Below are 57,671 nucleotides of genomic sequence, written 5' to 3' on the forward strand. Positions count from 1 at the left end.
AGGCAGGTCCAGGACAAAGACATGTACAAGGCGGATATATACAATGTGTAAAGAAATATTCTTAGATGCGCCGAATATAGGCGAACTTGAAAAAAAATACGTTAACCAGGCCCTGGAGACAGGGTATGTTTCGACCGCGGGTCCTTTTGTCGGACAGTTCGAGGATAAGTTCTCTCAGTATCTGGGAATGGTCAGGGCCGTTTCCACCCAGAGTGGGACCGCCGCGATTCATATGGCATTGCATGAATTGTGCATCGGCAGCGGGGATGAGGTGATAGTTCCTGCGCTGACATTTGTGGCCACGGTAAATCCCGTTGAATATGTGGGAGCGAAGCCGGTTTTCGTCGATGTTGATTCCGACTCCTGGAACATGGATCCTGATCAGATAGAGAAGAATATCACCGAAAAGACAAAAGCCGTTATACCCGTTCACCTTTACGGGAACCCGTGCGACATGGGCAGGATAATGGAGATAGCGGATAAATATGGGATTTACGTGATCGAAGACGCAACTGAGAGCCTTGGGGGCAAGTATAAGGGGAAACTCACTGGTACCATTGGTCATTTTGGGTGTTTCAGCTTTAACGGCAATAAGACCATAACCACCGGAGGCGGCGGGATGGTGGTAAGCTGCGATCGTGAAAAAATGGAACATATTAAATTCCTCGTTAACCAGGCACGGGACGGCAACGAGGGTTACTTTCACTCGGAAATAGGGTTCAATTACAGGATGACCAATCTGGAGGCGGCTCTGGGGCTGGCTCAGATGGAACGGGCAGAGGAATTGATTTCACGTAAAAGACAGTTGAACGAGGTATACAGGGAAGAGCTGAATGGGGTTGAAGAGATTATGTTCCAGTCCGAATGCGAAGGGGCTGAAAGTTCATGGTGGCTTACATGTGTGTGCCTGAAGGAAGGAGCGGACCTGCCCGTTTTGCGGGACGGTCTGGCCGGGAAAGGTATTCATACGAGAAAACTGTTCACCCCATTGACGGAATTCCCTCCTTACGAGAAGTACGCTCGTGGTCGTCATGGAAACTCGCACAGGCTTTATGAAAGGGGTTTATGCCTGCCAAGTTCCACGTTGAACACGGCTGGGGACGTGAAACATGTTTGTGACGAGATAAAAAAGATATTATCCGGCAAAAGGGAAAAAATAAACACCAAAAGGTGATCGAATCTTTCGATAAATATAGAAGAGGCGTGTTATGAAGGAGAAAATGGTACTTTGCGGAGGGGGAGGCCATTGCAGGGTCGTGATCGAAGCTATCAGAAGCGCTAACGTATATGAAATAGCGGGAGTGGTCGACCCGGAGATTAAGCCGGGGCAGAAGGTTTGCGGTATTAGCGTTCTCGGTGGGGATGAAAAGCTTGAAGAGCTCTTCCGCCAGGGCGTAAGAAAGGCTTTTATAAGCGTTGGGTCGGTCGTGGATTGTGAGGCAAGGAAAAAACTGTACAGAAAGATAAAACGTATCGGTTTCGATCTTCCCTGCCTGATACATCCCAGTGCCTTCGTGGCGGACGGTGTCAAAACCGGAGAAGGGACTTTCGTGGCCGCTTCATCCGCCGTGGGTGCTGGTGTGGTCACGGGAAAGAACGTAATTCTGAACACCTTTTCCTCGGTCGATCATGACTGCCTCATAGACGATTTTGCCCATGTGGCACCCGGAGCAGTCCTGAGCGGAGGGGTCCGTATAGGCAAAGAGGCCCATCTGGGCACTGGTGCCAGGGTGGCCCAATATGTGACGGTAGGTGCCAGAGGTGTGGTCGGGGCGGGGCTTACCCTGAGGCGTGATCTTGGTGACGGCGAGAGATACCTCGGCCAGGAATATTCTCCGTCGCTGGGTCGCGGCAGGGTATTTATAATCGCGGAGGCCGGCGTTAACCACAACGGTGATTTGGATACCGCGATCAGGATGATCGACGCAGCAGCTTCCGCCGGGGCGGATGCCGTAAAATTCCAGACCTTTTGCGCGGAGAAGCTTACGACGGCATCGGCGCCCAAAGCGAAGTACCAGTCCGAAGATGTCGGCGATGAGAAGATGCAGCTTGAAATGCTGAGATCCCTTGAACTTGATCCAGAGCAGCATCGGAGCCTGGTCGATCACTGCCGCAAAAAAGGAATAAAGTTCATCTCCACCGCTTATGACACCGAAAGCGTTGATATGCTGAGCGAACTCGGACTTGATATATTCAAGATCCCTTCCGGGGAGATAACCAATCTCCCGTATCTCAGGAAGATAGGCGCTCTGGGGAAAAAGGTCATATTATCCACCGGGATGTCGAATCTTCAGGAAGTGAGCGAAGCTTTTGAAATACTTGTAGCTGAAGGTACCTCCCCGGATGAAGTGACAATTCTTCACTGCAATACGGAATATCCAACTCCTTACGAGGATGTTAATATGCGTGCCATGTTGGTCATCAGGGACAGGTTCGGTACCAAGGTGGGGTATTCCGACCACACATCGGGTATAGAGGTAGCGGTGGCGGCGGCGGCTCTCGGAGCGAACATTATAGAGAAACATTTTACCTTGGACAGGAACATGAAGGGCCCGGATCACAAAGCTTCTCTTGTCCCGGAGGAACTCGGTAATATGGTAAGGGCCATCAGGAACATAGAGAAAATCATGGGGGACGGTCTTAAAAAGGCTTCGGACAGCGAATTGAAGAACAGGCCTCTCGTGCGCAAAAGCCTGGTAGCCGCCAGGGATATCGCCAAAGGAGAGGTCTTTACCGGGCAAAATATAACGGCTAAAAGGCCCGGGACAGGTATCAGTCCCATGAAGTGGGACGATGTCTTGGGTAAAAGAGCCTTGCGTGATTATAAACGGGATGATTTGGTGGAGATATGAGCAGGAAAAAAGTCTGTATAATAACTGGTAGCAGAGCCGAGTGGGGCCTTTTTTATCCTCTTTGCAGAGAGATAGAAGTTAAAGGCAACCTTGATCTGCAGATAATCGTGACGGGAGGACATCTTTCCGACAGGTTCGGTATGACTTCCAGGGAGATCGAGAGCGATGGGTTCGGTATCGACAGTAAAATACCCCTGCCGTTCGCGGAGGATACGACCGAAAGTGTCATGAACAGCATCAGTGAAGGGCTGAAGGGCTTTGCGAAGGAACTTGGCCGGCTCAGGCCGGATATCGTTTTCGTGCTGGGTGACAGGTTCGAGATATTCGCGGCTGCCCAAGCCTGCCTTTTTGCGCGTATCCCCATCGCACACATACACGGAGGGGAACTTACCGAAGGCTCTCTTGACAACTCGATGCGTCATGCTATCACCAAATTCGCCCATCTTCACTTCGTGTCCGCCGAGGACTACGGCAAGAGGGTCATACAGATGGGGGAGCATCCAGATACCGTATTTCATGTGGGAGCGCTAGGGCTTGATAATGTGATGAACACGAAGCTTCTGGAAAGGGAACAGTTCGAAAATGAAACTGGTCTTTCTCTGGGAGAGAAGAACATACTGGTGACGTTCCATCCTCCCACGGCCGAATCAAAGGAAGATGCCCTTGAGCAGGCCAGGAACCTGATATGCGGTCTCGACCAGATCGGCGGGGCTAATATAATTTTTACGCTGCCTAATCCGGATATTTACTCAGGCGCGATCACCTCGCTGATAGAGGATTATGTCGCGGCCAATCCCGCGAAAAGCAGGGCCGTAAGGCATCTTGGCAGAGTAAGGTATCTGAGTGCGCTTCAGTTCATGGACATGGTTTGCGGTAACTCTTCAAGCGGGATAATCGAGGTTCCCTCCTTCGGCATACCGACCATTAACGTCGGTAGCAGGGAAAAAGGCAGGATAAAGGCCGGATCCGTAATTGATGCCGATGGAAGCACGGCATCGTTGAGCGAAGCCTTTAGAAAGGCGTTTTCGCCGGATTTCAGGCAGTTCTGCAGGAACGTGAATAATCCTTACGGTGATGGTAAAGCCGCAGAAAGGATCGTGCGTGTGATAGAAAAGACGGAAGTTAAAAACATCAGCAAGGGGTTTTTCGATATTGGTCATAAATACGGCTCCTTTTGATAAAAAAAAAGGAGGTAATTGCTATGAAGTATTGCAAAAAATGCGTAATGCCTGAGACAAGGCCGGGTATCAAGTTCGATGAAGAGGGCGTATGTTATGCCTGCCTGGCTGCCGAAAGGAAGAAAAAGACCGACTGGGACGGTAGAATGAAAGAGCTGCAACAGCTGTGTGACAGGCACAGGAACTCCAATGGGGATTACTATGATTGCATGATAGCGGTCAGCGGTGGAAAGGACAGTCATTTCCAGGTCTATATGCTGAAAGAGGTCATGAAGATGAACCCCCTTCTGGTGAGTGTGGATAATCTGAGCTGGACACAGACAGGCAGGGATAACTTCATGAACATCCGTGACGCGTTCGACTGTGACTGCATTTCGCTGAACCTTAGTCCCAATACTGCAAGGAAGATGATGAAGAAAGCTTTCGTGAAATTCGGCAGCCCCACGTGGTTCTGGGACAGGGCGGTCTACGCCTATCCCATACGCATGGCTATCAATATGGGCATTAAACTTATAGTTTACGGTGAGAACATCAACTATGAGTACGGCGGTGCACAGACGGAGGAAACCCCGAGCGCGCTAGCCCAGATCAATAACGACGTAGTGAAGTCGTATGACTGGAATACCTGGCTTGAAGAAGATGAGATTACCATGAAACAGCTCAATTCATGTGTTTATCCGAAAGAAGAGGAGATTAAGAAAGCCGGGCTGGAACCGGTCTACCTGAGCTATTTTGTTCCGTGGGATGGTTATCGCAATTACGAAAAGGCCAAGGAGTACGGCTTTAAATCCCTTGACGATACTGGTGAATGGAAGCGGGAAGGGTATATAGAGGGTTACGACCAGATAGACGCGATAGGTTATCTGGTCCACCCGTGGTTGAAATACCCTAAATTCGGACATGCCAGGGCCACTGACGTGGGGTCTTACTGGATAAGGAACGGCAGGCTGAGCCGTGAAAAAGCCATCCAGCTTGTCAGGGACCATGATCATAAGCTGGACCCTAGGGCGTTGAAGGATTTCATCGATTTCCTGGGGATTACGGAGGAAGAGTTCTGGAAGGTAGTCGAGAAATTCTGGAACAGGGAGCTTTTCCGGAAGGTGGACGGTAGATGGGAACTAAAAGAGCCGATTTGGGAACAGTCATAATGTTCCGATCTGTAAATAACGGAGGAAACGATGGGCTATGATGTCAACAGGTTCTGTATAGGCAAGGATCTTACGATAAAGGAAGTGATGAAAAGGATGGATACCGCTGCCAGGAAGATCCTTTTCGTGACTACGGAAGACAAAAGGCTTCTCGGGGCCTTGACCGATGGGGATATACGCAGATGGATACTCGAAGACGGGGACCTGAGCGAACCGGCAGAGAACATTTACAACAAGAAGCCTAAATATCTCTCAAGGGGTATATCCAAAATCGACGAAAGAAAGGCGATTTTCGAGGAAATGGTAGAAGCGCTTCCCGTGGTGGACGAGCAAATGCGGGTGGTTGACCTCGTATTCTTGAAAGACGCCGTCAGGGAGGATATTTCCGGGGAAAAAGCAGATCCCAAGCTTAAAGTTCCTGTTGTCATCATGGTCGGAGGTAAAGGCAAACGGCTGGATCCGGTAACCCGGATCCTTCCTAAAGCGCTGATACCCATTGGCGATAAGCCGGTCGTGGAAATGATAATAGATAAATTCAGGGAGTTTACATCAGCGGATATCTATTTTATTCTCGGGCATAAGGCCACAATGGTCAAATCATATTTCAACGACAGTGTGAACGGATATAATATTTCTTACCTCTATGAGGGGGAAAAAGCTCTCGGGACCGCGGGCGGTCTTAAAATGATCCCCGAAGATTTTCCCGGAACGTTCTTCTTGTCCAACTGTGACAATATAATCAAGGCGGATTATACGGATGTTTATCAATACCATAAGGATAAGGGGTATGATCTGACCATTGTAGGATCCATGCAGCATTTCGTTCTGCCTTATGGGGTTATGGAGATAAATTCTGGCGGAGAACTCAAACAGATAATGGAAAAACCTGAGTATGATTACTTGGTCAATACGGGGATGTACGTTGTCGAGAAGAACATTACTGAGTACATCCCCGGCAATACTATGTTCCATATTACCGATTTGATAAAGGCGCTCCAAAAGAATGGGAAGAAGATAGGCGTCTATCCTATCAGCGAGAAATCCTGGCTCGATGTCGGCCAGTGGGAATCTTACAAGGAAACGGCTAGTCATCTACTTGAGAAACTGGAGGGGTGAGGAAAAGTGAAAGGACTTAAAGAACACAGATCAGATAATCTTCACACTGTGGTTTACAAAAAGGCCTCACCGGATGAAATATTATCTGCAGAGCTGGGCCCACAATACACCGAATATCGTAAAAAGTGGGGCCGGGTTTCGGAATGCAGACTCGAGCAAGATTATCCATTGCATCTGAATTTTGAGATCTTTTACGGATGCAACCTAAGGTGTTCCATGTGTATACTGTCAAAACCCATAGGAGAAAGAGGGTATAAGACTGAACCGGAAAAACGGATCAGTTTTGATAAATATAAGGAAATAATCGATGAGGGCGTCAAAAGAGGACTTTGTGCTGTCCAGCTCAATGGGCATAATGAACCGCTTTTACAGGATGATCTCACTGAATATATCCAATACGCCAGAAATTCGGGGATTATCGATATTTACCTTATTACCAATGCCACACTCCTTACTCCGGAGAAGGCGGAGGAACTTTTATCTTCCGGGCTTACGCAGATCAAGTTCTCCATGGATTCCGTTTTAAAAGAAACATATGAGAAATTGAGAGTAGGCGGGAATTTCGAGAAAACCCTTGAGAATATAAACACTTTTCTCCAGATGAAGAAAAAAATGAAAAAGATTTTGCCTGTTACTAGGGTCTCATTTGTCAAGACCCCGGAGAACAAGTCAGAAGTCAATGATTTTATCGGGTACTGGTCCGACAGAGTTGATTATATAACAGTCCAGGATATGGTAGATCCTTTTGTTGTAGATGAAGCGGTTTCCGAGGGATCTTTGAATAACAAAAAAAACCTGTCTAAGTGCTCAATGCCTTATCAGAGAATGTTCATAAGGAATAATGGAGACGTTAGTCCGTGTTGTTCAACCTACGGATTTCAGTTACCCGTTGGTAATGTATATGAAAGCTCGATATATGAGATCTGGAATGGAAAAAGATTGAGCACGCTAAGAAAGCGGATCAATGGACCGTTTGAAAAACAACCGATCCCGTGCCGTAAGTGCAGACGGTCTCTAGAGCATATAACAAGTTAGTTGCAAGGAGGACATTGATAATTATGGATATAAAAAGGACAGTCCCCGTTATAATAAATGGAGCGAAAAGATCAGGTAATACTCTTTTGCAGTATCTTCTGGATTCTGTGCCCGGGGTTTTTACATTTCTGGATGAGTGCTATTTTCTTGAATATCTCTATGATATCGGGGAAGAGAACATACAGTCCTTCGTTGAGATACAAAAGACCGCGAATGTGAAGGACTTGTTCGAGTCTACGAGAAAACGCTCGTTGTTCCATTTCTATGAGCAAGGGTACTCGCCCAAAGGCACCGTGAACACTCAGCACATAAATGTCGAGTATGATCTAGATAAGCTGATATCAACTTTGGACGAGATGCAGAAAAAAATGGATGATAATGTACTGTCGGTATGGGAATACTGGGTAAGTGCTGTTATGCGCTCAATGGGGCAGAGAATCGATAACAAAGATTTCACCGTGTTCAAATGCCCCGATTACGGTAAATCTATGTTATCCGCCATAAAATATCTCAACGATCCTAAGGTAATAGTCATGGTGAGAGACCCATTATACGCGATAGACTCTCTGAAAAGATCCCGTGAAATACGGAACGAAAAGAGATTGTATCTGTTCGAACTGTTCAATGTTATCAATAATTATAAATTTTTGCTTGAAACATTGAATAACATTAATGAATCAAAATCAAAAGATCGTGTTATGGTCATTAGGTATGAGGATTTGACCAGAAACCCTTTAAGTGTAATGCAAAACTTGGCCGGCTTTACGGGTATTCCCTTTCATCCAAATATGCTGGAGGCGACCCTGAACGGCGAGAAGTGGTATGGCGAAAGCAGTTTTTCTAAGTTCAACGGAATATCTACTGAGTCGACCACGAGAGATATACGAGCGTTAAATGCTTGGGAAAGAGGATACATTACTGACCAACTGAAGGATTTTAACGGTTATTTTGGATATGAATAAACACCTGAGGGAAAAAGAATATGTCGCGAATTTGCCTCTAAGGATTGTATGGTTAGAGAGATTATCGATACATACCCTTTTGAGGGTGTTCGGATTGTTTCTGAAAGAAAGGAATATTGAAGTAAGGTTTCTCCGTTCCTCGTTATTTCCAATGCTTTTACAAGCAATATTGCCATTTAAAGTTTCAAAAGTCCAGGATTCTCTGGCGGATCTGTGGGAAGGGGGGCAGTCACTAGGAATGAGAGCTCAGGCGGAACTGCCTAAAATGGTTTTAAGGACGGTTCAGAAGCTCTCGGAACAGAAGAGATATAAGCGTCTTTGCACATTGCTTCCAAAGGAGAAAGTGGATGTTCTTTTCAGCAGTAAGGTTTATGAGGAACTTAGGATGCTCGTAAGACTCCGTCTTTTGGCGAAATGGGCCGAAAGGCATAAAGAAGGACTCTTACAACAGACTATTTTATATCCTGATAATGGGCTTTTATCTGCTGTGACAGAGATCTGGAGAGACAAAGACATAGCGCTTGTTCCTTACCAGGAAATAAGCATTAGGTATCTCAAAAAAATGATAAGGGCTTCAGATCTATATAGCAGAAAGGTTTTATTAGGGACCGCGAAGAACAGGTCTGAGATATCGGATCGCGATTCCAGTGCAAAAATAGGAGTCCACTACACCGAAGGTGTTGATCACAGAAAGCGCACGGACCTGTACTGGTACGCCGACAGTGGGATTGATCCCTCACGGGTTGTCATTTACATCGATGCTGTCAAAGCTTCTCGAGGACCCATCTCTGGTGCAGAACTGGAGGCTATAGATAAGATTGGTATGCTCTGGGTAGCTTTGCGTAAGAATCTTGTCGCGAATCCCGAAAGGTACAGATGGAAAAAGATAAAATATAAAGGAAAGCTAAGATCCGAGTATTCACGGTTCATAGATCTTAAGTGCGGATCCAAACTGGATAAATGGATATACATGACGGGGAAGAACTTGCTCAAGGACATAAAATACTGGGAAGCCTTTTATGGGCACTTCAATGTCAAGGTAGCAATTGATTTCGTCAGCTGGACGGGCGAGACCATAGCACAGAACATGGCGTTGGAAAAGCTGGGCGGCTTCAAGGCTGGCACTCAACGGTCAATTATGTCACTGAAAGAATCTCTTCCTTTCCTTGCCTATAATTCTAATCATATATTTTTCATTTGGAACAATTCTGCGATAAGACATAAAGGTACGAGCAGGGTCATAGAAAAGTTTATTATTGCGGGGTATCCTTTTGATATTGTGCATAAAAGACATCTGGAGGATAGCTTGCAGAGAAAGATCGAAAAATTAAAAGGTAAATTCATTATAGCATTATTTGATAGTTCGTTTGCCGAAGATTCATATGTATCAAAGCGCATGGTAGAGAGGTTTTATCAAGGGTTCCTTTCTTGGCTGCTTGAAGACGAAGGAATAGCCATTATCACGAAAGAGAAGAAGAAAGTTTTTTTCGACCAGCTTACCGGCATAAATGAACTTGTGGAACGAGCGGAACGGACTGATAGGTTCGTTCGCCTAAAGGATACACTTGGAAGATTGCCTATTGATGCGTCCGCATGTGCTGATATGGCTATCGGTCTAGCGGTTTCTTCCGCGGTTGTTGAAACAGTGCTTACGGGGCGCAGGGGAGTGCATTGTGATCTTTCTGGACATGTAAACCATCACTTTTACGATTGGGGAAAAGGGAGAATAATATTTGATAATTTAGAAATGTTGATAGAAGAGATCAGGGCTTATAGGACCGATATTTCAAAGAACAAAGAGCTTGGTGACTGGTCGCCATATTACAAAGAATTGGATCCTTTCCGGGATGCAGGAACTGGTAGTAGGGTTGGCAGTTATCTCAAACATTTACTTGAAGCTTTGGATAAAGGCAGAACAAGAGAAGAGGCAGGGGAACAGGCGGATAAACTTTACAGACAGAGATGGGGCAACGACAAAATTGTGAGCATGCAAAGAAAAACGGTGTCTATTGAAAGTCAAAGTGACTTGTAATAATGGCGGAGGCTGGATATGAGATTAAAAGATAAAGTTGTCGTAGTTACTGGAGGATCAAGAGGTATCGGCAAAGCTGCGTGTATCAGGTTCGCTGAAGAAGGAGCCAAAGTGGTGGTCAACTACGCCGAATCAGCCGACCACGGCAGTTACGCAGATGCCGCTGGGAAGGTCGTGGATGAGATAAGGTCCAAGGGTGGAGAAGCGGCGGCTTTCGAGGCGGATGTCGCGGACAAGAACAAGGTACGGGAGATGATGGAGTTCACGGTAAGTAAGTACGGGCGTATCGATATACTGGTGGCTAACGCGGGTATCTGCCCTTTCGAGGAGTTCGGCAAGATAGACGAAACCCTTCTGGACCGGGTGATAGGAGTAAACCTTAAAGGCGCATTTTTCAGCGCACAGGCCGCGGCGGAAAAGATGGTCGAGCTCGGTCTTAAGGGGAGGATAGTCTTTACCAGTTCCGTAAGTGCTGTTTTCGGGGGAGAACTCCAGGCGCATTACTGTGCGACAAAAGGCGGGATTAACCAGCTTATGAAATCCATTGCGATAGCTGTCGGAAAACACGGTATAACCGCTAATGCCGTACTTCCCGGCACCGTGATCACCGACATTAACAGGAAGCAACTTGAGGATGAGAACAAGGCTCTTAAAGATTATTTTATAAAGAGGACACCTTTGGGGCGCCTGGCGACGCCGGAGGATATCGCGGCGGCGATGTTGTTCTTTGCTTCGGATGATGCCTCGTGTGTTTCCGGATCGACGCTTGTCGTTGACGGGGGAATGTCAGTGAACTTACAGTGAGAGACCTTTAAAGTTAACGTAAAGGATATGATCCAAATATTTGCGATCAAAAAAGGGAGATATGATAGATGAACGATATCAAATTCGGATTTTGCGTACCGATATTCGCAAACCCGGGGATGCTTTCATTCAGGACCCCGGCATATGAAAAACTGGACTGGTACTCAATAAAGGATACTGTCCTTCTCTGCGAGGAGCTTGGGTTCGATTCGATGTTCGTGGCAGACCATCTCTTCCTCGGCAGGGACGGGGATATATGGGAATGCATTTCGCTCATGTCCGCTTTGGCGGCTATAACCAAAAGGATGCAGATAATCCCCATACACCTTTGCAATAGTTTCAGGCATCCCGGAATGGTGGCCAAGTCGCTTGCCACGATGAGCCATATATCGAACGGGAGGATCGCGCTTTTTTATGATTATGGCTGGAGAAAAGCGGAATTCGACGCTTACGGGTTGGATTTCGGCAAGGATGATGAAGAACGTATAGAGAAGATGTCAGAAGGACTCTCCATAATCAAGGGACTGCTCGAAGAGGAAAAATTCAGTTTTAAAGGGAAGCATTATCAGCTTAACGAGGCAATTTGCAACCCAAAACCCTCCAGCAAGGTCCCGGTATGGATGGGTGAGGCCAATAATCCCTTGATGGTGTCGAATATCGTAAAGCACGCCGATGTCTTCAATTCCATGCCCTGTTCGGACGGGTCCTTCCAGGACAAACTGGATATCATAAGCGAGGAATGCAAGAGGCAGGGGAGGGATTTTAGCGAAATGCGGCTTTCTCTGGAAACACAGGTTCTGGTAAGGCCGACCGAGAAGGACGCCGAAAGGGAGCTGGACAGGATGGCGGGAATGTTAGAGCGCAATAATTCCCACGATGATGATATTCTTGAACAGCTTAAGGCGACTAACCCGAGGATGACAGATTATAATTCACGTGAGACTCTTTACGAAGAATTCATGATAGGAAGCCCCGAAATGGTAAAGCAAAAGATCGACCTTTTCGTTGAAAAAGGCGTGGATCATTTCATGCTGTGGTTCATGGATTACCCGAATACCGAGGGGATCAGGTCTTTCGCGGAGGACATAATGCCGCATTACAGATAAAAGGATGGAAAATGTTCAAGGAAAATAAAAAACGATCGGTCGCTAAGATGCTGTCTTGGCGGGTTTGCGCCACGATTACCACGATGTTGCTGGTTTATATTTTCACGGGCCGGTTGGTCATAGCCGTGGGGATAGGCGTGGTGGAAGTGGCAGTCAAGATGGCGCTGTATTATTTTCATGAACGGGCGTGGGACAGGATAAGAGCGGGAAAACATCAGCAGGAGTCTTTCGTGATGTGGTTTACCGGTCTCCCGAGCTCCGGCAAGACGACACTGGCGAACGAAACATATGATTATCTGATAAGCAGGGGCTGTAGGGTCGAGAAACTTGATGGTGACGTAGTCAGGTCCGTGTTCCCCAACACGGGTTTCAGCCGGCAGGACAGGGAGACCCACATAAGGAGAGTGGGCTTTTTAGCGTCACTTTTGGAGAAGAACGGCGTTATAGTGATATCATCGTTCGTATCACCTTACGAGGAATCACGGCGGTTCGTCAGGGGAATTTGTAAGAATTATGTGGAGATCTATGTTTCGACATCACTGGAAGAATGTGAAAAAAGGGACGTAAAGGGTCTTTACGCCAAGGCCCGAAGGGGCGAGATAAAGAGCTTTACGGGTATAGACGATCCGTATGAACCGCCCGAGATGCCGGATATCGTCGTTAATACCGAAGGCAGAACAGTTGAAGAGTCCTTCGGACAGATAAGGGATCATATCAACAGGTACGCAAAGTAATAGGGGTTTATCGGGAGAGATCACATGAAACATCTGGAAAGACTTGAGAACATAAGTATACACATTCTGCGGGAAGCTTATGCGAACCTGCAAAATCTTGGCATGCTCTGGTCCATCGGCAAGGACAGCACCGTACTTCTGTGGCTTGCCCGGAAGGCTTTTTTCGGTCATGTCCCTTTCCCGCTTATACATATAGATACCGGATGCAAGATACCGGAAATGATCGAGTACCGCGATGAACTTGTCAGGGAATGGAAGCTTAACATGGTCTACGGCATGAATGAAGAGGCCATAGAACAGGGAAAGACTTATAATCACGGAAAAATTAGCCGAATAGAGTGCTGCAGGATGCTGAAGACAGAGGCTCTCAGGAAGACGCTGGAAGGTAGATGGAAAAGGTACCGCTTCAATCACGAGACCGACAGATACGAGGAAGACCCGAGTAAGGAGCCTTTCACCGGGGTTATTCTGGGGATAAGGGCCGATGAGGAGGGATCAAGGTCCAAGGAGAGATATTTTTCTCCTAGGGACGAAAAAAGCATCTGGGATATAGGCGAGCAGCCGCCGGAATTCTGGAATTATTATAATACCGATTTCAGGCCCTCTTCCCATGTACGGGTACATCCGCTTCTGGACTGGACGGAGCTGGATATCTGGGAATATATCAAAAAGGAGAACATTCCGACCGTTTCTCTTTATTATGACAGGGGAGAAGGCAAAAGATACCGTTCGCTCGGATGCCATCCATGCACTTTTCCTGTGGATTCCGACGCGAAAGATGTTGATGCGGTGATCAGGGAATTAAGATCGGGTAAATTCTCCAATATCGCGGAAAGATCAGGTCGGGCCCAGGACGAGGAGGATTCAGGCGGTTTGGAATCATTAAGACGTGAAGGCTATATGTAAGTTTCGTCAGGAGAAACATGACTAATACTCATACCAGGAAAATAAACATAGTATTGACCGGACATGTTGACCACGGCAAAAGCACTGTCCTCGGCAGGCTTCTGGCCGACACGGACGCATTGCCCGAAGGGAAGCTGGACAGGGTCAAAAATATGTGCCAGAGAAACTCAAAACCCTTTGAATACGCTTTCCTGATCGATGCTCTAAAGGACGAACAGACCCAGGGTATCACCATAGATTCGGCAAGGGTCTTTTACAAGCAGGGCGGGCAGGAGTATCTATTCATTGATGCTCCCGGTCATATAGAATTCCTGAAAAATATGGTCACGGGCGCTTCGCGCGCGGACGCGGCTTTTTTGGTGATAGATGCAAAAGAAGGTGTGAGGGAGAACTCCAAAAGGCATGGTTATCTGCTTTCGATGCTCGGGATAAGACAGGTCGCCGTCATCGTGAATAAGATGGACCTGGCTGGATATGATCAGGGCAGGTTCGATCAGATCGCGAAAGAATACAGTTCCTTTTTGGACAGGATAGGCATTGTGCCGGTATCTTTTATTCCCGTCAGCGGAAGAGAGGGTGATAACATAGCGATGCGGGGCGATAATATGTCCTGGTATGGGGGAAGGACTGTTATGGAGGCACTCGACATGTTCTCTTCCGAAGAGCAGCTACTTGAGAAGCCTTTCAGGATGCCCGTTCAGGATATCTATAAGTTCACCAAATTCGACGATGATAGAAGGATAGTCGTGGGTACCGTGGCATCAGGGAAAATGAAGGTGGGTGACGAGATAGTATTTTACCCCTCAGGTAAGAGGAGTACAGTGGAAGCGATAGAAGTGTTCAACGGCAAGAAGCCCACGGGGTCGTTCTCTGGGCAGGCCGTGGGGTTCACCTTAAGAGAACAGATCTATGTAAAAAGGGGTGAGATAGCCTCTATCTGCGGGGAGGAGAGGCCAAAGGTCACTTCCAGGGTAAAAGCCAGTCTTTTCTGGCTCGGCAGGAACGATATGGTCTCCGGCAAGGATTACATGTTCAAGCTGGGCACTTCCAAGGTAAGGGCAAGACTGGAAAAAATCGAGAGAGTTTTTGATACCACCGTTCTTGAGTCGGACCTGCCCGGCGAGATGATCAAAAGGAATACTTTTGCCGAATGCGTGCTTAAGACCGAAAGGCCGATAGCCTTCGATCTTGTCGGGGACCTCCAGCAGACCAGCAGGTTCGTGATTGTTGATGGCTATGATATCAGCGGAGGGGGTATAATACGCCAGGCTCTGAAAGACCGGCAGTCATGGGTGAGGGACAAGGTCTTTATACGTGAGAATAAGTGGGAGAAGAGTATGATTCCGTACGCGGAAAGGGTAAAAAAATACTCCCAGCAGTCGGCGCTCATCCTCATAACCGGCAAAAAGGACGCAGGCAAGAAAAATATAGCCAGAAAACTCGAGGCGAAGCTCTTCCGTCAGGGAAAACTTGTTTATTTTCTCGGGATAGGTAACGTGCTTTACGGTGTTGATGCCGACATCAAGGGTGTCAACGATACCAGACAGGAGCACCTGCGCAGACTCGCGGAAGTATCACATATTTTACTGGATGCGGGTATGATACTTATTGTTACGGCGATAAACCTAACCCAGGAAGACCTTGAACTGATCAAGACGGCTGCAGGATCGGCACATAACGGTGTTGTATGGGTCGGTAATGAAGTTACCACGGATATTGACTACGATATTAAGATAGATACTCCCCGGGACGTGGACGGGGCGGCGGATGCCATCGAAAGACACATTAACAGGTTGTTCGACCGGAACAGAATTGATAAAAGGAGAGGATCATGATTGAAGAGATTATGTACGGGCTTAAAGACAGTGTACATGTGGCCAGAGGAAAACACTATGTTGTTTCTAACCTGAGCAACCAGATCATAAACGGCGACATGCGAGGCTGGGTCTGCGGTCATTTTTATCCCAAGGGATCGGTTTTCCACCGCAATGACATTGAGATATGCTTCAAGACGCTTCATCTGGGCATGGAGGAAAAACTGCACCACCACCTGTGCAGTTTCGAGTTCCTCCTGGTGTTGAGCGGGAAGGTTGAATACGAAATCGACGGGGACAGACATGTTCTCGAGCCTGGCATGTTCTATATGCTGGAGCCGGGAAACACCGAAAGGATAGTACAGGTCCATAAAGAGACAACGGTTCTTGCAGTCAGGCTCCCCAGCATACCGCGTAACAAGATCTTTGAGGATGTTGAATAAACGCCAAACTGAGAGGTGATCATGAAAAAGGAGATAGTAGGACTTATACCGGTGCGTGAAGGATCGAAACGTGTGCCCGGTAAGAACTTCATTGAGTTCATGAACGGTAAATCGCTTCTTGAGCATAAGATAGAGCATCTGAAGCGTTCGGGATGTTTTGATCACATATATGTTTCCAGCGACAGTGAAAGGGCTCGTGATATAGCGGCGGAGAACGGTGTTGAGTTCCTTCTTAGAGAACCGCAGATGTGCAGTGACGATGTGCCCTGGGCGGAGGCGGTAAGGCACATAGTGGAGACCATACCGGGCGACCCCATCGTAGTCTGGGCTCTTACAACAAGCCCTCTTTTCTGTAATTTCAGGGGTACGGTCGATAAATTCCTCAAGGTCAGTGCAGAGAAGGACAGCCTCCTTACGGTTTTGCCAAAAAAAGCATTCTTCCTCAACGGCTACGGAAGAGGCATAAATTACCACCACGGTTACTGGCATCCTTATTCACAGCAGCTTGAGACCTATTACGAGGTGACGGGTGCCTGTTATATCGGCAAAAAGAGCGATATGTCCAAGTGGAGCTACTGGTTCGGGCCCAAGCCGTATCTTTTCGAGGTGTCCAAGATAGAATCGATCGATGTTGATACAAAAGAGGATTTCGAACTCGCAAAAAAACTGTACGGAGTTGAAAAATGAACAGAAAACACGCTAAATTCAGGGTCCTAATACCGGACCATATAGATTCGCCCGCTGAGATAGAAGAGCAGGTTTTCGGTCCGGCAGCGGAGGTCATCGCTCCAAAAGCCGAATTCATAGAGGAAATACCGGAGGATATCTGGTCCTCCTGCGACGCTATCCTCGCATATGACTGCATGAGATACGAAAAGCCCCTGCTGTCCAGGCTCAGCAAATGCCGTGTTATAGTTCGCGCGGGGATAGGAACGGATAACATCGATCTGGAAGAGGCCAGAAAGAGGGATATTTCGGTATGTAACGTGCCTGATTACTGCACCGAAGAGGTTGCTGACCATACGATGGCATTTCTGCTGGCGCTTGTCAGGGGCTTCCCGGAACACGCGGAAAAGGTATGTCTGGGCAGATGGGAAAGGAAGAGCGAGCTCACTTTCAGGTTAAGGGGCAAGGTCTTCGGTATCATAGGACTGGGCAGGATAGGAAGTGCCGTCGCTGTGCGGGCAAAGGCCCTGGGGCTTAAAGTGGTCTTTTATGACCCGTATATCAGGCCGGGGTACGATAAGGTCCTGGATGCCGAAAGATTGGACTCATTGGAGGAAGTAGCCTATAGGGGGGATATAATCTCGATCCATACCCCTTTAACAGAAAAGACCAGGGCAATGATAGGCCCTGACTTCTTCAGCAAGGTCAAAAAGGGAGCTTTCCTGATAAATACAGCACGTGGGCCCATAGTGGATATCACGGCTCTTGAACAGGCCATGAAGGAAGGTCTTATAAGAGCCTGCGGTCTGGATGTTTTGTCGAAGGAGCCGCCGGACGATAAATTACAGCTGATCAAGGATTTCAGGAATGGGGCCGAATGGCTGAGCGGAAGGGTCATCATCACCCCGCATTCCGCTTATCATTCGCACGAAGCGCTGGATGAGGTGAGGCTTAAATCCGCCGCGGAGGCCAAGCGGGTTCTTGAGGGGAAAAGACCGCTAAATTGCGTGAACTTAAAAGCACAGGAGAAATGAACATTTATAGAACAAGAGGATAAGTATGTCGATAAGGATCACTTTCTTGGGGACTAATGGCTGGTATACGGACAGGAACGGGAACACTACATGTATTTTCATCGAAACCGATTCATGTTATATCGTTCTGGACGCAGGTAACGGTCTTCACAAAATAGATGAGTACGTAAAGGAACAGGATAAGCCGATTTATCTGTTTTTGAGCCACTTCCACCTGGACCATATAAGCGGGTTGCATGTACTCGGTAAGTTCGATTTTGAACAGGGTATGACCATATGTTGTCCCGAAGGGGGTTCTGAGGTACTGGGTAATATAATCCGGCAGCCGTATACGATGCCTTTCGAACAGCTTCCCTTAAGGGTGGATATCAGGGAAATGGAAGAAGGTTCCCAGGAAGGATTTCCTTTTGGTCTTGTTTCGAGGGAGCTGATGCATTCCTCGAAATGTTTCGGGTACAGATTCGTGATCGATTCCAAGGTGGTGAGTTACTGCACCGATACCGGATACTGTGATCCGGCCGTGGATATCTCAAGAGGGGCGGATCTTCTGATAACCGAATGCTCCCTGAAACCGGGGCAGAGAACCGAAAGCTGGCCGCATCTTAACCCTGAGGACGCGGCGGGTCTGGCAAAAGAGGTTAACGCCGGGGAACTGATAATGATACATTTTGATGCTGCTATATACTGTACGATGAAGGACAGGAAGGACGCGGAGGCCGCGGCAAAGAAGATATTCGCCAAAACCACTGCGGCAAGGGACGGTTTGGTGGTTGAGATATGAGTGAAAAGAAAATAGAAACTTTGGTATTTTTGGAGTTCGTGGACGAGGCTGATGCTTTTCTAAGGTCGTATGCAGATGATCTGAAAGACGGTCAGCACAAGTTCACGATCATAACTTTCCATCCTCTGGTCAAAGCCCATCTGATGAGCCGGGGGATTGCTTCTATGGACAGTTTTCATTTTTCGCCCACGGCATCACACAGGAGGATGCTGGACCGGCTCGAGGAGTTCACCGCTGATCTCAGAAAAGACTGCCGGCTGGAGGACGAAAGAGGCGTGAGCTGTTATACCGAAGAGCTCCTTTTCAGCTTGCGTCCTATTTTATCAACCTGGATGTACCGGGTGGAGGTTATCGGTAATGCCGTGGAGAGGTATCGCCCGGGGAGGGTAATGGCGGCAGAGACCGGTAGCTTCAGAGCGGCCCAGAGCCTGTGGACAGAACCTGTGGAAAGGTATCTGGCTGATATCACTCGACAGGTTTGCGACAGTGGAACGACCCGGTGCGAGAATTTTAAATGTTCGATTCCCTTTTCAACCGTTTTCAGCGGGGTAAAGAAAAAACTGGACTGTTCCGTGAAGGGATTGATATCACAGATTTTGGGTTCTGTCGTAAAACCAGCCCCCAGGAACGTCTTGGCGCTTTCTGACACATACAACATCAAGCGGCTTTTCCGGGAGTTGTGGCAGGACCTTGGCGATGAATATGAGCTTTCCTTCCTGGGAGCCTCGTTAAAGGAAGTTAAAAGTGACCTGGCCGGTTTCTTAGGCGGTAAGGGCAACCAGAACTACAGATATCTTTTTGTTAATGCCGATAAAAGGGTTCGCCCAGGCAAACTGTTCCTGAAGGGAAAGATTGAATATCGTAATAAGCTGAACACCCTGATCGACAACTGGACCTACCGCGGGGTAGGGTGTTCTTCCTGGCTGAGGGCTAAATATGCTCTTGGACTGGAGGGACAGATCATTGATAAGACCTATTGTCGCTCTGTGAATCTGGATGCTTTTTTGAAAAAGCATCCTCCCGAGTTCGTTCTTTCACCGTATTCGCGGGGAATATCAGCCGTTGCCGGCGAGCTTTGCAAGAAGAGAAGCATCCCGTCGCTGATGATACCTCACGGTTCGTTTTCAGAGGTGCATGACGATTATTCGAAAAAGGATTGGGAGGAGAACGCGTTGGGGATAGTGAACACTTCATACGAATATCTGTCGCTACAGACGCCGTTGATCGAAAAGTTTCTCAAGGATGTGCCGTCCCAGAGCAAACCAGTAGTAACCGGCCCTCTTATATTCGCACACGGTATATCCCGCGGGGATGAGTCAGGAAGGCTACGGGAGCAATACGCCCCGGAGGGTGAGAAGATCATACTCCATGCGGGTACACCTAAAAGCAGGAAAGGGCAGCGTCTGTTCAATTATGAGACCGTCGATGAATACGTCGACGGTATCGCCTCGCTTATAAGGGCCGTAGATAAGGTGAAAGGACTTCATCTGATCGTAAGATACCGTGTCATGGACGGGCTGAAAGAAGAAGACCTTAGCCGTATCCTTCCGGATTCGGGATCATATTCCATTGCTACCGGAGGAAGTTTTAACGATTATCTTTCGATCAGTGACCTTCTTGCGAGTTATTCCTCTTCGACTATTGAGGAAGCTTTGCAGAACGATATTCCCGTTCTGCTATATAATAAATATGGGCGTTATCAGTATATAAAAGGCGTTAAACTGTCATCCGGAGCCGGGGATTTGACGCAGGCGGCCGTTTATAACGTCGATGACGAAAAGGACCTTCTCTTTGCCATACGCTGGATCCTGGACAACCATCTGCTTGACCGGAGGTCGTTCAAGGACCTTTTTAAGAAATTCAAGTACGGTGATGGAGATATTACGAAGGTCTCAGATCTCATAAGAAAAGTCTCGGGGAAGTTCCCCGAGGGCGATATTGTTCCAAATACGAAAAAGGTTTGGTTATGAGCGAGTCAGACAAAATCCAGAAAATATCCGTGCGGGACGTGAAAATAAGGGCCAATTCCAATTTTCACCTGATCGGGGGCAAGAATATCCTAGATTCAGAAGATCCCAGGTTCAGAAAATACCGTCATGAATGGGTAAATAATCCCGGACAATTCAAAGTGCGTGACTTCCCATTACATGTTGATATCGAGGTCACAAATCTTTGTAACTTGAGATGCCCTTACTGCGCGGCCACGCATGATGGTTGGGGCAAGAACGCCAAAGGCAAGTTGGGATTCGAGGTCTTCAGAAAGATCATTGACGAAGGCGAGAAAAATGACCTGTACTCGGTTAAATTCAGCCTGAGGGGAGAACCTCTTCTACATGAAGACCTGCCCCGCATGGTGGAATATTCAGGGTCCAAAGGGATAATCGATATGTATTTCAATACTAATGGAGTGCTTCTGGATGAAGGCATGAGCAGACGGCTGATAGATGCGGGGCTGAACCGCATATCCATTTCATGTGACGGATGGGACAAGGAAAGTTTCGAAGGGAACAGGGTCGGAGCGCAATTCGAGCAGGTTCTCTCGAATATCCGCGGACTCAGGAAGCTCAGGGATAAGCTCGGGGTGGACTATCCCAAGATCAGGATCCAGCCCGTGATGTTCCCCGAGATAAAAGAGCACTGGGACGAATACCTCAAACTCTGGCAGCCACTGGCCGACGAGATAGGTTACGTTGATCCAAGGGAAGAAGGCCCGGGGGTCGATCACAGGGGGATAAAGGGTGGCTGGGCATGTCCCTTCCTCTGGCAGAGGATGATCGTCCTGTGGGACGGGACTATTCTGCCCTGCCTGTTGCATGGCGTCGGGGACCTTTCGCTGATGCAGATGGGGAATATACAGGACACCACCATAAAAGAACAGTGGTTGAGCGATAAGCTTTCATTTTTAAGGAATAAACATATGTCCGGGGAATCACACCTGATAGAGGCGTGTGACAGATGTTCCTATCGGGCTTCTGAAATCAGAAAAAGCGGCGGCGTGATATGAGCATGGCGAAAAATATACAGGGTTTCAAGGTGCTTTTGGTATATCCGAATCTCCAGATGGTGAACCTCTTGCCGTCCAATATAGCTGTACTCGCGGCATTCCTTAAAAACAGAGGTGTGGAAGTAAAGGTGTTCGATACGACTTTTTACCGTACTGCCGAGAAAAGCGTGGACGAGATAAGGGTGGAACACATGCAGCTGAGGCCTTTTAACCTGAAAGAAAAAGGCATTGAATACAAGACCACGGATGTTTTCGAGGATTTCAGCAAAACGGTCGATGAATTTATGCCCGATGTGATAGCGGTTTCCGCAACGGATGACACCATAGAACTGGGCATTGGACTTGTTTCAAAAGTGCGGGGAAAGCATGAGGATATCCATGTGACGGTCGGGGGAGTCCATGCGACCTTTTGCCCTGAAGGGGTAATAAACGACAGTACTGTCGATTCAGTATGCATAGGAGAAGGGGAAGAGGCCCTTGTGGAGCTGTGCGAGAAACTTGCCGGAGGTGATGATATAAAGGATATAAGGAATCTATGGGTCAAAGATAGCGGGAAAATCCATAAAAACGGGCTCAGGCCCCCGCTGGACATCAATGAGCTTCCGTACGAGGATTTCGACGTGTTCGAGAAAAAAAGACTGTTCAGGCCCATGCAGGGCAAGATATTCAGCATGCTGCCCATCTGTGTCGACAGAGGATGTCCTTATGAGTGTTCGTTCTGCGCTGCTCCGAGCCAGCGGAAGCTTTACATGGATTCGTGCAGGAAGACGTATTTTAGGGTGAAGACCATTCCGAGGATAATGGGTGAACTGATGCATCAGGTGAAAAAGTACAGCGCCGACTATATTTATTTCAACAGTGAGACCTTCTTTGCCAGGGGAGCGGGTGAAATGAAGGATTTTGCCAGGGAATACTCCAGAAAGATAGGTCTTCCGTTCTGGTGCCAGACGCGTATCGAGACCATAACAGATGAGAAGATCAGTATGCTGAAGGACATGAACTGTGACAGGATTTCCATCGGGATAGAACACGGTAACGAAAATTTCCGAAGGAGAATACTTAAAAAGACTTTTTCTAACGAGCAGGTAACTGAAGCGTTCGAACTTCTGGGAAAGAGCGGCATACCCGTGACGGTGAATAACATAATAGGGTTTCCCGACGAGACGCGCGATCTTGCCTTTGATACCATTCGTCTGAACAGGTCTATCAATGCTGATAGTATAAACGCGTATTTTTTCGTGCCCTACAGCGGGACGCCCCTGAGGCAGTACTGCATCGACAGAAAATACCTTGACCCCGCCGCAAGGACCGACAGTCTCATGAGAAGCTCCATACTGGACATGCCCGGTTTTACGAGGGAACAGATAAAGGGAATGGTAAGGACCTTTCCGCTCTATGTCAAGATGCCGGAATCATATTTTGACAGTATCAGGATCGCGGAGAAAATGGATGAAGAAGGCAACGCTATATTTGAACAGCTCAGGGATATATATTTCAAGGAATATTTCAAATAAGAGAGGTATAAAAAATGATTGCAGCGTTCATTATGGGCAGGAAAAAAAGCAAAGGCTTCCCCGGGAAGAACCTGACCGAAGTGCTCGGCAAACCGCTGGCCTTTTATCCCATGTCGGCGGCGAAAAGATGCCAACAGATCGACAGGGTGTTCCTTTCAACGGACGATGAGGGGCTCATGCAGCTCGGGCGCCAGAACGGCGTGGAGATCATCGTGAGGCCCCCTGAACTGTGCACCGACGGAGCTCTCGGAGAGGATGTCTACGTTCATGCCTATGAGCATGTGAAACAGCGTTACGAGAACGAGCCTCTGGAACTCGTGGTTCTTTTGATGTGCAATGCTGCTACGGTAACGCCATCGGTTATATCCGAGGGTATCAGTGTGCTGAGGGAGAACCCTGAGTATGATTCGGCTGTTACCGTCTCCAGGTACAACATGTGGAGCCCATTAAGGGCAAGGAGGATAGATGAGAAAGGTCTGCTAAAACCATTTGTGCCTTTCGAAGTCTTTGGCGACCCTGGGTCGCTGAACTGTGACAGGGATTCCCAGGGGGATGTGTGGTTCGCCGATATGGGGGTTTCGGTCATAAGGCCGAAATGCCTTGATTGTCTCGAAAAGGGACTTCTTCCCCAGAAATGGATGGGTAAAAACATATACCCACTTAAACAGTGGGGAGGCCTGGATGTGGATTATGAATGGCAGATGCCCCAGGTCGAATACTGGCTGAAAAAACAGGGAGTTGCAGAATGAGCGGAAAAAAAACGAGGAAAAAAGTACTTGTTACCGGTGCCGGCAGCGGACTGGGCAAAGAGATAGCCTTGTATTTCGCTGAAAAGGGATGGGATATTGTTTGTCATTTCAATTCATCCGCACGCGGTGCCCGGGAACTTGAGGGAATGATACGGGATACCGGCGCGGAGTGCCGCCTTGTAAAAGGGGACTTTTGTTCCCCGGATGAGCTTGACGCGTTTATCCGAGAAGCAAACAAAATGAACATAGACAGCCTGGTGAACAATGCCGGTACCTACAACGCGGCGAAGCATTACAGCCATTTGACCATGGATGATGTAGTGGCGACTTTCAGGGTAAATACCTATGCGCCCTTGCTGTTGTCCGCCCGGCTTTTCGAGGGGATGAAAAAGAGAAGGTTCGGAAGGATAGTAAGTATAAGTTCTATCGCAGCCAAGTACGGCGGATCGAGCAAGTCTATGCATTACGGATGTTCGAAAAGAGCCCTGGAGGGTATAACCAGGACACTGGCCCGTGACGGGGCAGGTTCCAACGTCCTGGTCAACACGCTCAGGGCCGGGGTCATCGACACTCCGTTCCACAAGAAGTACCCCAAGGACATGAAGAAAAGGATATCCATGATACCGGTAAAAAGGATGGGAACGCCACGTGATATAGCAAAGTTAGCTTTTTTTCTGGGGAGCGATGAGAATGAATATGTTACTAACGAGGTGGTGACCGTGGCCGGGGGAGAGTGAATCCTTCAGTTTTAACACGGCAGGGAGCAGATATGATAAAAATGAAGAACGTTATAAAAGGGGTATTGCCGGATCGCTTATATGACGGCGTAAAAAAAGGAAAGAATTCCTTGACGCAGGAACTTGCTGTGCGGTCGCTCAGATGCGCTATCGAGGAGCAGGGATTGTCCGATCTTGCGAAAAGGCTCAAGAGCATAGAGCCCGATCTCCGGGAACAATACAGCAATTTTGAGGTGAAAGGCGAATACCTGAACACGAAAGTGAGAGGCGTGCATGCTTTTCAGATGTCCCTGGTCGCCGAATCGCTCGGAATGCTGAAGGACGTGGACAACAAAGAGCTCACTGTAGTTGATATCGGCGATTCGGCGGGCACGCATATACGCTACGCTTCGGAACTGTTCAAGGAAAGGAATATACGAAGCCTGAGCGTTAATCTGGACAGCGAAGCGGTCAAAAGGATAAGGGAAAAAGGGCTTGTGGCTTTGTGCGCGAGCGCCGAGGACGTTACCAGGCAGATCTCGGGGGATGTGGATGTTTTTCTGTGTTTCGAGACCCTTGAACACCTGTTCAATCCGGTGAAGTTCCTTCATGACATCTCGGCTAATACCGGATGCAGGTCTCTGGTGGTCACTGTCCCTTACTTGAGAAACAGCAGGGTCGGTCTGCATCAGGTTAGAAGGTCCCTCACGGACCCTTTCAACGCGGAGAATACCCATTTGTTTGAACTTTCCCCCGAAAGCTGGCGGCTTCTTTTTCTTTTTTCGGGATGGAAGGTCGTATCGGAAAAGGTCTACTGGCAGTATCCCAAGAAACACTGGCTCAGGCTTACCCGACCATACTGGCGAAAGAACGATTTCGAGGGATTTTACGGTGCGGTTCTGGCAAGGGATTACAAGTGGAGCAAGTTGTATACGGACTGGTGAATATAATATTTTAAAAATGTTGAATATCATAAGTTCTAGACAAATATCCGGATCGAGAAGACCGTCTTGCGATAGGTGGCTCTATATAGGCGGCCATAGAGGGCTTGACCGGGCACTAGGGACGCTTGAGCAGGACCGGAGGATATATATCGCAAAGGATATAGAAGAGGTCACCGACAGCGTGAGAGAAATTTTTGTCGATTATATCGGCAGACTCTCCCGCCAGCAGGATGATGCCGTCCTTTGGTATTCCAGCAGGATGGCTTCAAGGTCCATAAGCCAGAGCAGGATGTTCCAGCGGTATGTCTACTGCAAGGTCCTGGAAAGAATATCCCGCAGATATGAAACAGAAAACCTTCTTTTCGTCACCGATGACGTGGACCTTTTATATGTTGCATGCAGCAAATTTTCACAAGGGATGGGTTTCCGCGAAAGGGCGTCACTGTTGCTTAAACATCTTGGCGAGAGAATGACGGGAGCTTACTGGATCGCGAAATATCTTATCTTCTGGGTGTTGTTCAGGTTCTTTAGGAAGAAGGAACTCGAACAGTTTGATGTGTTCATCCATTCCTGGGTCAACGCGAACACTTTCAGGAAACTCCCTGAATTCAACGATCCTCATCTAGGAGATCTAGACGCGTCTATTCAGGATAAAGGGGGCACAGTTGGTCGTTTGCTTCCTTTAATGGTCCCGGTAAATATCCTTTTTAAGCTCAACAGGCATTATTCCAATATAATATGCCCTTTCGGTTATCTGCCGTTCAGGGGACTCTTAAGCACGCTGGCAAGAGAATTCGATTTGGAGATGGACGATGGGAGATACGGGGCGGAGGAGGATATTTCTCTGCTCAGACTGCTTTCCCGCATGGAAAAAGATACCGAGAACAGGACAAAGGTCTATCTGTACTATCTTTTACTGTATGGTTCTTACCAGGAGATCCAGCCTGTTCTGGCAGAAAAGGTCACCTTCATATATCCCTTTGAAAATCAGCCTTGGGAAAAGATGTTGAATCTGGCGTTCAGCGATCATGGACGGATAGGATACCAGCATTCCACGATTCCTTATAATTTCCTTGATTACAGGACATCCCGTTACGAGGCCCCAGACAGGTTCCTGCCTCAGGTGGTCCTCTCTAACGGAAAGAAATGGACCCGGTTCTTGGAGCAGAACAATCCCGGCATGAAGGTCAGGGAGGCTGGTGCCATAAGGTATTCATATCTTTTCGAGGATGATATCGAACAGGAGGTGGCCGTATCCGAAAAAGTGGTGTCGGTGGTCCTTCCAATAGATCCGCAAGTAGCCGTCTCCTTGCAGAAACAGGTCCTCAGATGTCTGGAAAACGGTCTTTTGGATGAGTACAGGGTTAAGATCAAACCTCATCCATTTCTGATGAAGTCCGCTTCTCTGAGTCGTGAACTTGGCGGATACGATAACTGCGAATTCGTTAGTGAGGACCTGAAAAGCATGTTGAAGACAAGTGAAGTGCTCGTTACTTCGGGTTCCACCGCCGTGTTTGAAGGTGTTTTTACCGGCGTGAAGACGTTGTATCTGGTCCCAGAAGCGTTTTCATGGGGATATGAACATTTTATTAAAGACCATGTTGTGAAAAGTTATGAAGAAGATTTTCCCGGGAAACTGAAGAGCATCCTGGCTGATTCCGGAGGTCCCCAAGTTGATATCAGGGAGTTTTTTTCGCCGCCGGACCATGGTATTTTTCTGGAATACGTTTTTGCGAATGGCCGGGGACGGGACGTTTGTGCCGGAACGAAAAAGGACGGGTGTTGATATGCGGAAAAAAGTACTGATTAGCACTAGCACTTTCGCGGAATTCGACCGCACTCCTCTTGAGCTGCTCGAGAGGGAGCGGTTTTCTTACGTGCTTAATCCGCACAGGCGCAAGCTTACCGGAACTGAGGTGGTTGACCTGGGCAGGGACGCCGTAGGCATTGTCGCGGGCACGGAGAAACTCACCGGGGAGGTTTTTGAGCAGCTTCCGAGTCTCGAGGTGGTCTCCCGATGTGGTACGGGAATGGATAATGTCGACATGGAATCTGCACGGAAAAGAAATATAAGGATCTACAATACTCCCGACGGGCCCACTCGCGCTGTCGCTGAACTTACGGTTGCCGTTATTCTGGACCTTCTTAGGAAGGTCAGTTTCATGGACAGGCGGTTAAGGCAGGGCGAGTGGAAAAAGATGATGGGCAGCCTTCTTTTTGGGAAAAAGATAGGTATTATCGGTTTCGGACGTATAGGGCAGGCGGTCAGTGAACTGCTATCGGCTTTCGGGACGGAGCTGGCCTATTGCGATGTTGTTTCAAGGTCCTGCAGGATCGATTGCGGGAAAAAGAGCCTTGAGCAGATGCTCAAGTGGGCTGATCTTGTTACCCTGCATCTTGCGCCACCGCCGGGGGCGGATGCAATAATAACATCCAGAGAGATATCGTTGATGAAAAAAGGCGCATGGTTGGTCAATTTCTCCAGAGGAGGAGCAGTCGATGAAAAAGCCCTTTACGAGGCTTTGAAGGAAGGGGATCTCGCCGGCGCGGCACTGGATGTTTTCCAGAACGAGCCTTACCGGGGCCCGCTTGCGAGTCTCGATAATGTCGTGCTTACTCCGCATGCGGGCTCTTATGCCAGAGAAGCCCGGGTAAGAATGGAAATCCAGGCAGTAGAGAACCTTCTAGCCGGATTCAAGGAAAAATGATGAGGAAAAGGATATGATAAAGAGCATTATCTTCGATTTCGACGGAGTGATACTGGAATCGGCGGGAATAAAGACGGAAGCTTTCAAGGAGATATTCGCGGATGTTTTCATCGGACAGCCGGAGAAACTTCAGAGGGTAATGGATTATCATATTCGCAACGCGGGGATTTCCCGCTTTGTGAAGTTCCGTTACGCTTATGAACAGTTGTTACATGAACAATTGTCAAAAGATAAGGAGACCGAGCTGGGCGAGAAGTTCGCCAGGGTGGTATACGATAAGGTGATAGCGGCACCCTTTGTGCCGGGAGCCAGGAAGTTCCTTGAACGCAACAGGGATAGTTACCTGTTCTTCATAGCATCGGGAACTCCTGAACAGGAGCTTTCCAGGATTATCAAGGCGAGGCATCTCGGGAGCTTTTTTAAAGAAGTGCACGGAAGCCCCAAAGAAAAAAAAGACATCATAACCGATGTGATGGAACGCCACGGCTTTTCAAGGGATGAAGTGGCGTATGTGGGCGATGCCGAGAGCGACCGGCTGGCGGCAGAGAGTTCACGGGTCATTTTCATAGAACGCAGCCCCGGATCTAAGGCCGTGTTTTCCTCCGGGGAGAACATTATCGGCGATCTTGCGGATCTGGATTCGGCAATAGAGTATATAAACAGGTCAATTTCGAAAACTCACATCTGAGCCGGAGCTTTTTACGGCCGGCTCTTGATAAGAGAGAGGTGATGGATATGAAGATAGTTGTTTTCGGTGGTTCGGGTTTTTTGGGAAGCCATGTGGCGGATGCTCTGAGCGAGGCGGGGCATGATGTTGTGATTTATGATCTGTACGGATCGAAGTCCCTTAAACCTTCGCAGAAGATGGTTGTAGGAGATATCCTCGATGATGTTCTTGTCAAAAGGGCCATAAAGGGAGCGGATGTCGTGTATAATTTCGCGGGAATAGCTGACATCGCGAAGGCGAAGGACGACCCCGTGGGCACGGTCAAGCAGAACATCCTGGGGAACATAGTACTGCTTGAAGCTTCCAGAAAGGAAAACATCAAGCGTTTTGTCTATGCGAGCACCATATACGTTTACAGCGACTCGGGCTCTTTCTACAGATGCAGCAAGCATGCCTGCGAGTCCTATATCCAGACTTATCAGCGGCAGTACGGACTGGATTATACGATACTCAGGTACGGCACGTTATACGGATGCCGTTCTGACATTACCAACAGTGTCCATAAATACATAAAGCAGGCCATGACGACCGGTAAGATCACCTATCCAGGCGACGGAAATGAGATAAGGGAATACATTAACGTACTTGACGCGGCCCAGGCCAGTGTGGAGATACTCTCCGAAGAGTTCAGAAACGAGCAGCTTATTTTCACGGGACATCATCCGATGAAGGTAAGCGATTTGTTCGTGATGATCGGGGAAATACTTAAGAAGGATATCGAGGTGGAATATGTGAAACCGGAATCTTCCGAGGCCATGGACCATTATACTCTGACCCCTTATACTTTTATCCCCAAGATGGGCAAAAAATACGTAAAACATTATTACACTGATATGGGCCAGGGTCTGCTTATGTGCATACAGGAGCAGTTCGAAAATATCAATGGTAATAAGGTCGAGACACTTAATAGGGGATAGTTGAAGACCGCCAGCGCGCATGGATTAAAAAACTGAATACATTCGATGCGCTGATAAAGCAAAAGGAGAAACTAAAATGAAGATACTTGTGACAGGCGCTGCCGGAATGCTCGGAGCGGAAATAGTCAAAGACCTGATAAAAAAAGGTCATGATGTGGTTCAGACGGATATAAACCAGCGGCTTCCCGATATAAATGCACTTAACGTAACAGACCCCGGGGGGGTATCGCGTTTCGTCGGGGAGAGTTCCCCCGATTATGTTTTCCATCTTGCCGCAGAGACGAATGTGGATCTGTGTGAGCAGGATCCTGAACATGCTTACCGGGTCAATGCCGCCGGGACGGAGAATATAGTCCGCGCCTGCAGTGAGAACGGGGCAAAACTCCTGTACATAAGTACCGGCTCCGTGTTCAACGGGCAAAAGGATGCCCCTTATACGGAGACGGATGAACCGGACCCCTTGAGCATTTACGGCAAAAGTAAATACGAAGGGGAAAAGGCCGTGAAAGACAACCTGAAGGAGTATTTCATAATTCGCGCCGGATGGATGGTAGGCGGCTGGGAACTGGACAAAAAGTTCGTTTACAAATTAGTCCGGCAGATCAAGGAGGGAAAGAAGGAACTCCGGGTCGTGTCGGATAAGTTCGGGTGTCCCACATTCACGAAGGATTTCGCCGCCAATCTGATGCAGGTAATAGACGCGGGAGAATATGGGCTTTACCATATGACGAACAAAGGTTCATGCTCCAGATATCAGATGGCGATAAAACTGGTCGAATTCATGGGTAAAGCCGGCAAGATCAGGGTAAGTCCCATCTCTTCTAGTGAGTTCCCCCTGCCAGCCCCCAGGCCCAGATCGGCCGTGATGCAGAACCGTAAGCTCGACATGATGGGACTTAATGGAATGCCCGAATGGGAGGCATCCCTGGAAGAGTATATACGAAAGAACAGGGACAAGGAATAGCCGGTAACGGAGAACTTATAAGCGGGGAATGACCGAGAAGATGAAAAAAGTAAGCGTTATAATACCTGCATATAACAAAGCCGACCTGACGGTGAGAACCGTGGAAAGCGTTCTTGCCCAGACATACGTCAACATCGAGATAATAGTCGTTGACGATGGTTCAACGGACGATACGAAAGACAGGCTCAGCCCCTATCTTGGAAGGATAAGATACGAATATAAGGATAACGGCGGCGCTTGCAGTGCCAGGAATCTGGGCATCAGCCTGGCCGAAGGCGAGTACGTGGGACTGCTTGATTGTGATGATCTGTATCTTCCGGATAAGATCGAAAGGTCGGTGATGAGCCTCGAAGAGGATCCAGGGGCAGGTTTTGTTCATACTTCGTCGTTATTCATAGATGATGACGACAATACGGTGGGAAGATTTTCCGTAAAGGGAAGAAAAGAAGGATGGATAACAAAAGACCTTATTTTAAGGAATTTTATCTGTAATTCCACAGTCGTGGCCAGGAGGATATGTTTTGACGAGGTAGGTCTTTTCGATGAAACTATATTTATCCCGGCCGACTGGGATATGTGGCTTCGGCTTTCGGAACGATACAGGGCAAAATACATAGATGAACCTCTGACTAAGCACAGGAACCCCGAAAGTTATACCAGAAAGAATCTGGATGAATCGTTAAGTTCGGGCATTACGGTGCTGAAAAAGGCCTTTGAGCGCAATCCGCATCTTAAAGATCTAAGGCCCAAGGCGTATTCTGCGCTTCATTACAGGCAAGCCAGGTATTACGGCAGGATTGGAGATGACTCGGGAATGGAGGAGCAGATCCTTCTGGCATTGAAGCAGGACAGGTATAATTTTAAGGCCGTTTGCATGTATCTGGCGCTTAAGTGCGTAAAAGGGATCATTAAACCATGATCGGGAAAGGCCGCTTTTAGGGGGTTGCCGGTCAGAAGGAAGAACATGAAAGCGATCATTTTAGCAGGAGGAAAAGGAAAACGGCTGGCACCTTTTACAGTGACCGTCCCGAAACCCTTGTTGCCTCTGGGGGATAAGTCCATCCTGGAGATAATTATCGGCCAGCTTAATGAGGCAGAGATAACGGACATCAAGCTAGCTGTTGGTTATTCAGCCGAGTTGATAGAGGCGTATTTCGGTAATGGCAGGAAGTTCGGTGTCCCGATATCGTATTTACGCGAGGACAGCCCGCTGGGCACGGCGGGGCCCATCTGGAAGATGAGAAAGGAAAAGGAAGATTTCATAGTGATGAACGGTGATGTCCTGGCCAGTGTGGACTTCGGAGACCTTATGCGGTCGCACAAGCGTTCCAAGGCGGTCGCGACCATATGCGCGTACTTAAAGAGAACAAAGTCCAGCCTCGGCGTCATCGAATCCGACGAAAAAGGATTTCTCATGGATTACCATGAAAAACCGGAGTTGAGCCATAAGGTAAGCACCGGCATCTACTGTTTGAACCCTAAAGCCGCCAGATATATCAAAAAGGGCGAGCGGGTGGACCTACCTGAGCTAATGTTGCGTCTGGTCGCGGCGGGAGAAAAAGTAAAGGTATATGACCTGAAGGGCCGCTGGTTCGATATTGGCACTCCCAGTGATTACAGGGACGCCGTCGAGTACTGGGAAAAGCGGAACAAGAGAAAGAAAAGGAAAAAATGATCTTGTTATATAGGGGTGTAGAATGAAAATCCTTTTAACCGGGGCCTCGGGTATGCTGGCCGCGGCGGTCATACCCGTTCTCGAGAGGGCCGGACACAGGGTGGTCAAGACAGACAGGTATCCGAGACTTCCGGGCACTTCAGAAATGGATATTACTGATCTGGAAGGGGTCTGCCGGAACATAGAAAGAGAAAGCCCCGGTTATGTTTTCCATCTGGCCGCCGAGACCGATGTAGACCTTTGTGAAAAAGATCCCGACCATGCCTTTGAAGTGAATGCTCGTGGCACGGAGAACGTCGCCAGAGCGGCTCGGGAGGCCGGAGCAAAGTTCCTTTATGTCAGTACCGGATCGGTCTTTAACGGGGAAAAGGATGAACCCTACACGGAACTTGACCGGCCTGACCCGGTCAGCATTTATGGTCGCAGCAAGCTCGAGGGTGAATCCATAGTGCAGGGTCTTTTTAGCGAATATTTCATCCTGAGGACAGCCTGGCTGATAGGAGGATGGCAGATAGATAAGAAATTCGTTTATAAAATAGTGCAGAAGATACTAAAAGGGGAAAAACACCTGGTGGCGGTTTCCGACAGGTTCGGCAGCCCGACCTTTACCAGGGATTTCGCGGGGAATCTTTTGAACGTCATAGATACCGGTAAATACGGTATTTATCATATGACGAACAGGGGCTCCTGTTCCAGGTACGAAATGGCGACCAGGATCGTGGAGTACATGGGTCGAAAGAACGAGGTTGAAGTCAAGCCCGTGCCTTTCGAGGACTTTCCTCATCTTGCTCCAAGAGGACGTTCCCAGGTGCTGGCCAACCATATGCTCGATAAACTCGGTCTCAACAACATGCCGTACTGGTATAGGTCATTGGAGATATACATTAGTGAAAATATCAAATAACCCAATACACGATAGAGAGGTTTTGTGAATAGACGGACACTTGCCATAATTACCGGATGCAACGGATTTACCGGGAGATATCTAGTCTCCTGCCTGCGGGAGAGCAGGGGATCTTTCGATATTCTCGGTATGGATATCCATGACGACCCTTTATGGGATGTGGACATATACGTTAAATCCTCCCTGGAGAGGCAGTTCACCGATACGATCAGAACGGATCTGGAGAACGCCGAAAAAATATTGTGTTTTCATCTGGCGGGCCAGATATTCAATCAGGATGTCGACCGGATGAGGATCAATAATCTGACCGCTACCAGGAACACGCTGCTTTCACTGGTCCCTTACAGGGAAAAGACCGTTGTGCTGAACGTCGGCTCTTCTGCAGAGTACGGTTACCAGGGAAAGGTAAAGATCACCGAGGATTGCACGCCCGAACCCGTCTCCCGGTACGGATCCTGCAAACTTCTTCAGACCCAGCTTGCCCGGGATACAGGCCACTCCTGCGGTCTATCCGTGATAGCGACGCGCACGTTCAACCTTATAGGTCCCGGCCAGACCGATCGCCTGTTCTGCGGGAACCTTGCCAGACAGATCGCCGCATACAAAGCCCGGGAAAAAGACCGTATAACCGTGGGAGACCTTTCCGCGTACAGGGATTTTCTGGACGTAAGGGACGCGGTGCGCGCTTACCTCATTCTTGTGCGCCGGGGGCGCGCGGGGCAAATGTATAACATAGCATCGGGCCGTATGGTGAAGACGGCAGAGGTTTTAGCAATGATGATCGATATGGCTGGAATAAACCCTGGGGTGGTGCACCAGGACAAAGCCCCCGGGAAGCAGCAGGTGCCTTACCAGCAGGGCTGCATAGAAAAAATACGCAAAGAAACGGGATGGGCCGCTTCATACCAGCTAGAGAGAAGTCTGATGGACATGATAGAACATGAGAGACGGTCGTTCACCGACGCATCAAAGGAGAGGGAAGGGGCTTGAGTTGAAAGTATTGCACGTAACGAACATGTATCCCACTCGCGAAAAACCCTACTACGGTATTTTCGTCAAGAGGCAGGTGGACTCACTTCTCAGGCGCGGCATGGATTGCAGGGTCCGATTCATCGGCCGGGGACTGGCGCAGAACCTTAAGAGCGTTATCCGGCTGGGGGAGGACGTGGAGTGGTCCGATATCGTCCATTGTCATTTCGGCCATACCGGCTCGCTGGTCCTTCCCTGGAAGATAGTAAAGAAAAGGCCGCTGGTCGTTTCTTTCTGCGGCGGAGACCTTCTCGGCAACGTGGGGAAGAACGGAAGATATATGGCAAAAGAGTCCGTGTTGGCACTGGTTAATTCTCTGGCGTCGAGATTTTTCGATTATTCTCTTGTCCAGTCGGCTCAACTGATGGAGCGAGTCCGGTCACGAAATAAAAAGATCGCAAGATATGGCACGGACACCGACCAGTTCCGGGAAATCAACCGGGAGGAGTCGAAAAAAGCCGTGGGTCTGGGGGGATACGAAGGTAAGATAATATTCTTCATGGGGCAGAAAGATGTGCCGGTAAAGAATTATCCGCTTTTCCGTGAAGCCATGGGACGGCTCAGGACCGAACATAAATGCCTTTGTCTGGGGAATATCTCTTCGGGTAATATGGTGGAGATGATGAACGCCGCCGATGTCTGCGTGCTGACTTCATTCCATGAGGGATCCCCTAACGTGATACGCGAAGCCATGGCATGTAACAGGCCTATAGTATCCGTAGATGTGGGGGATACCAGGGAAATGCTCGAACCGGTAGAGGGATGTTTCGTGACGAGCCATGATCCCGGGCAGATAGCTTCAGCTGTCAGTAAAGCGCTGGAGCACCCTAAGACTGAGGCGAGAGAGAGACTTATCGAGATGGGTCTGGACACCGAAGGCGCCGCCAGTAATATCATGGCGGTCTACAATGATATATTAAGCGGCTCGGTCTGATCAGAGTTGTTCTCAAGGCGCTAAAAAGAGCGCCCCGGGTAAATAATCCAAGTATTTTCTTAGTAAGTTGCGCTTAAATGTGTATAATAAGGACCGATCGGCCGTATCCAGGTCACTGGTTCTGTGGATAGTGAGGTAAGAAGGAGGTTCAATTGACGAAAGTGGGAGTGATAGGCGCCGGGTACTGGGGCAAGAACCTGGTCAGGAATTTTTACCAGCTGGGGGCCCTCAAGGTGATCTGCGATAAGGATGCCCGGCTGCTTGATAACCATAAAGAACAATATCCCGAGGCGCTTTACACGCAGGATCACCGGGAACTGCTCGCTGATGATGAGATACAGGGCGTTGTTATAGCCGCTCCCGCGGCATTCCATCATGATCTGGCAAAGGAGGCCCTCCAGAGCGGTAAACATGTCTTTGTCGAGAAACCGCTTTCCCTTGATGTGGAAAAAGGAAAAGAGCTTGTTGACCTTGCGGATGGGGAAAAGAGGATCCTCATGGTGGGGCACATACTCAGGTATCATAACGCCGTTATCAGGCTCAAAGAGCTTATTGACGAAGGCGTTCTGGGGAATATAAGGTACATTTATTCCAACAGGCTTAACATAGGCAAGATAAGGACAGAGGAGAACATTCTGTGGAGTTTCGCCCCGCATGATATATCCGTGATCCTCATGCTTCTCGATGCTTTTCCGGAATCTCTTACTACTACCGGCGGTATTTATCTCCAGCATAATATAGCCGATGTTACCATGACGAACATGAGTTTCCCGGAAGGTGTAAGGGCCCATATTTTCGTTTCATGGCTGCACCCTTTCAAAGAGCAGAAACTCGTGGTCGTAGGTGACAGAAAAATGGCCGTTTTTGACGACATGACCCCGGAGAAACTGTTCCTCTACAGCCATAAGATAGAGTGGAACGGCACCGTTCCTGTAGCTTCAAAAGCCGAGAAAGAACCGGTGCCGCTTGAAATGACCGAACCTCTCAAGGCGGAATGTCAGCATTTTCTGGACTGTATCGAAAGCGGTAAAAACCCGGTCACCGATGGCAGGGAAGGCCTGAGGGTCCTGAGGATACTCCAGGCTTCCCAGGAAGCTTTGGATTCACCGGGTAAGGTAGTTTATTTCAAGGGAGGGTTCTGATGGGGTATACTGTGCATGAATCATCTTTCGTGGATCCCGGAGTCACTATAGGGGACGGGACAAAGATATGGCATTTCTGTCATGTTATCAAGGGCTCAAGGATCGGTAAGAACTGCAGGATAGGGCAGAACGTCGTTATCGGTCCTGACGCTGTCCTGGGGAATAACTGCAAGATACAGAACAATGTTTCGGTGTATGCTGGAGTAACCCTTGAAGACGATGTGTTCTGCGGGCCTTCGATGGTCTTTACCAATGTTTTTAATCCGCGGAGCGCGATCCCGCGGATGAAAGAAATTAAAAAGACCCTGGTAAAAAAGGGGGCGACCATAGGGGCCAACGCGACCGTGGTATGCGGTAATACCATCGGAAGATCCGCTTTTGTCGCCGCCGGTGCGGTCGTCACCAAAGATGTTCCGGATAATGCCCTTGTTATGGGAAATCCCGCCAGGCAGACCGGTTGGATGTGTGATTGCGGTGTCAAGCTTGATTTTGAGACGGACAGTGCGTTATGCACCGGCTGCGGGGCTGCGTACGAAAAAGCGGGTGGAAAAGTTCTGAGGAAGTCATGAGTAAAAGCGAAAGAATAATTCTTTTGGGCTGCCCCATAGATAACCTCTCCGTAGAGGAGATGACCGAAGTGGCTGACGGTTTCATTAAAAGTGGCCGGCCACATCAGTATATCGCGATAAATGCCGACAAGATCGTGAAGATGAGGGAAGACGATTCTTTCCGGGAAATAGTTCTCGCAAGTGATCTTAACATAGTTGACGGCCAGCCGCTGATGTGGGTATCCAGGCTTTTCGGAACTCCGGTGAAACAGCGTTACGGCGGACTTGACATAATGGAGGCCTTGATCTCGGTATCGGGTAAAAAGGGTTACGGTATTTATTTCCTCGGGGCGGGGCAGGATGTGGTCGAAAAGGTCCGGGAAAGCTATACTAAGAAGTATCCCGACATGAAGCTGGCCGGGTGGCGTAACGGTTACTGGACCCCGGAGGAAGAGGAGAGTGTGGTGCGTGATATAGCCTCATCAGGGACAGATGTTCTCTTTTTCGCGATGAGTTCGCCCCGGAAGGAGAAATTCCTGAAAAAGCATCTGGAGAACATGCGCGTTCCACTGGTGGTCGGAGTGGGCGGTGCTTTTGATATCATAGCGGGTAAAACGCGCAGGGCGCCTCAGTGGATGCAGAAAATGGGCATAGAATGGCTCTACCGTCTCCTCCAGGAGCCGAGACGCCTCTGGAAGAGATACCTTATAGGCAATACCAAGTTTATATGGATAGTAATAAAAGAGTTTTTTACAAGGAAAGGTACCAAGAGCAATGAGAGAGACACTGGCTCGTATAAGGAAAAAGTTAATACCGGCTGATTACCCGTACAGGTATCTGATACCCGCCGGCATTGTTTATTTTCTTTTCCTGTGCGCGGTTCATTACGCCTCGGGAAGGCCGCTCTGGCTTGATGAGCGTTCGATACTGGAGAATATCACGCTTTTGAGCCCGCTTGAACTTCTGGGGCCGCTCAGGCACTCGCAGGCGTTCCCGCACCTCTATCTTTTTATAGTCCAGACCGTTTCGAAGGCTTTTGAATACAACGTGTACGCGCTGCGTCTTGTTCCTTTCGTACTGATGGCACTGGCTTTTTTCACGTGGCTCCGGCTTTTCAGGAAGGAAGAAGGGACGAATCTTAACTATATGCTCTTCATATTAGCCTGGTGCGGTTCGAATCTCATGTCATATTATTCGGCCGAGCTCAAGCAGTATTCAGGCGATGTTCTGATAGCGGCTCTTTTCGCCATATTCATAATCGATCAGAGGAGCGACCTCAAGCACGAGAATTTCCGTCCCGCTACGGCGGTCAAATATCTGTTTATGCCCGCACTGGTACTTTTATCTTATACCGCGAACTTTTTCGTTCTTATTCCCTTATACAATCTCCTGCTTAACCTGCGGGAGAACAGGAAGACCTGGCCGTACTTGCTTATTTATACTTTTTCCGTGGGTGTCTTCGCAGGACTTTCATATTATTATGACGCAAGATATGCAAGGGTCGTTGAGGATTTTCCGGTATACTGGAACGACTATTTCATCCTGACCAGCTCCTTTTCGGATTTCATCCAGTCCTTCAGTGAAGGTTTCCGCAACATATTCGTCAGGTGGTTCGTTGAAACAAGCCTGATAAGACGCATAATGACCGTTTTTATGCCTTTTGCCGTGTATTTTGTGTTCGTACGCGGATTTAAGCGTTTCCGCGAGGACCGGTTCAAACTGCTTTCATTGAGAAGCATAATAGCCGCCGTCCTCATAGGCATGATGATAGCAGGCATCACAAAATGCTATCCCTTTACAGGAACAAGAGTTACGCTGTTCATAGCACCTTTCATATTCTATTCCATCATCAAGGGTATAGAGCTGTGCAGGGGAAGGTACAGATGGTTATATAAGGGGCTCTTGACATTATACGTCGCCACGCTAGTCTCCACTTCTATTTATATATTGATAAAATACGTTGCGCTTTACTGAGCCCGGGATATGTATTGAAGGCCGCCCCTTTTAAAATCGTTGCATAATATCCTGATTAACGATAAACTATCCTTTATCGGTATGTCCCGGGATCATGTGTTCATATAATATTCATAATAACCTATGATAAAAGCAAGGAAGAAAATCTACCCGATCTACCTTTTCGTGGACGTGGTGATCATAGCGCTGAGTTTCATCCTGCCGTATCTAGTGCGGTATAACTCGCCTTCGGACATTTTCAATGATATTTACCTGCCCAATGTCAGGGATTATTCATTTGTCTTTATTCTATGGACGATATTCATAGTCATTTCCTTCAAAAGGCGCAACCTCTACGCGACCGACCGGGCGCTTAACATACCCCAGGAGACCTCAAGGGTGGTGATAAGCGTCTGTTACACGGCTGTTTTGATAGGTACTATTATCTTTTTCGCTCAATTCAAGTTCTTCTCGAGGCTGGTCTTCCTCTCCAGTTTTCTTTCACTGGTCTTCTTCCTGAGCCTGTGGAGGATAATCAAAAGGCTCATTCTCAGGAAACTGATAGCCGGCGGGTACCATAACATTAATGTCCTCATTATAGGCGTGGGAAGGGTGGGTAAGATAATCCTCGAAGAGATAAAGAAGAACCCCTGGGGCGGGTTAAAGGTTATCGGGTTTCTGGACGATAACGTGGAGACCGGTTACGGGGGTGTGCCTGTTCTGGGCAAATTGTCCGATTTTCCCGTTATCGCCAAGAAATATTTCGTGGACGAGGTCATAGTTACCATACCTTCGGAGAAAATAGCGGTCTCTGAAATAATACGAAGAGCGAAAGAAATGCATCTGGGCGTCAAGGTCGTGCCTGAAAATTTCGAGGAGCCTCTGCCGGTGCTTGATATCAGCCATCTGGGGGTCATACCGCTTCTTACCTATAAGGAAAGAAAGCATCACCCGGCTGAGTTTTTCATCAAGAGGCTGATGGACCTAGTTCTTTCCTTTATTCTTTTGATCTTTTCTTTGCCTATTTTTCTCCTGATAGCTATTCTGATAAAAATGGATTCAAAAGGGCCGGTCTTCTACCGCCAGAAGAGAGTCGGCTTCAAGGGGAGGACATTCAATTTTTACAAGTTCCGTTCGATGGTCGCCGGTGCTGACAAACGACGCGATGAGCTTGTTGAAAGGAACGAGGTCAAGGACGGGGTTATCTTCAAGATCAGGGAAGATCCCCGCATAACCAGCGTAGGCAAGTTCCTGCGAAGGCACAGCCTTGATGAGCTTCCTCAGCTTTTTAACGTGCTTTTGGGAGATATGAGCCTGGTGGGGCCCAGACCTCCTTTAGCGGATGAGGTCGAGAAATACAGCCATATTCACATGCAGAGGCTTTCCATACGTCCTGGCATGACGGGGCTTTCCCAGGTCAGGGGAAGGAGTGAGCTTACATTCACCAGATGGGTCAAATGGGACCTGTGGTATATCAATAACTGGTCACTGGGGCTCGATATGCAGATCTTGTGGAGGACGATCCCGGCAGTTATCAGGGGAGAGGGAGCTTACTAGCGCTTTAATGGGCGAGCTGGCGGGATATTGTCTCCGCGGGAAATGCGGTTAAAGGTCTAATCGGAAAGAGCTTTTCAATATCGACACAAAGCAGAACGGAAAAGGGGGTATGAGATGAAGAACTTCTTGCGTGAGAAAGCATGGTCTCCGTACATTGCCGGGATCGTCGTGGCTTTATTGCAGATACCCGCGTTCCTGATCATCAAGACGGCTCTGGGGGTCTCCTCCAGTTATGTTTCCGCGGGCGGGTATATCGCATCCATATTTGACAGAACGGTCATGGATAACGCCTATTTCAATAAATACATGACATCGATGAAGTACGTCTGGCAGAGCAGTTTGTGTGTCGGTATCATTATAGGGGCGTTCCTCTCGAGAAGGCTTTCGGGCGCGAAACGTCAGGAGTACTCCCCTGCCTGGAAGAAAGCCGTCGGCATCAGAACTTTCTCCCAGCGCTTTTTTATGGGTTTTATCGGCGGATTCGTTCTTCTTTTCGGCGCCCGCTGGGCCGGCGGGTGCACTACCGGGCACGGTCTTTCCGGGTCGGCGCAGCTTGCGGTGGGGTCTTTGGTCGTAGGTGTAATGATGTTCGTCGGGGGTATCGTGGTTTCCAGTCTGTATAAAAAGATATAACCGGGAGGGGAAAATGATTTTATATATCACTACAGGACTATTGATGGGGGTGGTTTTCGGTTTTGCTCTAGAAAAGGGGAGGGTTTTCGAGCCCGGCATGATAATCGGCCAGTTCCAGATGCGCAATTTTATCCTGTTAAGGATGTTCCTCTCGGCCGTTGCCGCGAGCCTTGTCATACTCGGGATCCTTTTCGGTGTCGGGTTGATCGAGCTTCACCCCAAAGCCGCGATATTTCCCGCGACTATTTTAGGCGGGTTCATTTTCGGGGCGGGCATGGCTCTGACGGGGGCCTGCCCTGGTACGGTCCTCGCCCAGATCGGGGCGGGTTACCGCGACGCGTGGGGCGTTCTCGCCGGAGGCATAATGGGAGCGGTCGCCTACGGTTATATGGAACCGGTAATTGCGCCTCTCAGTAAAGGCCCGGGGAAGATCACCCTGGCCGATATATCGGGCGTGCATTACAGCATACTAGCTTTCGTAGCGGCATTCGTGATAGCTGCGATCCTTTTCGCGATGGAGAAGTGGCGCACCTGGAGGAGCGAGCTGGGGGCTGATCATGACGGACTGACAGGGTGAGGTTATCTCTGCGCGGACGGCTTTTTGAGGGTGCTATTGCCCGCTGCCCTAAAACTATATCATGAAAAACGAACTTAAAAGAGAACTTAGCCTTCTGGACATATTCTCTCTTGCTTCAGGGGCCATGATCAGCTCGGGGATTTTCATTCTTCCGGGGCTGGCCTATGCCCAGGCGGGGCCTCTGGTCTTTATTTCGTACCTCCTGGCGGGCATTCTGGCCCTTGTGGGCACCCTGAGTATAATTGAGCTTTCAACCGCCATGCCCAAAGCGGGCGGGGATTATTTTTTTATCACGCGCAGTCTCGGGCCTCTTGTGGGTACGGTTTCATCATTCCTGAGCTGGACCGCGTTGTGTCTTAAGTCGGCTTTTGCTATCTTCGGTATAGCCGAGATCCTTCTTATAGCTTTCGGTTTCCCGATACTCGTTTCGGCTTTTTTCATCTGCTGTTTCTTCGTAATACTCAACATACTGGGAGTGAAAGAGGCGGCAAAGTTCGAGGTCGCTCTGGTAGTGGGGCTTTTTGCCATAATGCTTTTTCTGATAATAGGCGGAATGGGCCGCCTGACAGAAAGCAATTTTGTGCCTCTTTTCCCGAACGGTGTAAACAGGGTCCTGGTGACATCAGGTTTCGTGTTCATATCCTTCGGCGGGCTTTTGAATATAGCCACGGTCTCCGGAGAGGTTAAGGATCCTGCGAGGAACCTGCCCCGGGGTATGATACTTTCGGTATTAGCTGTTACTGTTTTCTATGCCGCCATATTGATAGTGACCGTGGGGGTTCTTCCGGCCGGGGAACTGACTGGTTCCCTGACGCCGGTCGCTGACGCAGGGAAGGCCCTCTTCGGGAATATAGGCTATCTGGTCATCTCCCTGGGGGCGCTCCTGGCGTTCATAACCACGGCCAATGCCGGCATATTATCCGCTTCGAGATACCCCCTGGCCTTGAGTGCGGACGCCCTCCTGCCTGAGGTATTTGGCCGTCTCTCCGGCAGGAAAAGATCCCCGGTTGTAGCGATAATGATAACGGGCTTTTTTGTTTTCATATGCCTTACGCTGGATCTCAAGACGCTGGTCAAGCTGGGCTCGGTCGTGATATTGACCCTATATATACTTACCAACGCGGCGGTTATAATTCTCAGAGAGGGCAGGGTACAGAACTACAGGCCGGCGTTCAAGGTGCCTTTTTATCCCTGGACGAATATAGCCGGCATGGTTCTTTTTGTCCTGCTCATTGTTGACATGGGCCTGGTGGCGGTGGAGATAAGCCTGTCTCTTCTCGTCCTGGCGGTACTGATATATTATTTATACGGCCGCAAAAGACATAAAATTGAATACGCCCTTCTTCATCTTATAGAAAGGGTCATAAACAGGAAGATCACGGACAATACACTTGAAGAGGAGCTCAAACAGGTCATCCTCCATCGGGATGAGGTGAAGATAGACCGCTTCCATCAGCTTGTTGAGGATTCGGCGATAATCGATATAGACGGCAGGACGAGCATTCATGACTTTTTCGGCCAGGTCGCCCAGCGGGTCTCGCGTGATATTGATCTTACCCATTCGGAGGTGGAAGACCTTCTCAGGCAGAGAGAAACTGAAGGATCGACGGCGATCACGCCTTTCGTGGCCATACCTCATATCATTATACCCGGGCGTAACAGGTTCAAGCTGTTGGTGGCCAGATGCAGGGAAGGTATAGAGTTCAGCCGTGATAATGACAAAGTTAAAGCGGTTTTCGTGCTTTTCGGTACCAGTGACGAAAGGACCTTTCATCTTAAGGTGCTCGCGGCCATTGCCCATATCGTGCAGAACCCGCGCTTTGAGAAAGAATGGCTGAGTGCCAGGGACGAGAACCAGATCAGGGATATTATCCTGTTAAGCGAGAGAAAGAGGTCCGGGGAGTAGGTATCACCGGACCGTAAAGATCGATAAATAAAGGAGGGAAAGATGCCTGAATTCGGGAACGCCTTTTCCGGGCTTGCAAATGACAGAAAACTCACCCATGAAGAACTCATACGCGCCATACGGTTCATGATCGCCGCTGAATATGAAGCGATACAGCTTTATATGCAGCTGGCCGAATCCACGGATCATAAGCTGGCACAGGAAGTTCTTAAGGATATAGCCGATGAAGAACGGATCCATGCCGGCGAATTTCTGAGGCTGCTGAGGGAGATCGCCCCTGATGAGGAGAAGTTCTATGTCGAGGGGTACGAGGAAGTAGAGGAAGAGATCGAAAAGCATGGCAAAAAATAAGACAAGGGCAATCATTGAATGTTCGCGTTGCCATGAAAAGGTATCTCCAGATGAAATAGAAGTTATTGACGGGGAACAGCTCTGTCACCATTGTCTTTACGGCGGCCTCAAGCCTTTCAAGATCTACCCCATAGGTTTTGTCAGAAATAACCTCAAGAGGGCCCGGACGGGTTTTGGCACGGACGGGGACAGAAGTTCATCCTGCATAGAACTGCTGGATTCGCAGAGGCCCTTCCTCTACAGGATCGAGGAGGAAGATCATCTTACCATCGTCTATTACTTTCACGAGTCCGGCGGGGTGAGATCCGTCTTCAGGCGGGGCCTCGACGGCAAGAAAGTAGGTGTGTTTTCTTCCAGGACGCCTTACAGGTTGTCCCGCATAGCGATACAGGATGTGCGTCTTTTAAAAGTGGAAGGGAATAAGCTCTTCGTTGAGGGTCTTGACGCGGTCAACGGAAGCCCCGTTCTGGATATCAAGATGAAATGGAACTCCAAGGAATGATTGGTCCATATGGGCAGAAAAAGAACGCGCAGGATCAACAGTAGCATAACGGAAGGCGGCTTACGCTCATCGCTCTGGAAGCTCGCCATGCCCATGATAGTGGGGGCGGTTCTGCATGACCTTTTCACGCTGGCGGACCTGTTCTTCGTGGGGAAGCTGGGGCATCTGGCTGTCGCGGCTTTATCCATCTCCGGTGTCATTATTGCTGTGATAATAATGCTGGCTATAGGTATTTCCGTGGGCACGACGGCTTTGATCGCCCATTTCATCGGTAAAAAGGATTATGATTCGGCGGACAATGTCCTTTTCCAGACGATAGTCGTAAGCGTCATATGTTCCGGTGCTATGGTCCTTATCGGCCTATTCGGCACGAACTGGCTCCTGCGTATTTTCGGGGCGGGACCCGAGATCATACCCGCCGCGTCCGAATATCTGAGGATAAGCTTTGTTTGGTCGATATTTATTTTTCTTTTCATCGGGTTTGACCAGGCCATGAGAGGCGCGGGAGACGCCGTTTTCCCGCTCAAGGTCCTTGTCCTTGCAAACCTGCTCAATATTGCCCTCGATCCGTTCCTTATCTTCGGTATCGGGATATTTCCCAGAATGGAGGTGGCAGGATCCGCGACCGCCACGATAATCAGCCGCCTGGTAGGGGTATTTGTTCTTTTGTGGCATCTTTTCTACGGCCATTCAAGTCTGCATCTCCACAGGCGCGTTTTCAGGGTCAATTTCCGGATAATAGGAAGAATGGTGAAGATAGGGTTTTTCGCGTCTTTTGAAATCTTTTTGCGCCAACTGTCGCTATTACTGCTTCTTCGGCTGGTAACTTCCTTCGGGGCGGCGTGTCTGGCCGCGTTCGGGATAGTTGTGCGCCTTAGGATGGCGGTAATGATGCTTGGCTTCGGAATGGGCTCTGCCTGTGCGGTGCTTATCGGGCAGAACATGGGTGCCGACAGGCCGGAACGGGCCACGCAAGCCGGATGGGAGGCGTTAAGGTATTATGAACTTATCGTTCTTCCCATTGCGGCATTGTTTTTCATTTTTTCGCCCAACCTGATAGGTCTTTTCAGCGGTTACCCGGAAGTGATAGGGATAGGAAGCAGTTTTCTCAGGTTTATAGCTGTTACTTTCCCGTTCTTGGCATTGGCGCTTATTCTCGGCAGGGGTGTTACGGGAGCGGGGGACACCATAGCCCCGGCGGCGATGGCGGGCGTGGTGCAATTGGGGCTGCGAATACCTGCGGCGTATTTGCTGGCTCTTGTTCTGGGGTTAGGCACCAACGGCATTTGGCTGGGCATAAACTTGTCGGATATCTGCCAGGGTCTCGTAATGCTATGGTATTTTAAAAGCGGGAATTGGCAGAAAAGGTATCATGAACATCGCGCTATTCTTGAACAGGAAAACCTGGCGATGGTATAAGGGTCTAGTAAATAACACCAAACCTTTAAAATAAAGCACTTATGCTCACTCATGCAGATAAAATCCATCCAGAAAATCCCTTGCAGAGCCAGCAAAACAATCATTTTAAGACATATTAGTTAGCATTTAAAAAAGCTAGATATTTGGCTTTTTTTTTGCCGAAATCATATGATATAATCATTGTACGTTAAGCCAACAAAACGTTAAATATAATGATTATTCTACTATAACTGGAAGCGGGGTCCATGTTATTTAATATTAGAAAACATATTCTTTTTAAGAGTTTTTCTGTACTGCTTGTTCTTTTGTTCATATTGCATACATCCGGTTGGGCCGAACAGAATACCCCGGTTGTTGGTGATAATACCCTCCAGGTGCAGAATTTTTTCCAGGTGCTTGACCCGGCCTCTTTGATAGAGTCTGAGATCGTATATCTTATGGAATCTACAAAGGGCAGATTCAATGAGCTCAATTCGCGTTTCTATCCACGTGTAGCCGGCACTCCTTTATATATAGGTTTTGACGGGAAAGAATTCATAGACGGCAGGTGGGTCATTCCTTGCGCCGTTTCATCGGAAAAGTCTTCGGTACTCTACGAAGCCGTTGTTTCAAATGACGGTAAGGTCACTATGGAACCCTTTAAAGGGCGTACAACCATAAAGGGATTAGGCAAGTCTTTCACGGAGATAAAGGGTATCCCCGGAGAAGATCCTGATGAGCCCCAGGCTGTTGATCGCGACGGTACTAGCGAAGGGGAAGATGCTGATGAAGGGTCTTTACGCGGGGATGATGCCGAAAATGACGGTAACATACCGAGAATAGGTAAAAAAGCGAAGGTGACCCATATTTCATCTGAACGGTCATCCCATGAATTTACTGTTAAGTATGGTCTTTTCGAATCGACCATTGAGCCCAGATTGCTGCGTGAGGATGTGAATGATTACCTCAAGGAAGCTTTCGAGGGATACACTACCGGGAACCCGGAGCATGACGCATTGCTCGGTGATATTTTAGGCATGAGATTTAAGCATCCCGTGCAGCAATACACTTATGACGAGCTGATAGAGGATATTCTGGGGTTGTGTAATTATAAGCATCAGGGAGAAAATTGGATAGCGGTGCATAAGTTCCTAGCGGATGATCCGATCCCGGTTTTTCATGAACTTCTGGAACTCTACAGCAAAGGTTCTTCTCTTGACCTCAGATTGCACATCAACTGGGCAACTAAAATGGCCCTTAAATATGGCCTGTATAAATACTTTAAGAAGTTAACCTGGCTGTTCAAGGGCAGACTTGTCGTGGAGTTATGGCTTTGCGGACAAAATTCGAAGAAAAGAATACGCGCAACCTCCATTCCCGTTCGCGGCGAGGTTCTCAGTATCGCTGTTAAGAATTATACTCCTAAAAGAGGATGTCACTATATTTATCATGACGGGATAAGAGCTCTTAGCAGGATCCTCTTCAAGGAAAGGGACAGGGCCCTTACCGATAAGATCAAATATATCCAGACGGTCACACCTGGAGGGATCGAGGATACGAGCCTGGATATGATAAACGCACCGGAGGGACCGGTGAGTAAGCGCGCAAAAAAGATACTAGAGAAGTTCGTTAAATATCCCCACCAAAGTGTTTTATACGGTATCGTTTCCGAAATGGAAAACAGAGGCCTGCTTACCGACCCCATGCAAAGGAAGATGAGCGGTCTTTTACGACTGATAATTAAAAGATCGAAGTGCAGCCGTAATGCTCTCAGAGCGTTGCATGCGGCCGTGAAAGCCGGTGTTCTGAAGAAGGAAGGAATAACATATCTCCGCCGGCTGTTCGGTCGGATAATAAAACGCACTGAATCAGAACAGCTTGAATTGTTTCATGCGCTTTATTCAGGCTGGGCAGGGATGGATGGTCGGAAGAATGGACCTGAGATGAGCGTTCTTGATCCTTTACTGCTGGAATACGGGCAGCATTTCGGGAGGAACAACGAACGTATCAAAAAATCCTTCTTAGGAATGATCGTAGGCTGGGCGCTCATACCTGCGGTTTTCGCGTTCAGATATATCATAAGCCTGAAAGCGTTAAGAACGATTTATAGAAAGATATATTTCGGGATCGCAAGTGACGAGCCTTTAGAAGATATCTCGGGTCTTGAATATCTATTTGAAGAGTATATTCTGCCTTACGGCGGGATGGTTATTGTGGTGAGTGTTCTGTTATTTATGCTGTCTCAATTGGTAATTAGCATAATTGACGGTATAGATCCCAAAGGGCTGGAACTGGCGACGCACAATTCCAAGAACAAAAGGGATTCGAGTGATGTTATCAACTTTTCGGTTTTAAAGGGCGCTTTTCTTTTGTGGATGGCTATTGTGGCCAAATTTTGTTCCGGTTTTGTCACGCCTGTTTCCCAAAGAGGAAAAGTAACGCCATTTTTTATAGAACTTAATTCCATTGGAAGTTACGGTTTCGTGCCCGCGATCATAATAGCCGCCGGTGCGGCCGTTTTCTTCACGGTCAAGTATTTTGTGGAGTCCCGCAGGGCGAAAGATCTGGGTTCTTGTGGATATGATCTTATGTTCCATCTGCATCAAAAGGGCTTGATGACCGGAAAAAATTCAAGAGTGATAAGATCGCTTATTTTGGATCTACGTAATTACGAATTAGTGTATAGCTATGGGATAGAGGATGTTGTGCGGGCTTATACAGCTTTGATCGACAATGGTGCTGTTGATGATGGTAATCTGAAGGAATATGCCGGACTGCTTAGGTATATGTGGGACGGCAAGAAGGATCCGGTATCGATCTTTTCACAAAACTCAGACGATGATCGTAATGCCTTATTGGTCTTTAGAACAATAAGGCGCATGGCACTTTATGATAAGTTCAACAAAAAAAAGCTGCTCGGTAAGATAAATAAACTGATAGACGAGATGAAGAGGGTGGAGCGTAGCTGGAACACCGCTAATTTTATAAAAACTCTGGAAAACTTCATCGAAATGGGCGTGATAGATGAAGAGAATTACGAGGATTATTTGAACATATTGGTCCAGTTAAGCGGAGATGAGGACTGCTCGGAATTTATTCAGTTCCTTGAAACGGTCGTTTCTTATAGCGTTGAACAGAACGCCGATCTCAGCAAATTACTGTCTTTAAAAGATATGCCGGTCGAATGCATAAAGACTTCACTTATAACGCTTGCGAAAATAATAGACTCGGATACGCTCGGCAAAGGTGACTTTAAAAGGGTCCTGGATTTCATGATCAAGATCAGGGATGAACAGGAGCTTGATGGCCGACTCGAAGAGATATATGAACGATTAGGCCGTTTCTTTTGGATGGTTAAAAAATGTGCCCCCAAGCCCTCCATCATCGATTACGGCCATTACTGGAGGAACATGGGATTTCTTCAAAAGGCGGTATTCGAAAACACTGAACTAGCGCCTGAAATGCTTGAATTCCTGGCCGGGATAGCTCATTTGGATAATGTCCCGGAAAGAATGGTTCCCCTGGAAGGCAGGGAGCTCGAAGTTTTCGTGAACGGGTCGTTAAAAATGACCGAAGACCAGAGAAAAGGTTTTCTTGAAAGATACACCGAAGAAGGTATGCCGCACTCCAGGGTCAAGGAGGATTATTTCAGGGCCATAGATAAGATATATACGGATATATTGGCACCGTTTATTTCCGAATTAAAGGATATGCCCCGCGAGGAAAAAAGATCATATATAGGCCAACTCTCCAAAGCTCTTGTTCATTATTTTAACAACAACGGGACGGATGGAAAGAATACCATTGAAGAAGATATAGAGCAGATAAGATCATTGTTCGGTATAGTCCATCTTAATCTGGCGGTGTGCCTGAAAAGTCTGGGGGCATGCAGATTAAGGGTAAAAGATTTTGAAGAACTGAGAAAAGTTCTGCCCTACAATAATGCTCTCACCCGCATAATAAGAATGCTGGGCGAGTCGACTAATATAATAGGAGGATATGTTGATGTGACCGAATACGTAATAGAAGAGGGCCAGTTCGAGGAGTTCAAAAAGACCATAGTTTATATGGCCGAAAAAACAAAACGAAACACACCGGCCAACATTGAGGGGATGCTGTGCGCATTGAGAGGTTATATGCGCAAAGACCGGCTTGCGAAATGGAATTCTTCCGATTGGGATTCGTTCAGGTCAGATATCGAAGGATATTTACAGCTGGGGTTTTCGAGCATAACTTACAATATGTTCACATATTACAGGAACAACAAGGATGACGATGAAGCCATGGAAAGATTCAAAAAAAGCGTGAAAAAGGCGCTTCCGGCAGATTCGTTATGGGGAGGCTTCAAGGGTTTTTCAGAAGAGAGTAAAACTGAATTCGGTTTCGGTGTTTCGGATGAACTGGCCATTTTATCGCGATATATCCCGATAGTGAATTATTCCGCTCGCGATTATGCCGGAACCTATGAAAAAGTGAAAAGCGCTCTTCAGGGAAAAGACGGATATTATGACGAACTTGACGAAGAAATGAGGACGATGTTCGAGTTCGAGTACAGCCGGTCCGCGGATGTGCTTTACGAGGGGGACCAAAAACTGAAGAAAGAACTTTTTGAGAGCTTGCGCCGTATCATGAGCGAAGAAAAGCCTTTAAACGAGGTTGACCACAACAGCAGTTTGCATTTTTTCCTTCCTTTTCTTATAAGAGAAATAGACGGGGATGTGGATATTAATTACTTAAGTCGGGTTCCGGAAAAACTATCCATACAGAGAGAATACCTGCGCAGTCTGGTCACTTTGTTGACGGAAGATTTCGAAGATGGAAAAGAAGCAATTATGCAAAAGGTCAAAAAAGGAATCGATTCTCTTGACGATTCAGGCCGAAAGGCCATGGTCGACAGGTTCGTGACCGTGAGGCTCGGTTCGGTAAGAAAGAAAAAAAAGATATTCCGCACGCAGGCGGCTTTCGTGCCAGCCGTAAAAGAGGGTGATATCTCCGGAATTGCGGAACTGATAAATAATATCTGGTTCTCCAAGATTACAAGCAAGGACCTTAAGCCCGGTGTATTGAGGAAGTGGTTTTCAAAAGGCATAGACCGGTTCTCGGGGAAACTGGCCAAGGATTCCGGTGTTTCCAGGAAGAAGGTCGAAGAAATGATGCGCGAGGCTTTTGAAGCGGCACTTGTTCTCCTCAGGGAAAAACCTCCTTTATCGGATCAGGAGCGGCGGGAGGAACTTCTTTTTTCCTCTATTGCCAGGAACCTTGAAAAGGAGGTCGATGAACTGGTCATAAAAGCCGATAAGGTGCTTTCGGGATTCAAGCTTCTTGAATCCCTTGCGCGGAACTGTTATTATGTCGGCCTTTTCGATGACGCCATGCACATGATGGAATTCATGATGACCGGGGTCTGCACCTGGGGGAGCAGGCCTTGGCAGATAAAGGATAATCCTCCCCATTTTTCCGTACTAGCTCTTAAGGACGGAACCGGTAAATTGCTTGGTACGAGCCAGGTACAGGTTGTTAAAACGCCTGTGAGAGGGTTTAAGGACAGGACCTCTAAGAGAGGTTACAATGCGCTTGTGCTTACCGGAATAAACCTTTACCAAAGAGATCTTCCGATGAGCGAGGTCAAGGCGGTTATGAGCCTTATCGAGGCGGCATATGTTCTAGCCGAGGATGCCGGGGTTGTTCCGGTAATAGCGGCCAAAGATTCTATCTATACAAACCAAAGTAAAGTAAAACAGATAATAAGGTCTCTTATTCACAAGGGATTGTTAAAAAAGAGAAAACTCGCCGAAAAGGTCACACTTAGTAATGGTAGTTATGCATATAATTATCAAATGGTGTATCAGATAGATCTTTCACGCGAAGAGTATTTTCTAAAAAAGACGTCCCTGGAAAAAATATTGAACGCCGAAATTAAAGAGGAAGAAGAGCCAAAAAGGAGCATGATGATCGCTTCAAACCTTTTTGAGCTTACCTACGGTCATAGTCGCAATAAAGAAGAAGCGGTTGCCCTGGGCGCGGAGATAGAGCGCATACTGGGATCGTTCCCGGACAGGATAATGGAAGACGCCAGATTGGCAGTCTCGATGAAGGGCCTTTCACCAGAGATAGTGATGGACACTTCTGTGAACGAAAGCAGGGTGGAGGTATCGCCGCAGAGGGCCCGGATGATTATCGGAAAGGATGTACTTTTCGAAAAAGGCCGTATCGACAGCATTATTCTCTCTGAAAGACTTTCCGAAATGATCGCCGCTTTCATCCTTGATGACTACCAGGATCTTTCTGAGGCACGTTACGAAGACGAGAACGCCTTTTTCAAACTCGAGATCACGAAGACCTTGATAAACCACTCTAATTATTTGGCACTGTATCATCGCTTGTTACACAGGTATAAACCGGAATCCGGTAATCGCTGGGTGGAAAAAACCAATGAAGAGAAAAGGGATCTGGCCAGGAGCTACCAGAGGGACATTGACAAAGCTACATCCGGGATGAAAGGTATATATCAGTGGAATGTGTTCCTGTCCGTAATGCAGGATGCCGATCCGATGTTCCTGGTGTTGAATTACATAAGCATGATATCGCTGGATCCGTATCTTGGCCAGACGGCTATGCCTGAGATCATATCAAGGATAAAAAGGGTGAATGTAGAAGAAATGACAAGTATAGCCCGCTTGAGGAATCTGATGGCATCTTGCTATGTTTTTGGGGATGAGGCGGATGAAGTTACGCGGGCGGTCAGGACCACCTTCGCGAATTTTCCCGTGAGCGAGGGACTAAAACTTCTCAAGAACGGTCTTATGTCAACGACCAGTGAACAGAATTTTTACAGGGCAATGGAGGCGCTTCTCTCGGGTGTATTGCCTCTTTCCCGCAAACAGGTGAGCCAGGAGGTCCAACAGATGCTGGAAGATGATCTTTTCGGCAAAGAGGATAGACCCCGGGCGATAAGTTCTGCCGTGGAGGAGATCTTGGTGAAAAGGATCGGTTCCGGCGGTCTCAATGCGTTTGTTGAAGAAATGCTCGGGACCAGAGGGGATAAGAAAATACCTTATATAAGCGTGCTTCAGGAATTCCTGGACCGTGGAGCAAATGCTGATGATTATGGTTTCTTGAGGGATGCCGGTGTCGGGGATGTTATATTGCCGGACGGGGACATGGAAGCGCCTTCACCCGTGGAGAACGACCCCATCAGGGAATTGTTTATTACCGGTCTTGAGCCGGAAACGCAGGATGAGCCGCAGGAGCAGGTAGAAGCAGAAGGGCAAGAACCGGAGCAAAGCGAAGATGTGGCCGGGGAAGAAACCGATTATGCCATCACCGCCGCAGAGAAAAAAGATATCAAAGGGATCAGACGTCTCTTAGAAAATATGGATGAGAAGGATTTTCTGCCTTCCCCCGATGTGTTGCCCAAGAGGGTATCAGGATATGATGAAGGAGACCGTTTCCTGGTCGCCAAAACCGGCGACAGGATCGAAGGTTATATTTATGCTTCACTGGAGACTGATGAACAGGGCGCCGAGGGGGAAAGCGTTCTTGACATCATAGAGATCGCGGTGGCCCCCCGTAGCAGGGAGAGGGGCATCGGTCGGGCCTTGTTCGAAGAGGTCTTTCTTGACGCTTGGGGAAAAGGTGTTAGAAATTTCTCGGTGAGTGCCATGCATCCGGCAGTGGAGAAGATCGCCGGATCCTTCGGGTTCGAAAAGCGCGGCAATGAATATTACATGGGAAGTAAAAAGAAAAAGAAGGCTGAAAGCTTCGCCGAGAGCGACAAGCCGGGAAAAGAAGCAAAAGAGAAACAGAGCGCCTCCACGGGAGCAGATGGACAGCCTGTTCCGGACGGACAGGTCGTAATCCGTGATTTCAAGCCGCAAAAGCTTAGGGATATGAATGATCCAGAGAGTTTGGCCATGACTTTCGTGGACCTGGTCCTGTCGCGGCTGCATTCCGACGGTACGGAAAAAATAGTCCTGGCTTTTGAGGATAATGTCTCCAGGGGGAATAACGGGGTGCCTATGAGCTTATGCAGGGAACTTGAAGAACTGAAGAAAGAGCCAAAGTTCGAAAAACTGCTTAAAAACCTTGTAATTATAAAAGGTTCAATGAGAACGATAGGTAGGGAGACCGAGAGGTATCTGGACGAGGAAAGAAATTCGGTGTTCATATTCGCTTCCAATGAGGCCAGGTCCGAAGAAGAAGAATCCATTGCCGAAAGGATGAAAAGCAGGGCGAAAATGGTCCTTATCGACCAGAAAGCGCTGTCCTTTGACAGCTATTATCCCCTTATGGAGATCGTCACGATCTCGCTTGCATATGAACTTTCCCCGGATCTGCTTAAGGCTCTGAAGGATGATATCGATCTCGACTCGGTCAACATAGGATCGATAAGCATGGAAGAGCAGAGGTGTTTCCTCAAGTTCGTGCTTCTTCCCAAAGCTGAAAAACTGGACAAACAGCTTCTCATGGAAAAGACGAGAGCTCTCAGGATGGCCCTGAGGTCCGCTTGATGCGTGCTTTCTGGATTGTTTCATTGTGTACGCGGCATTTCATTGGCCACAATATCCGCAGGAACAGGCTTACAGTAATGGCTTGACAATATGGCGGATTCTGTGCTATTTTCATTAAAAAAGTAACACTGGAGGCAAAATGGCGGATGTATTCAGGTTCGGGATATCTCTTCCCAGGGACCTAATAGAAAAATTCGACAGGCTCATCAGGCAAAAAGGGTATACCAGCCGTTCAAAGGCACTCGGCGATCTTATCAGGCAGGAGCTTATCAAGGATGAGTGGAAACAGGGAAAATCGATCGCAGGTGCCGTGACGCTCGTTTACGACCATCATAAACGCGATCTTCTCAACAAGGTCACCGATGTCCAGCACGATTTCCAGAACCTTATAATATCGACCCAGCATATACACCTGGATCACAATAACTGCCTGGAGATAGTCGCCATAAAAGGGGACTCGAAGGAAGCCCAGTCACTTAAGGATATACTAATGTCATTAAAAGGCGTCAAGCACGTGACACTTAGCATGTCGAGCACCGGTAAGGGATTGAAGTAGGCCTATATTTTTTTCATATACGGTAGCACGAAACGCAGATATGTAGCAATAATCCGAACGGATATATCTGGATAAAATAGTTGCCCCGCCGCCCGACTTTGGCAGAAGGAACGGCGGGGCTGGAACCCAGAGGTCAGAAAGAACTCCGAGCCCAGAGATGATTATACCACATCTCTGGGCCGGGAAAAAGAGGGGGGTGGTTGTATGCGGTTTTACGGGATGTGGCGTAAACCAGTAAAGGTGTTCCCGGTGATGTTGTTTTGGTTCTTTGCTCTTTCTTGCCAGGCACTCGCCGCGGAGAAGCCGGAATATATAGATCTGGGTACGGTCTATGTAGATGAAAAAATGGGAGCGGTAAACTTCAAGAAGGGTGATATCATCCGGGAAAAGAGAATAGACCAGCCAAGGTTATCCGGTACCGCGGAAGGACTCTTTGAGAATATTGCCGGGATCGATCTTAAGCGCATTTCACCTGCTGGGGATACCGGCCGTGGAGTGATCCTGCGGGGGTTTGACGAATCGAGATACAAGGTGCTTCTGGACGGCAGACCCATTAACGGTAGCGGTGTTTTCGGCGGGGAATATGTCGACTGGTCTGCGATCACTACAGAAGATATCGAGCGGGTGGAAATAATCCGAGGGATCACAACCGCCCAGTACGGGGATACCCTGGGGGGCATTATAAATATAGTCCCCAAAAAAGGCAGGGAAAAGATGAAGATCGATATCCGTTCATCATACGGGTCTTTTAATACCGTGGACGCGGCGGTAGTCCACAGCGGCAATATCACTAAAGATGTATACGACAATCTTTCGTACGGCTACTGGAGAACGGACGGGTATCTGAGGAACAATTTCGTTGACCGGCATAATTTTTCTGGGAGACTGGAAATGCTAATGCCTCGAGATATGATCCTTGAGCTGGGTATGATATATACCTTGCAGAAAAGGGGTTTTGTCGTAGAGAACAAAAAAGACAGGTCGAATTATGACAGTGATTATCCCGAATCCGATGAGGACATCGGAGGAGGCCCCCGCATACACTGGTGGGGCAGGCCCGGACCATTCGGACCGGTAAGAGCGTCCAAATACTGGGGTGACGGAAGTTACTGGATCAACAGAAGAGGCCAGTACGACGTCAAGCTCGAAAAATCATTCGATTCATTTGATTTGAAGGCGCAGGGATATCTTAACAGGCAGGAAAGAACGGAATACTACTACGCCATAGATGACGAGAATAAACTTGTTCTTGAAAGGTATACAGAACCGGAAAGATCGGGAGGATGGCTTTTGGATATATCCATGCCTGCGGAGGATTATTCGGTGGTCTACGGGGCAGAAGGAGTGTATCTGGGATACGGCAAGCAGCAGATCAAACATGCCGACAGTTCTTATTTTCGTATACAGCCCGCTTCGTATGACGAACCTGAAAAGGCAAGCCGCCGACATGCTATCTTCGCGCAGGGAGAGTGGGACATAACGGATTCACTGTATGTGGACATGGGATTGCGTTACGACAATTACTGGGCAAAGCCTATCGATGTTCTTTACGTGCAGGGTCTTAGTCCTACTTTCGGGGTAACGTACCAGATCCGGGAAGGTCTTGAGGCAACAGCGCATTTCGGTCAGGCCTACAGGTTCCCCACCTCGCCTGAATCCTACTGGTTCTTTGCCGGTTATCAGCCTACGGGGAGAAAAGACCTTTCTCCGGAGAGGGCGCTGCAGGGAGAGGCCGGTTTAAGTGTGAATATCCCCGATAAAGCTAAGTTCGAGGTAAGAGGATATTATTATGACGTGGAGGATTATATCAGGACCATCTTCGGCTATAAACCATCCAGGGTGGTTTACAACATAGATAAGGTTATCCTCTGGGGGATCGAGGCCGAGGCAAGATATTGTTTGGCGGCTGGACTGGATTTATTCGCTAATTATACTTTTCAGTCCACCAAAAAGGAAGGTGATATCCTGGATGAGAGTTCGGAACTATCGGATAGTCTGACGGAACTTCCCGATAACAAGGTAAATGCCGGGATAACGTATTCATTCCGGGCGTTCACGGGCGAATTCGTCATGAGATATGTGGATAAAAGGAGCGTGATCATAGGAGACCTTACAAAATCCGGTGCTTCCGAATTGGCGGATCTGGAACAATTCGCGACATTTGATCTTAATCTGACCTACAAGATCCTTGAAAATGACAATGTTACGGGCAAGGTAGGAATCGCTGTCGAGAACATTTTTGATGCCAGTTATGAGGAAAGAGAAGGTTTTCCCATGCTTGGCAGGATGATAACCGGCAGGATCAGTCTGACCTTTTAAGTAAAAACAAGCAGGGAGTTGACCAGTTATGGAAAAAAGAGAAGACCCCAGAAAAGATATCAAGAGAATGCTGGCCGGAGGTGATCTGACCGGTATTCTGAAAAAGGCCGGTGAGATACACGGCCATTATTGTTCCCATGTGGCACTGGGGGTAAGAGCCGTACATGCCGCTTACAGGGAACTGGGGATAACCGAAAGCACGGGTATGGAAGAAATACTTGCCGTGGTCGAGTGTAATAACTGTTTTGTTGACGGGATACAGGCGGCGAGCGGGTGCACTTTGGGAAATAATGCGCTTATATACAAGGACCTGGGCAAGACGG

The 57,671-nt window shown here is 48.3% G+C and carries 49 protein-coding genes (2 of these 49 only partly in view); all 49 read left to right on the plus strand.

What is annotated here, in order from left to right; genetic code table 11:
• On the plus strand, positions 1–51 hold the 3' end of the coding sequence (locus GF409_04865) for an SDR family NAD(P)-dependent oxidoreductase (GenBank protein ID MBD3426541.1). The gene continues 948 nt to the left of window position 1, outside the view; 51 of the gene's 999 nt are visible here — the last part of the coding sequence; its start codon lies beyond the left edge, outside the window; its stop codon occupies positions 49–51.
• Positions 44–1,174, plus strand: coding sequence for an aminotransferase class I/II-fold pyridoxal phosphate-dependent enzyme (locus GF409_04870; GenBank protein MBD3426542.1), 1,131 nt, complete (start codon positions 44–46; stop codon positions 1,172–1,174). The genes GF409_04865 and GF409_04870 overlap by 8 nt, the downstream gene beginning before the upstream one ends.
• A gap of 34 nt (positions 1,175–1,208) precedes the next feature.
• Entirely contained in the window at positions 1,209–2,852 is a 1,644-nt protein-coding gene (gene neuB / locus GF409_04875; GenBank protein ID MBD3426543.1) for an N-acetylneuraminate synthase, read from the plus strand.
• Complete coding sequence (gene neuC / locus GF409_04880; protein MBD3426544.1) at positions 2,849–4,030, plus strand: UDP-N-acetylglucosamine 2-epimerase (hydrolyzing); 1,182 nt, start codon at positions 2,849–2,851, stop codon at positions 4,028–4,030. Before neuB ends, neuC begins: the two co-directional genes overlap by 4 nt.
• Positions 4,031–4,053: 23 nt before the next feature.
• Entirely contained in the window at positions 4,054–5,178 is a 1,125-nt protein-coding gene (locus GF409_04885; GenBank protein MBD3426545.1) for an N-acetyl sugar amidotransferase, read from the plus strand.
• 30 nt (positions 5,179–5,208) lie between these two features.
• Entirely contained in the window at positions 5,209–6,294 is a 1,086-nt protein-coding gene (locus tag GF409_04890) for a CBS domain-containing protein (GenBank protein MBD3426546.1), read from the plus strand.
• A 6-nt stretch (positions 6,295–6,300) separates the two neighbouring features.
• Positions 6,301–7,329, plus strand: a complete 1,029-nt coding sequence (locus tag GF409_04895) for a radical SAM protein (protein ID MBD3426547.1) — start codon at positions 6,301–6,303, stop codon at positions 7,327–7,329.
• A gap of 23 nt (positions 7,330–7,352) precedes the next feature.
• Entirely contained in the window at positions 7,353–8,291 is a 939-nt protein-coding gene (locus GF409_04900) for a hypothetical protein (protein MBD3426548.1), read from the plus strand.
• Positions 8,284–10,323 carry a hypothetical protein gene (locus GF409_04905; GenBank protein MBD3426549.1) on the plus strand — a complete coding sequence of 680 codons (2,040 nt, stop codon included), beginning with the start codon at positions 8,284–8,286 and terminating at the stop codon, positions 10,321–10,323. The genes GF409_04900 and GF409_04905 overlap by 8 nt, the downstream gene beginning before the upstream one ends.
• Positions 10,324–10,341: 18 nt before the next feature.
• On the plus strand, positions 10,342–11,127 hold the full coding sequence (locus tag GF409_04910; GenBank protein ID MBD3426550.1) for a glucose 1-dehydrogenase: 786 nt from the start codon (positions 10,342–10,344) through the stop codon (positions 11,125–11,127).
• Between the two features lie 68 nt (positions 11,128–11,195).
• Positions 11,196–12,233, plus strand: a complete 1,038-nt coding sequence (locus GF409_04915) for an LLM class flavin-dependent oxidoreductase (protein ID MBD3426551.1) — start codon at positions 11,196–11,198, stop codon at positions 12,231–12,233.
• A 47-nt stretch (positions 12,234–12,280) separates the two neighbouring features.
• Positions 12,281–12,967 carry an adenylyl-sulfate kinase gene (cysC, locus tag GF409_04920; protein MBD3426552.1) on the plus strand — a complete coding sequence of 229 codons (687 nt, stop codon included), beginning with the start codon at positions 12,281–12,283 and terminating at the stop codon, positions 12,965–12,967.
• Between the two features lie 24 nt (positions 12,968–12,991).
• A complete protein-coding gene (gene cysD, locus GF409_04925) occupies positions 12,992–13,873 on the plus strand; it encodes a sulfate adenylyltransferase subunit CysD (protein ID MBD3426553.1) in 882 nt (293 codons plus the stop codon).
• 17 nt (positions 13,874–13,890) lie between these two features.
• The gene (locus tag GF409_04930; GenBank protein MBD3426554.1) at positions 13,891–15,708 is read left to right on the plus strand and encodes an adenylyl-sulfate kinase; all 1,818 of its coding nucleotides are present in this window, start codon (positions 13,891–13,893) and stop codon (positions 15,706–15,708) included.
• The gene (locus GF409_04935; protein MBD3426555.1) at positions 15,705–16,130 is read left to right on the plus strand and encodes a cupin domain-containing protein; all 426 of its coding nucleotides are present in this window, start codon (positions 15,705–15,707) and stop codon (positions 16,128–16,130) included. Before GF409_04930 ends, GF409_04935 begins: the two co-directional genes overlap by 4 nt.
• A gap of 21 nt (positions 16,131–16,151) precedes the next feature.
• Positions 16,152–16,817, plus strand: a complete 666-nt coding sequence (locus GF409_04940; protein MBD3426556.1) for a hypothetical protein — start codon at positions 16,152–16,154, stop codon at positions 16,815–16,817.
• Entirely contained in the window at positions 16,814–17,830 is a 1,017-nt protein-coding gene (locus tag GF409_04945; GenBank protein MBD3426557.1) for a C-terminal binding protein, read from the plus strand. The genes GF409_04940 and GF409_04945 overlap by 4 nt, the downstream gene beginning before the upstream one ends.
• Before the next feature lie 31 nt (positions 17,831–17,861).
• A complete protein-coding gene (locus GF409_04950; GenBank protein MBD3426558.1) occupies positions 17,862–18,611 on the plus strand; it encodes an MBL fold metallo-hydrolase in 750 nt (249 codons plus the stop codon).
• Entirely contained in the window at positions 18,608–20,581 is a 1,974-nt protein-coding gene (locus GF409_04955; GenBank protein ID MBD3426559.1) for a hypothetical protein, read from the plus strand. Before GF409_04950 ends, GF409_04955 begins: the two co-directional genes overlap by 4 nt.
• Positions 20,578–21,615, plus strand: a complete 1,038-nt coding sequence (locus GF409_04960) for a radical SAM protein (GenBank protein MBD3426560.1) — start codon at positions 20,578–20,580, stop codon at positions 21,613–21,615. Before GF409_04955 ends, GF409_04960 begins: the two co-directional genes overlap by 4 nt.
• Positions 21,612–23,129 carry a radical SAM protein gene (locus tag GF409_04965; protein ID MBD3426561.1) on the plus strand — a complete coding sequence of 506 codons (1,518 nt, stop codon included), beginning with the start codon at positions 21,612–21,614 and terminating at the stop codon, positions 23,127–23,129. Before GF409_04960 ends, GF409_04965 begins: the two co-directional genes overlap by 4 nt.
• Positions 23,130–23,143: 14 nt before the next feature.
• Entirely contained in the window at positions 23,144–23,878 is a 735-nt protein-coding gene (locus GF409_04970) for a cytidylyltransferase (GenBank protein MBD3426562.1), read from the plus strand.
• On the plus strand, positions 23,824–24,615 hold the full coding sequence (locus GF409_04975) for an SDR family oxidoreductase (protein MBD3426563.1): 792 nt from the start codon (positions 23,824–23,826) through the stop codon (positions 24,613–24,615). The genes GF409_04970 and GF409_04975 overlap by 55 nt, the downstream gene beginning before the upstream one ends.
• Before the next feature lie 32 nt (positions 24,616–24,647).
• Positions 24,648–25,538 carry a hypothetical protein gene (locus GF409_04980; GenBank protein ID MBD3426564.1) on the plus strand — a complete coding sequence of 297 codons (891 nt, stop codon included), beginning with the start codon at positions 24,648–24,650 and terminating at the stop codon, positions 25,536–25,538.
• 16 nt (positions 25,539–25,554) lie between these two features.
• Entirely contained in the window at positions 25,555–27,324 is a 1,770-nt protein-coding gene (locus GF409_04985; GenBank protein ID MBD3426565.1) for a hypothetical protein, read from the plus strand.
• A 1-nt stretch (position 27,325) separates the two neighbouring features.
• Positions 27,326–28,246 (plus strand): hydroxyacid dehydrogenase, encoded by a 921-nt coding sequence (locus tag GF409_04990; protein MBD3426566.1) that lies wholly within the window; start codon positions 27,326–27,328, stop codon positions 28,244–28,246.
• A 13-nt stretch (positions 28,247–28,259) separates the two neighbouring features.
• Complete coding sequence (locus GF409_04995) at positions 28,260–28,934, plus strand: HAD hydrolase-like protein (GenBank protein MBD3426567.1); 675 nt, start codon at positions 28,260–28,262, stop codon at positions 28,932–28,934.
• Between the two features lie 47 nt (positions 28,935–28,981).
• Complete coding sequence (locus GF409_05000; GenBank protein ID MBD3426568.1) at positions 28,982–29,890, plus strand: NAD-dependent epimerase/dehydratase family protein; 909 nt, start codon at positions 28,982–28,984, stop codon at positions 29,888–29,890.
• Positions 29,891–29,966: 76 nt separating this feature from the next.
• The gene (rfbD, locus tag GF409_05005) at positions 29,967–30,854 is read left to right on the plus strand and encodes a dTDP-4-dehydrorhamnose reductase (GenBank protein ID MBD3426569.1); all 888 of its coding nucleotides are present in this window, start codon (positions 29,967–29,969) and stop codon (positions 30,852–30,854) included.
• Between the two features lie 28 nt (positions 30,855–30,882).
• Complete coding sequence (locus tag GF409_05010; protein MBD3426570.1) at positions 30,883–31,773, plus strand: glycosyltransferase; 891 nt, start codon at positions 30,883–30,885, stop codon at positions 31,771–31,773.
• Between the two features lie 45 nt (positions 31,774–31,818).
• The gene (locus tag GF409_05015; protein ID MBD3426571.1) at positions 31,819–32,529 is read left to right on the plus strand and encodes an NTP transferase domain-containing protein; all 711 of its coding nucleotides are present in this window, start codon (positions 31,819–31,821) and stop codon (positions 32,527–32,529) included.
• A 22-nt stretch (positions 32,530–32,551) separates the two neighbouring features.
• The gene (gene rfbD, locus GF409_05020) at positions 32,552–33,433 is read left to right on the plus strand and encodes a dTDP-4-dehydrorhamnose reductase (protein ID MBD3426572.1); all 882 of its coding nucleotides are present in this window, start codon (positions 32,552–32,554) and stop codon (positions 33,431–33,433) included.
• A 24-nt stretch (positions 33,434–33,457) separates the two neighbouring features.
• Positions 33,458–34,423: an NAD-dependent epimerase/dehydratase family protein gene (locus GF409_05025; GenBank protein MBD3426573.1), complete on the plus strand. Its 966-nt coding sequence runs from the start codon at positions 33,458–33,460 to the stop codon at positions 34,421–34,423.
• On the plus strand, positions 34,374–35,396 hold the full coding sequence (locus tag GF409_05030; protein MBD3426574.1) for a glycosyltransferase: 1,023 nt from the start codon (positions 34,374–34,376) through the stop codon (positions 35,394–35,396). Before GF409_05025 ends, GF409_05030 begins: the two co-directional genes overlap by 50 nt.
• Positions 35,397–35,548: 152 nt before the next feature.
• Complete coding sequence (locus GF409_05035; protein ID MBD3426575.1) at positions 35,549–36,538, plus strand: hypothetical protein; 990 nt, start codon at positions 35,549–35,551, stop codon at positions 36,536–36,538.
• On the plus strand, positions 36,538–37,107 hold the full coding sequence (locus tag GF409_05040) for an N-acetyltransferase (protein MBD3426576.1): 570 nt from the start codon (positions 36,538–36,540) through the stop codon (positions 37,105–37,107). The genes GF409_05035 and GF409_05040 overlap by 1 nt, the downstream gene beginning before the upstream one ends.
• Positions 37,108–37,130: 23 nt before the next feature.
• Positions 37,131–37,907, plus strand: coding sequence for a WecB/TagA/CpsF family glycosyltransferase (locus GF409_05045; GenBank protein MBD3426577.1), 777 nt, complete (start codon positions 37,131–37,133; stop codon positions 37,905–37,907).
• Positions 37,861–39,060: a hypothetical protein gene (locus GF409_05050; GenBank protein MBD3426578.1), complete on the plus strand. Its 1,200-nt coding sequence runs from the start codon at positions 37,861–37,863 to the stop codon at positions 39,058–39,060. The genes GF409_05045 and GF409_05050 overlap by 47 nt, the downstream gene beginning before the upstream one ends.
• A 123-nt stretch (positions 39,061–39,183) precedes the next feature.
• Positions 39,184–40,596, plus strand: coding sequence for an exopolysaccharide biosynthesis polyprenyl glycosylphosphotransferase (locus GF409_05055; protein MBD3426579.1), 1,413 nt, complete (start codon positions 39,184–39,186; stop codon positions 40,594–40,596).
• Positions 40,597–40,710: 114 nt separating this feature from the next.
• Positions 40,711–41,229: a YeeE/YedE family protein gene (locus GF409_05060; GenBank protein MBD3426580.1), complete on the plus strand. Its 519-nt coding sequence runs from the start codon at positions 40,711–40,713 to the stop codon at positions 41,227–41,229.
• A gap of 13 nt (positions 41,230–41,242) precedes the next feature.
• Positions 41,243–41,806, plus strand: coding sequence for a YeeE/YedE family protein (locus tag GF409_05065; protein MBD3426581.1), 564 nt, complete (start codon positions 41,243–41,245; stop codon positions 41,804–41,806).
• A 61-nt stretch (positions 41,807–41,867) separates the two neighbouring features.
• Positions 41,868–43,712, plus strand: coding sequence for an amino acid permease (locus GF409_05070; GenBank protein MBD3426582.1), 1,845 nt, complete (start codon positions 41,868–41,870; stop codon positions 43,710–43,712).
• A gap of 42 nt (positions 43,713–43,754) precedes the next feature.
• Positions 43,755–44,063: a rubrerythrin gene (locus GF409_05075; GenBank protein ID MBD3426583.1), complete on the plus strand. Its 309-nt coding sequence runs from the start codon at positions 43,755–43,757 to the stop codon at positions 44,061–44,063.
• Positions 44,050–44,565 (plus strand): hypothetical protein, encoded by a 516-nt coding sequence (locus GF409_05080; GenBank protein ID MBD3426584.1) that lies wholly within the window; start codon positions 44,050–44,052, stop codon positions 44,563–44,565. The genes GF409_05075 and GF409_05080 overlap by 14 nt, the downstream gene beginning before the upstream one ends.
• Before the next feature lie 9 nt (positions 44,566–44,574).
• The gene (locus GF409_05085; GenBank protein ID MBD3426585.1) at positions 44,575–45,984 is read left to right on the plus strand and encodes an MATE family efflux transporter; all 1,410 of its coding nucleotides are present in this window, start codon (positions 44,575–44,577) and stop codon (positions 45,982–45,984) included.
• A 245-nt stretch (positions 45,985–46,229) separates the two neighbouring features.
• Positions 46,230–54,473, plus strand: a complete 8,244-nt coding sequence (locus tag GF409_05090; GenBank protein ID MBD3426586.1) for a GNAT family N-acetyltransferase — start codon at positions 46,230–46,232, stop codon at positions 54,471–54,473.
• A 139-nt stretch (positions 54,474–54,612) separates the two neighbouring features.
• On the plus strand, positions 54,613–55,029 hold the full coding sequence (nikR, locus tag GF409_05095) for a nickel-responsive transcriptional regulator NikR (protein MBD3426587.1): 417 nt from the start codon (positions 54,613–54,615) through the stop codon (positions 55,027–55,029).
• 204 nt (positions 55,030–55,233) lie between these two features.
• The gene (locus GF409_05100; protein MBD3426588.1) at positions 55,234–57,348 is read left to right on the plus strand and encodes a TonB-dependent receptor plug domain-containing protein; all 2,115 of its coding nucleotides are present in this window, start codon (positions 55,234–55,236) and stop codon (positions 57,346–57,348) included.
• A gap of 67 nt (positions 57,349–57,415) precedes the next feature.
• A protein-coding gene (locus GF409_05105) for a formylmethanofuran dehydrogenase (protein MBD3426589.1) crosses the window boundary here: on the plus strand, positions 57,416–57,671 show its 5' portion. Its footprint extends 437 nt past the window's final position; the window shows 256 of its 693 coding nt (coding positions 1–256); it begins with the start codon at positions 57,416–57,418; its stop codon lies beyond the right edge, outside the window.

The organism is Candidatus Omnitrophota bacterium (assembly GCA_014728045.1).
In the GTDB taxonomy this organism is placed as follows: domain Bacteria; phylum Omnitrophota; class Gorgyraeia; order Tantalellales; family Tantalellaceae; genus WJMH01.

Coding starts and splice junctions, on each gene's coding strand:
- GF409_04870 (MBD3426542.1), top strand. CDS start 44: ATGTGTAAAGAAATATTCTTAGATGCGCCGAATATAGGCGAACTTGAA.
- neuB (MBD3426543.1), top strand. CDS start 1,209: ATGAAGGAGAAAATGGTACTTTGCGGAGGGGGAGGCCATTGCAGGGTC.
- neuC (MBD3426544.1), top strand. CDS start 2,849: ATGAGCAGGAAAAAAGTCTGTATAATAACTGGTAGCAGAGCCGAGTGG.
- GF409_04885 (MBD3426545.1), top strand. CDS start 4,054: ATGAAGTATTGCAAAAAATGCGTAATGCCTGAGACAAGGCCGGGTATC.
- GF409_04890 (MBD3426546.1), top strand. CDS start 5,209: ATGGGCTATGATGTCAACAGGTTCTGTATAGGCAAGGATCTTACGATA.
- GF409_04900 (MBD3426548.1), top strand. CDS start 7,353: ATGGATATAAAAAGGACAGTCCCCGTTATAATAAATGGAGCGAAAAGA.
- GF409_04905 (MBD3426549.1), top strand. CDS start 8,284: ATGAATAAACACCTGAGGGAAAAAGAATATGTCGCGAATTTGCCTCTA.
- GF409_04910 (MBD3426550.1), top strand. CDS start 10,342: ATGAGATTAAAAGATAAAGTTGTCGTAGTTACTGGAGGATCAAGAGGT.
- GF409_04915 (MBD3426551.1), top strand. CDS start 11,196: ATGAACGATATCAAATTCGGATTTTGCGTACCGATATTCGCAAACCCG.
- cysC (MBD3426552.1), top strand. CDS start 12,281: ATGCTGTCTTGGCGGGTTTGCGCCACGATTACCACGATGTTGCTGGTT.
- cysD (MBD3426553.1), top strand. CDS start 12,992: ATGAAACATCTGGAAAGACTTGAGAACATAAGTATACACATTCTGCGG.
- GF409_04930 (MBD3426554.1), top strand. CDS start 13,891: ATGACTAATACTCATACCAGGAAAATAAACATAGTATTGACCGGACAT.
- GF409_04935 (MBD3426555.1), top strand. CDS start 15,705: ATGATTGAAGAGATTATGTACGGGCTTAAAGACAGTGTACATGTGGCC.
- GF409_04940 (MBD3426556.1), top strand. CDS start 16,152: ATGAAAAAGGAGATAGTAGGACTTATACCGGTGCGTGAAGGATCGAAA.
- GF409_04945 (MBD3426557.1), top strand. CDS start 16,814: ATGAACAGAAAACACGCTAAATTCAGGGTCCTAATACCGGACCATATA.
- GF409_04955 (MBD3426559.1), top strand. CDS start 18,608: ATGAGTGAAAAGAAAATAGAAACTTTGGTATTTTTGGAGTTCGTGGAC.
- GF409_04960 (MBD3426560.1), top strand. CDS start 20,578: ATGAGCGAGTCAGACAAAATCCAGAAAATATCCGTGCGGGACGTGAAA.
- GF409_04965 (MBD3426561.1), top strand. CDS start 21,612: ATGAGCATGGCGAAAAATATACAGGGTTTCAAGGTGCTTTTGGTATAT.
- GF409_04970 (MBD3426562.1), top strand. CDS start 23,144: ATGATTGCAGCGTTCATTATGGGCAGGAAAAAAAGCAAAGGCTTCCCC.
- GF409_04975 (MBD3426563.1), top strand. CDS start 23,824: ATGGCAGATGCCCCAGGTCGAATACTGGCTGAAAAAACAGGGAGTTGC.
- GF409_04980 (MBD3426564.1), top strand. CDS start 24,648: ATGATAAAAATGAAGAACGTTATAAAAGGGGTATTGCCGGATCGCTTA.
- GF409_04985 (MBD3426565.1), top strand. CDS start 25,555: ATGTTGAATATCATAAGTTCTAGACAAATATCCGGATCGAGAAGACCG.
- GF409_04990 (MBD3426566.1), top strand. CDS start 27,326: ATGCGGAAAAAAGTACTGATTAGCACTAGCACTTTCGCGGAATTCGAC.
- GF409_04995 (MBD3426567.1), top strand. CDS start 28,260: ATGATAAAGAGCATTATCTTCGATTTCGACGGAGTGATACTGGAATCG.
- GF409_05000 (MBD3426568.1), top strand. CDS start 28,982: ATGAAGATAGTTGTTTTCGGTGGTTCGGGTTTTTTGGGAAGCCATGTG.
- rfbD (MBD3426569.1), top strand. CDS start 29,967: ATGAAGATACTTGTGACAGGCGCTGCCGGAATGCTCGGAGCGGAAATA.
- GF409_05010 (MBD3426570.1), top strand. CDS start 30,883: ATGACCGAGAAGATGAAAAAAGTAAGCGTTATAATACCTGCATATAAC.
- GF409_05015 (MBD3426571.1), top strand. CDS start 31,819: ATGAAAGCGATCATTTTAGCAGGAGGAAAAGGAAAACGGCTGGCACCT.
- rfbD (MBD3426572.1), top strand. CDS start 32,552: ATGAAAATCCTTTTAACCGGGGCCTCGGGTATGCTGGCCGCGGCGGTC.
- GF409_05030 (MBD3426574.1), top strand. CDS start 34,374: ATGAGAGACGGTCGTTCACCGACGCATCAAAGGAGAGGGAAGGGGCTT.
- GF409_05040 (MBD3426576.1), top strand. CDS start 36,538: ATGGGGTATACTGTGCATGAATCATCTTTCGTGGATCCCGGAGTCACT.
- GF409_05050 (MBD3426578.1), top strand. CDS start 37,861: ATGAGAGAGACACTGGCTCGTATAAGGAAAAAGTTAATACCGGCTGAT.
- GF409_05055 (MBD3426579.1), top strand. CDS start 39,184: ATGATAAAAGCAAGGAAGAAAATCTACCCGATCTACCTTTTCGTGGAC.
- GF409_05060 (MBD3426580.1), top strand. CDS start 40,711: ATGAAGAACTTCTTGCGTGAGAAAGCATGGTCTCCGTACATTGCCGGG.
- GF409_05065 (MBD3426581.1), top strand. CDS start 41,243: ATGATTTTATATATCACTACAGGACTATTGATGGGGGTGGTTTTCGGT.
- GF409_05070 (MBD3426582.1), top strand. CDS start 41,868: ATGAAAAACGAACTTAAAAGAGAACTTAGCCTTCTGGACATATTCTCT.
- GF409_05075 (MBD3426583.1), top strand. CDS start 43,755: ATGCCTGAATTCGGGAACGCCTTTTCCGGGCTTGCAAATGACAGAAAA.
- GF409_05080 (MBD3426584.1), top strand. CDS start 44,050: ATGGCAAAAAATAAGACAAGGGCAATCATTGAATGTTCGCGTTGCCAT.
- GF409_05085 (MBD3426585.1), top strand. CDS start 44,575: ATGGGCAGAAAAAGAACGCGCAGGATCAACAGTAGCATAACGGAAGGC.
- GF409_05090 (MBD3426586.1), top strand. CDS start 46,230: ATGTTATTTAATATTAGAAAACATATTCTTTTTAAGAGTTTTTCTGTA.
- nikR (MBD3426587.1), top strand. CDS start 54,613: ATGGCGGATGTATTCAGGTTCGGGATATCTCTTCCCAGGGACCTAATA.
- GF409_05100 (MBD3426588.1), top strand. CDS start 55,234: ATGCGGTTTTACGGGATGTGGCGTAAACCAGTAAAGGTGTTCCCGGTG.